General features: G+C 74.0%; 35 protein-coding genes. 2 read left to right on the top strand and 33 right to left on the bottom strand.

The genetic code is table 11. From position 1 onward, the window contains the following. Positions 1-105 precede the first annotated feature (105 nt). The 5 genes from J1M39_RS00205 to dapA are packed head-to-tail and all read right to left on the bottom strand — an operon-like array spanning position 106 to position 7,091. Entirely contained in the window at positions 106-627 is a 522-nt protein-coding gene (locus J1M39_RS00205; protein WP_165577047.1) for a CinA family protein, read from the bottom strand. Between the two features lie 10 nt (positions 628-637). After that, a complete protein-coding gene (locus J1M39_RS00200) occupies positions 638-1,252 on the bottom strand; it encodes a CDP-alcohol phosphatidyltransferase family protein (RefSeq protein ID WP_044658592.1) in 615 nt (204 codons plus the stop codon). Next, positions 1,249-4,419, bottom strand: a complete 3,171-nt coding sequence (locus tag J1M39_RS00195; RefSeq protein WP_206496345.1) for an FtsK/SpoIIIE family DNA translocase — start codon at positions 4,417-4,419, stop codon at positions 1,249-1,251. Before J1M39_RS00195 ends, J1M39_RS00200 begins: the two co-directional genes overlap by 4 nt. Before the next feature lie 54 nt (positions 4,420-4,473). Further along, positions 4,474-6,159: a ribonuclease J gene (locus J1M39_RS00190; RefSeq protein ID WP_206496344.1), complete on the bottom strand. Its 1,686-nt coding sequence runs from the start codon at positions 6,157-6,159 to the stop codon at positions 4,474-4,476. A 14-nt stretch (positions 6,160-6,173) separates the two neighbouring features. Beyond that, positions 6,174-7,091, bottom strand: a complete 918-nt coding sequence (gene dapA, locus J1M39_RS00185) for a 4-hydroxy-tetrahydrodipicolinate synthase (protein WP_036384223.1) — start codon at positions 7,089-7,091, stop codon at positions 6,174-6,176. A gap of 92 nt (positions 7,092-7,183) precedes the next feature. Between dapA and J1M39_RS00180 the strand changes: the two genes are divergently transcribed. Continuing rightward, positions 7,184-8,314 (top strand): heparan-alpha-glucosaminide N-acetyltransferase domain-containing protein, encoded by a 1,131-nt coding sequence (locus J1M39_RS00180; protein ID WP_240739687.1) that lies wholly within the window; start codon positions 7,184-7,186, stop codon positions 8,312-8,314. A 17-nt stretch (positions 8,315-8,331) separates the two neighbouring features. Here J1M39_RS00180 and J1M39_RS00175 read toward each other — a convergent pair whose 3' ends face one another. The 5 genes from J1M39_RS00175 to rpsO all read right to left on the bottom strand — a co-directional run bounded on the left by J1M39_RS00175 (position 8,332) and on the right by rpsO (position 13,925). Next, entirely contained in the window at positions 8,332-8,850 is a 519-nt protein-coding gene (locus J1M39_RS00175; RefSeq protein ID WP_206496343.1) for a hypothetical protein, read from the bottom strand. Next, positions 8,843-9,634, bottom strand: a complete 792-nt coding sequence (gene dapB / locus J1M39_RS00170; RefSeq protein ID WP_129866881.1) for a 4-hydroxy-tetrahydrodipicolinate reductase — start codon at positions 9,632-9,634, stop codon at positions 8,843-8,845. The genes J1M39_RS00175 and dapB overlap by 8 nt, the downstream gene beginning before the upstream one ends. A 43-nt stretch (positions 9,635-9,677) precedes the next feature. After that, entirely contained in the window at positions 9,678-11,006 is a 1,329-nt protein-coding gene (locus J1M39_RS00165) for a M16 family metallopeptidase (protein ID WP_376699721.1), read from the bottom strand. A gap of 93 nt (positions 11,007-11,099) precedes the next feature. Further along, on the bottom strand, positions 11,100-13,361 hold the full coding sequence (locus J1M39_RS00160; RefSeq protein ID WP_129866883.1) for a polyribonucleotide nucleotidyltransferase: 2,262 nt from the start codon (positions 13,359-13,361) through the stop codon (positions 11,100-11,102). 294 nt (positions 13,362-13,655) lie between these two features. Beyond that, the gene (gene rpsO, locus J1M39_RS00155; protein ID WP_017488396.1) at positions 13,656-13,925 is read right to left on the bottom strand and encodes a 30S ribosomal protein S15; all 270 of its coding nucleotides are present in this window, start codon (positions 13,923-13,925) and stop codon (positions 13,656-13,658) included. Between the two features lie 280 nt (positions 13,926-14,205). On the opposite strand from rpsO, the gene J1M39_RS00150 reads away from it, so the two are divergent. After that, positions 14,206-15,051, top strand: a complete 846-nt coding sequence (locus J1M39_RS00150) for a CPBP family intramembrane glutamic endopeptidase (RefSeq protein WP_342345102.1) — start codon at positions 14,206-14,208, stop codon at positions 15,049-15,051. Here the strand turns inward: J1M39_RS00150 and J1M39_RS00145 are convergent. The 23 genes from J1M39_RS00145 to J1M39_RS00035 form a co-directional block, all read right to left on the bottom strand. Then, positions 15,029-15,871 (bottom strand): class I SAM-dependent methyltransferase, encoded by an 843-nt coding sequence (locus tag J1M39_RS00145; RefSeq protein WP_044658602.1) that lies wholly within the window; start codon positions 15,869-15,871, stop codon positions 15,029-15,031. The two genes, J1M39_RS00150 and J1M39_RS00145, sit on opposite strands and share 23 nt — an antisense overlap. Further along, positions 15,868-16,845 carry a bifunctional riboflavin kinase/FAD synthetase gene (locus tag J1M39_RS00140; RefSeq protein WP_041104239.1) on the bottom strand — a complete coding sequence of 326 codons (978 nt, stop codon included), beginning with the start codon at positions 16,843-16,845 and terminating at the stop codon, positions 15,868-15,870. Before J1M39_RS00140 ends, J1M39_RS00145 begins: the two co-directional genes overlap by 4 nt. Further along, on the bottom strand, positions 16,845-17,276 hold the full coding sequence (locus J1M39_RS00135) for a hypothetical protein (RefSeq protein WP_036314984.1): 432 nt from the start codon (positions 17,274-17,276) through the stop codon (positions 16,845-16,847). The genes J1M39_RS00140 and J1M39_RS00135 overlap by 1 nt, the downstream gene beginning before the upstream one ends. Positions 17,277-17,287: 11 nt before the next feature. Continuing rightward, positions 17,288-17,656, bottom strand: coding sequence for a hypothetical protein (locus J1M39_RS00130; RefSeq protein WP_002855305.1), 369 nt, complete (start codon positions 17,654-17,656; stop codon positions 17,288-17,290). Beyond that, positions 17,653-18,618, bottom strand: coding sequence for a tRNA pseudouridine(55) synthase TruB (truB, locus tag J1M39_RS00125; RefSeq protein WP_078026112.1), 966 nt, complete (start codon positions 18,616-18,618; stop codon positions 17,653-17,655). The genes J1M39_RS00130 and truB overlap by 4 nt, the downstream gene beginning before the upstream one ends. Positions 18,619-18,631: 13 nt before the next feature. Next, the gene (gene rbfA / locus J1M39_RS00120) at positions 18,632-19,084 is read right to left on the bottom strand and encodes a 30S ribosome-binding factor RbfA (protein WP_044658603.1); all 453 of its coding nucleotides are present in this window, start codon (positions 19,082-19,084) and stop codon (positions 18,632-18,634) included. An 80-nt stretch (positions 19,085-19,164) separates the two neighbouring features. Continuing rightward, on the bottom strand, positions 19,165-21,966 hold the full coding sequence (gene infB, locus J1M39_RS00115; RefSeq protein WP_206496342.1) for a translation initiation factor IF-2: 2,802 nt from the start codon (positions 21,964-21,966) through the stop codon (positions 19,165-19,167). 191 nt (positions 21,967-22,157) lie between these two features. After that, the gene (locus J1M39_RS00110) at positions 22,158-22,457 is read right to left on the bottom strand and encodes a YlxR family protein (protein WP_223247521.1); all 300 of its coding nucleotides are present in this window, start codon (positions 22,455-22,457) and stop codon (positions 22,158-22,160) included. Between the two features lie 84 nt (positions 22,458-22,541). After that, positions 22,542-23,528 carry a transcription termination factor NusA gene (nusA, locus tag J1M39_RS00105; RefSeq protein WP_036314069.1) on the bottom strand — a complete coding sequence of 329 codons (987 nt, stop codon included), beginning with the start codon at positions 23,526-23,528 and terminating at the stop codon, positions 22,542-22,544. 1 nt (position 23,529) lies between these two features. Next, a complete protein-coding gene (locus tag J1M39_RS00100; RefSeq protein WP_036314068.1) occupies positions 23,530-24,117 on the bottom strand; it encodes a ribosome maturation factor RimP in 588 nt (195 codons plus the stop codon). Between the two features lie 130 nt (positions 24,118-24,247). Beyond that, entirely contained in the window at positions 24,248-24,997 is a 750-nt protein-coding gene (locus J1M39_RS00095) for a sulfite exporter TauE/SafE family protein (RefSeq protein ID WP_180971860.1), read from the bottom strand. 43 nt (positions 24,998-25,040) lie between these two features. Continuing rightward, complete coding sequence (locus tag J1M39_RS00090) at positions 25,041-26,867, bottom strand: proline--tRNA ligase (protein WP_102708373.1); 1,827 nt, start codon at positions 26,865-26,867, stop codon at positions 25,041-25,043. Between the two features lie 121 nt (positions 26,868-26,988). Next, entirely contained in the window at positions 26,989-27,921 is a 933-nt protein-coding gene (locus tag J1M39_RS00085; RefSeq protein WP_102708382.1) for a GNAT family N-acetyltransferase, read from the bottom strand. After that, positions 27,896-29,080 (bottom strand): flavodoxin-dependent (E)-4-hydroxy-3-methylbut-2-enyl-diphosphate synthase, encoded by a 1,185-nt coding sequence (gene ispG / locus J1M39_RS00080; RefSeq protein WP_061866731.1) that lies wholly within the window; start codon positions 29,078-29,080, stop codon positions 27,896-27,898. The genes J1M39_RS00085 and ispG overlap by 26 nt, the downstream gene beginning before the upstream one ends. 105 nt (positions 29,081-29,185) lie before the next feature. Beyond that, positions 29,186-30,553, bottom strand: a complete 1,368-nt coding sequence (locus tag J1M39_RS00075) for a M50 family metallopeptidase (protein ID WP_061866732.1) — start codon at positions 30,551-30,553, stop codon at positions 29,186-29,188. After that, positions 30,550-31,785, bottom strand: a complete 1,236-nt coding sequence (gene dxr, locus J1M39_RS00070; protein WP_044658617.1) for a 1-deoxy-D-xylulose-5-phosphate reductoisomerase — start codon at positions 31,783-31,785, stop codon at positions 30,550-30,552. The genes J1M39_RS00075 and dxr overlap by 4 nt, the downstream gene beginning before the upstream one ends. Before the next feature lie 139 nt (positions 31,786-31,924). Further along, positions 31,925-33,547 carry a solute symporter family protein gene (locus J1M39_RS00065; protein WP_206496341.1) on the bottom strand — a complete coding sequence of 541 codons (1,623 nt, stop codon included), beginning with the start codon at positions 33,545-33,547 and terminating at the stop codon, positions 31,925-31,927. Further along, positions 33,544-33,918: a DUF485 domain-containing protein gene (locus J1M39_RS00060; protein ID WP_041104222.1), complete on the bottom strand. Its 375-nt coding sequence runs from the start codon at positions 33,916-33,918 to the stop codon at positions 33,544-33,546. Before J1M39_RS00060 ends, J1M39_RS00065 begins: the two co-directional genes overlap by 4 nt. A 185-nt stretch (positions 33,919-34,103) precedes the next feature. Beyond that, the gene (locus J1M39_RS00055; RefSeq protein WP_206496340.1) at positions 34,104-34,982 is read right to left on the bottom strand and encodes an HpcH/HpaI aldolase/citrate lyase family protein; all 879 of its coding nucleotides are present in this window, start codon (positions 34,980-34,982) and stop codon (positions 34,104-34,106) included. After that, complete coding sequence (locus J1M39_RS00050; RefSeq protein ID WP_002855019.1) at positions 34,979-35,509, bottom strand: MaoC family dehydratase; 531 nt, start codon at positions 35,507-35,509, stop codon at positions 34,979-34,981. The genes J1M39_RS00055 and J1M39_RS00050 overlap by 4 nt, the downstream gene beginning before the upstream one ends. 1 nt (position 35,510) lies before the next feature. Beyond that, complete coding sequence (locus J1M39_RS00045; RefSeq protein ID WP_206496339.1) at positions 35,511-36,698, bottom strand: acyl-CoA dehydrogenase family protein; 1,188 nt, start codon at positions 36,696-36,698, stop codon at positions 35,511-35,513. Between the two features lie 15 nt (positions 36,699-36,713). Then, positions 36,714-38,849 (bottom strand): ATP-binding protein, encoded by a 2,136-nt coding sequence (locus tag J1M39_RS00040; protein WP_206496338.1) that lies wholly within the window; start codon positions 38,847-38,849, stop codon positions 36,714-36,716. Positions 38,850-38,856: 7 nt separating this feature from the next. Further along, complete coding sequence (locus J1M39_RS00035) at positions 38,857-40,473, bottom strand: carboxyl transferase domain-containing protein (protein ID WP_078025525.1); 1,617 nt, start codon at positions 40,471-40,473, stop codon at positions 38,857-38,859. Between the last annotated feature and the right edge of the window lie 143 nt (positions 40,474-40,616).

Below are 40,616 nucleotides of genomic sequence, written 5' to 3'. Positions count from 1 at the left end.
GGGTGGGAGGCGATGCGGTCTCCATCGCGCCGAACCTACGCGGCGGGGCGGGCCGGCACCAGGAACGGGGCGCCGAGGCGGGTCGGTCGGCGCCTCCGTGCCGCCTCAGTGGCCGCGGCCGGCGAGCAGGCGCGTCAGGGCCTGCAGCGCCGCGGCGACGGTGGCCTCCCGGATCGCAGCCCGGCCGCCGTCGAGCCGGAGGAGGATTGCGGTGGCTGCGCCGTCGCGCTCGCCGCCGAGCACGTCCAACGCGTTCGCGTCCGCGTCGGGCACGGCCAGGCCGAGCCACACGGTGCCCACCGGCCGGCCCTGGTGGGGCTCGGGCCCGGCGACGCCCGTGGTGGCCACGCCGACGTCGGCGCCCAGGGCCGCGCGGGCGCCGAGGGCCATCCGTCGGGCCACGTCCGCGTCCACCGCCCCGACCCGCGTGAGCAGGTCCTCGGGCACACCCAGCAGGCCGGTCTTCACGGCGTTCTGGTAGGCCACCACGCCACCGTGCAGCACGGCCGACGCCCCGGGGACGTCGGCCAGGCGCGCGGCCAGCAGGCCGGCGGTGAGGGACTCCCCCGTCGCCACCGTGCGGCCCGCGTGCGCGAGCGCGTGCACCACGTCCTGGGCGCCTGCCATGGTCATCGCCTCAGGCCCCCCGCTGGGCGGCGAGGGCGTCCCGCCGCAGGACCCACGCGTCCTTGACGTACTCCAGACCGGTCAGCACCGTCAGCACGGTGGCGGCCCCGATGACCACCCAGCCGGCCCACGGCCACCAGCCGCCCACGACCGGGGCCAAGGGCAGGAGCAGCAGGCCGATGCCCACGGTCTGCAGCACGGTCTTGAGCTTGCCGCCGCGGCCGGCCGGCATCACGCCGTAGCGGATCACCACGAAGCGCATCAGGGTGATGCCCCATTCGCGCACCAGGATCACGATGGTCACCCACCACCACAGCTCCCCCAGCAGGGAGAACAGCACGAGGGCCGTGCCCGTGAGCAGCTTGTCCGCGATGGGGTCCGCGATCTTGCCGAAGTCGGTGATCAACCCGCGGGCGCGGGCGATGTCCCCGTCGAGCTTGTCGGTGTACATGGCCGCCGCGAACAGCGCCAGCGCGAGCCACCGGGCGACGAGCGAGTCGCCGCCCCACGGCCCGCCGACCCACAGCGCCCAGGCGAAGAAGGGCACCATCAGGATGCGCACCGAGGTCAGGATGTTCGGCAGGTTCCAGGCGGACACGCGCTGCGCCCCGCCAGCCGCGCTCATCTGCCCGTCAGCTGCCACGCGTCCTCCGATCCCTCATCATCGTCCTCGTCGTTCCAGTCCACGGCGGCCGGGCGCGAGTCCAGGTCCTCCTGCACCAGGTCGCGCGGAGCGGCCGACGCCGAGGCGTCGCCGTCGCCGGTTCCGGCCGAGGCGTCGCCGTCGCCGGAGGTGGCCGAGGGCGGGGTGTCTCCGGAGATGGTGGCGAGCACGTCCGCGAGGTCGTCGGGCTTGACCAGCACGTCGCGGGCCTTGGAGCCCTCGGAGGGGCCCACGACGCCGCGGGACTCCATGAGGTCCATGAGGCGGCCGGCCTTCGCGAAGCCCACCCGCAGCTTACGCTGCAGCATGGACGTGGAGCCGAACTGCGTGGTGACCACGAGTTCGACGGCCTGCAGGAGCAGGTCCAGGTCGTCGCCGATGTCCTCGTCGATGACCTTCTCGGTCTTCTCGGGGATCACGTCCGCGCGGTACTGGACCTGCATCTGCGACTTCACGTGCTCCACGACGGCGTGGATCTCGGACTCGTTGACCCACGCCCCCTGCACGCGCATGGGCTTGGACTTGCCCATCGGCAGGAACAGGGCGTCGCCCTGGCCGAGCAGCTTCTCCGCGCCGGGCTGGTCCAGGACCACGCGGGAGTCCGTGACCGACGACGTCGCGAACGCCATGCGGGAGGGCACGTTGGCCTTGATCAGGCCCGTGACCACGTCCACGGACGGCCGCTGCGTGGCGAGAACAAGGTGGATGCCGGCCGCACGGGCCAGCTGGGTGATGCGCACGATCGCGTCCTCGACGTCGCGCGGGGCGACCATCATCAGGTCCGCGAGCTCATCCACGATGACCAACAGGTACGGGTATGGGCGCAGCACGCGCTTGGAGTCCGGCGGCAGCTTCACCTGGCCGGCCCGGACGGCCTTGTTGAAGTCGTCCACGTGCTTGTAGCCGAACGCCGCGAGGTCGTCGTAGCGGGTGTCCATCTCCTTGACGACCCACTGCAGCGCCTCGGCCGCCTTCTTCGGGCTCGTGATGATCGGGGTGACCAGGTGGGGCACTCCCTCGTACGCGGTGAGCTCGACGCGCTTGGGGTCCACCATCACCATGCGCACCTCGTCCGGGGTGGAGCGCATGAGGATCGAGGTGATCATCGAGTTCACGAACGAGGACTTGCCGGCGCCGGTGGCGCCCGCCACGAGCATGTGGGGCATCTTCGCCAGGTTGGCCACCACGTAGCCGCCCTCCACGTCCTTGCCGACGCCCATCACCATCGGGTGGTCGGTGCGCTGGGCGGCCTGCGAGCGCAGGACGTCGCCGAGGGCCACGACCTCCTTGTCCGTGTTGGGGATCTCGATGCCGATCGCGCGCTTGCCCGGGATGGGGCTGAGGATCCGGACGTCCGAGGAGGCCACCGCGTACGCGATGTTCTTCTCCAGCGCCGTCACCTTCTCCACCTTGGTGCCGGGGGCGACCTCGACCTCGTAGCGCGTCACCGTCGGCCCGCGGGAGAACCCGGTGACCTGGGCGTCCACCTTGAACTCGGTGAACGTGGTGGTCAGCGCGGCGACGACCCGGTCGTTGGCCTCGGAGCGCTCCTTCGGCTGGGGCCCGGCCGGGAGCAGGGCCGACTGCGGCAGCGTGTAGGACACGTCCCCGCCCAGCTCGGACTGGGTGCCGCGGGCCGGCTCGGCGGTCACCGGCGGCACCGGCGCGGGGGTGCTGGCGGGCACGGCGGAGGACGACGACGGCACGGCGGCCCCGGAGCCCTGACCTGGGGCGTCGTCCAGGGCGAACGGGGTGTCCTCCCCCGCGTCCTCCTCCGGGGCTGCGGCGGCCGGGGCGGCGGCCTCGCGCTGGGCGCGGGCGTGTTCGCGGACCTGCTCGAGGGCACGGTCCGCGGCCGTGGGTCGGCGCACTCCGGCGGGCGGCTGCGGCTCGGCGTCCGCGTCCTCGGGCGCGTCGTCCTCGTCCACCCACGGGTCGAAGTCGTCCGAGGCGTCCCGGCCCGCGTCCCGCGCGTTCGCGGCGGCCTGCTCGGCGTCGAACACGCCCTGCTCCCCGCGAGCGGCCCGCCGCGGGGCGGGTCGGGGCAGGACCCGGGTGGTCTCGGCCTCGGGGGCGGCGTGGGAGCCGGCCTCGGCCTCGTGGATCACCGGGGAGTCGTAGGCGGTGCTGGCGGTGCGCTCCGGGGCGGCGTCGGCGGCCTGATCCTCGCGTGCCCGGCGCCCGCCGAACAGGCGCGCGAACAGGCCGGGGCGGGAGGCCCCGGCGGCGTGGGAGCCGGCGGCCGGTCCGTCCAGGTAGGACTGGTCGTGGCCCGGGTGGGTGCGCCCGGTCTCCGCGTCCACGGAGAGCGGGGTGGCGAGGTCCTCGGCCTCGCGGCGCACCTCACGGGCCCGGCGCCGCTCGTCGCGGCGGGCGGCCCGCTGCTCGGAGGCGCCCTCGGGGTCCTGGCCCGTGAGCCAGTCGTAGCCTCCCGCGATCCGCTGCGGGATCGCACCGACGGGCGTCGCGGTGAGCACGAGCACCGAGAAGAAGGCCAGCAGGATCATGAGGGCCCAGACGGGCACGGGTGTCAGCAGGGAGGCCAGCGGCGCCGTCGCCAGGTAGCCGACCATGCCCCCGGCGCCGAGCATGTCCTCGAAGGCCTCGGCGGCCGAGGGCACACCGCCCACGAGGTGGGCGATGCCGGAGCCGGCGACGGTCGCCGTGAGCAGGCCGATGATGATGCGCCCGTTGGCGCGATGGTCCGTGGCGTGGCGGAAGCAGCGCACGGCCACGACGAGCAGGGCGATCGGCACCAGGAGGGCGAACCACCCGACGGTGCCGCCCACCACCCCGTGCACCACGCGGCCGACGGCGGTGCCGCGCAGGCCCCACCACTCCACGGCCGCGATCAGCGCGGCGAGCAGCAGCAGGAGCAGGCCGGTGCCGTCACGGCGTTCCTCGCGGTCGATGCGCACGTCCGGGCCGAGCTTGCGGAAGCCGGCGCCGACCGGCGTGGCCAGCCCCATCCACAGGGTGTGCAGGGCGCGCAGGGGCGCGGCGGGCCGGTCGGCCTCGGGGACGGTCGCGGTCGACCCCTTCCGTCCGGAGCCTCGGCGTCCGGCGGAGCCGGAGCGGGACGTGGCGGAGGAGGAGGACGAACGCGTGGGGGAAGTACGGGTCGCCATGCCCACCAAACTACCGCGAACCGCGGACACGGCAGGCATGGCGACCCGGAGGGGTCAGGCCTCCAGGACCACCGGGATGATCATCGGGCGGCGGCGCAGCTTGCGGTTGACCCACGTGCCGACGGTCCGGCGGACCACCTGCTGGAGCTGGTGGGCGGTGTGGTCCTTGCTGGACTGCACGGCCTCCTCGAGCGCCCGGACGATCTTCGGCTTGATCTCCTCGAACACCTTCTCGTCCTCGGCGATGCCGCGGGCGTGGACGTCCGGGCCGGACACGATCGCGCCGGTCTGCCGGTTGACCACGGTGATGATCGAGAGGAAGCCCTCCTCGCCCAGGACACGGCGGTCCTTGAGGTCGGAGTCGGAGATCTCGCCCACGGAGGAGCCGTCCACGTACACGTAGCCGCACTCCACCTCGCCGACGACCTTCACGAGGCCGTCGGTCATGTCCACCACGGTGCCGTTGCCGGCGAGGATGACGTTCTCGGCCGGCACGCCGGTCTTCTCCGCGATCCGGCCGTTGGCGATCAGGTGGCGGGTCTCGCCGTGCACCGGCATCACGAACTCGGGCTCGACGATGTTGTAGCAGTACAGCAGCTCGCCCTCGGAGGCGTGGCCGGAGACGTGCACCTTGGCCATGCCCTTGTGCACCACGGTCGCGCCGAGCTTCATGAGCCCGTTGATCACGCGGAACACGGAGTTCTCGTTGCCCGGGATCAGCGAGGAGGCCAGCACGACGAGGTCGCCCTCCGCCAGCTGCACCTGGTGGTCCCCGTTGGCCATGCGGGACAGGGCCGCCATCGGCTCGCCCTGGGAGCCGGTGACCATGAGCACGATCTCGTCGTCGCGGTACTTGTCCACCTTGCGGATGTCCACGAGGATCCCGTTCGGCACGTTGAGGTAGCCGAGCTTCGCCGCGATGGTCATGTTGCGGATCATGGAGCGCCCGCCGAAGGCCACCTTGCGACCGTGCTTGTGGGCGGCGTCGAGGACCTGCTGGACGCGGTGCACGTGGGAGGAGAACGAGGCCACCACGATGCGGCGCTTCGCCGTGGCGAAGTAGCGCTCGAGGGTGGGGCCGATCTCCGCCTCCGTGGTGGTGAACCCCGGGACCTCGGCGTTCGTGGAGTCGGTCATGAACAGGTCCACGCCCTCCTCGCCGAGACGGGCGAAGGCGCGCAGGTCCGTGATGCGGCCGTCGAGCGGCAGCTGGTCCATCTTGAAGTCGCCGGTGTGCAGGATGGTGCCGGCGTCCGTGTGGATGGCGACGGCGAGCGCGTCCGGGATCGAATGGTTCACGGCCACGAACTCGCACTCGAACGGGCCGAACTCGACGATGTCGTCTTCCTTGACCACGCGGGTGCGCGGCTTGATCCGGTGCTCCTCGAGCTTGGCCTCGATCAGGGCGAGGGTCAGCTTGGAGCCGATCACGGGGATGTCGTCGCGCAGGCGCAGCAGGTACGGCACGGCACCGATGTGGTCCTCGTGGCCGTGGGTCAGGACGATGCCGACGACGTCGTCCACGCGGTCCCGGATGTAGTCGAAGTCCGGCAGGATCAGGTCGACGCCGGGCTGGTGCTCCTCGGGGAAGAGGACGCCGCAGTCGACGATGAGGATCTTGCCGTCGATCTCGAAGGTGACCATGTTGCGGCCGACCTCCTCGAGGCCGCCCAGCTGGACGATGCGGCAGGTGCCCCGCTTGAGCTTGGGCGGGGTGGACAGGCGGGTGCCTGCGGTCATGGAACGGGTCCCTTCTAGAAGGTGATGCCGGCCTCCGCGAGGTCGGCTCGGATGACGGAGAGCTCGTCCGGCGTGGCCTGGACGAGGGGCAGCCGCACGGCTGCGGACGGGATGACGCCCTGGGCGGCGAGGACGGCCTTCGCGGCCACCGCGCCCTGGACGTGGGTCATGATGCCGCGCTGGACGGGGTCCAGCGCGAAGTGGTGATCACGGGCACCGGCCAGGTCGCCGGCGTGGACGGCGTCCACGAGCTGGCGGTACAGCTCGGGGGCCGCGTGCGCGGCCACCGAGACGACCCCGACGGCGCCGAGCGCCATGAGCGGCAGGGTCGCGCCGTCGTCGCCGGAGTAGAGGTCGAGGTCTGTGTGCGCCAGGACGGTGGTGGTGGACTGCAGGTCCCCCTTCGCGTCCTTGAGCGCACGGATGTTGGGGTGCTGCGCGAGCGCGATGATCGTCTCGGGCTCGATCGGCATCACGGAGCGGCCCGGGATGTCGTAGAGCATGATCGGCAGGTCCACGCCGTCGGCCACGGCCTCGAAGTGCGCGCGGATGCCGGCCTGGTTGGGCTTGTTGTAGTACGGGGTGACGAGCAGCAGCCCGTCCACGCCCGTCTCGGCCGCGCGGCGGGACAGCTCGAGGGTGTGCGCCGTGTCGTTGGTGCCGGTGCCGGCCACGACCCTGGCGCGGTCCCCCACGGCCTCGACGACGGTGCGGAACATCGCCACGTTCTCGTCGTCCGTGAGCGTGGAGGTCTCGCCGGTGGTGCCGGTGACCACGAGGCCGTCGGCCCCGCGGTCCACCAGGTGCTCGGCCAGCGCGGCGGCCGCCTCGAGGTCCACGGCGCCCTCGTCCGTCATGGGGGTGACCATGGCGGGCACGACCGTGCCGAAGAGCAGCTCGGAGGGGATGACGGCGGAACGGACGGCACTCATGGGCCCCACCCTACCTGCGAGACTGGGGGCCCGCGCCGTCCGTGGCCCCTCCGCGACGCGCGGCGACTCGAGAGGAGCCCGCCCTGCTCGGCATGATCACCGTCCACGTCCTCGACCCGGCGACGGCGGACGGGGCGCCGCACCCGGCGTTCCTGTCCTTCGCCGGACGCGCCTCGGTGCTGTTCGTCCTGCTGGCCGGCGTCGGGCTGGCCCTGTCCACGGGGGGCGCGACGCCGGCCACGGGGGCCCGGCGCGCGACGCTGCGCCGCCGGATCGCCCGACGCGCGGGCCTGCTGTTCGTGCTCGGGCTCGCGTGCGGGACGCTCGGGGTCCCCGTGGCCGTGATCCTGTGCCACTACGCCCTGCTCTTCCTGCTCGCGCTGCCCCTGCTGGGCCTGCGTGCCCGCACCCTGGGGGTGATCGCGGGGGCGTGGCTCGTGCTCGGGCCGGTGCTGGTGTTCGCGGTGGTCGCGGCCGTGCAGGCCGTCGTGGGGCGCCAGGAGTTCTTCGTGGGCGGGCGGCTCTGGCTCTCCCCCGGCCCCGCGGACCTGCTGCGTCCCGGGCTGCTGCTGGCCGATCTGACGCTCACGGGCTACTACCCCGTCCTGTCCTGGGGCGCGTTCCTCGTGCTGGGGCTGGCCCTGGGGCGGCTGCCGCTGGACCGGCCCCGCGTGGCCGCCGGGATCCTCGGCGGCGGGGCCGCGGCGTGGGCGGCGGCCGGCGTCGTCGGTGCGGCGGTGCTGCGGGCTCCGGGCACGGTCGGGCGGGTCGCCGCGGCGATCGGCACGGACCCGGTCGAGACGGCGCTCACGCTGCGCACGGGCGAGCCGCGGCTCGCGCTGCTGATCCCGGATCCGCTGTGGCTCGCCCTGCCGACCCCGCACTCCGGGTCCGTGGTGGCCGCCGTGCTTGCGGCGGGCTGGGCCTGCGCCGTGCTGGGCGCCTGCCTGCTGGCCCGGCCGCTGGTCGGGCACGCCGCGCTGCGCCCGCTCGTGGGTGCGGGGCGCATCCCGCTCACGCTCTACGTGGGGCACCTCGTGGTGCTCGCGCTCGTGGACGCGACCGGACTCGACCCGGCCGACGGGGCACTGCTCGCCGCCCTCGTCGTGCTGAGCCTCGCGGCCGGGCTGGCCGCCGAGCTCAGCGGCCGACGGGGTCCGCTCGAAGCCGTGATGGCCCGGCTCTCCCGGGCGGGTGGGGAACGGGCCGTCGCAGGGCGTTGAGCGAGGCGTGGGCCGCGTCAGCCGGCGCGGTGCAGGCGGACGGCCTCCCGGGCCGCCTCGCGGGCGCGGCGGCGGTCGCCCGAGGCGTCGTAGGCCAGGGCGAGGCGGTAGCGGGCGCGCCAGTCGCGCGGTGCGGCCTCGGCCTCCACGCGGTACAGGTCGAACTGGGCGTCGGCGGCCTCCCGGTCGATCCGGCCGCCGGGCGAGCGCGGCAGGTCGTCCTCCGGCAGCCCGCCCTCGGCCTCGAGCTGGTCGGCCAGGCGTTCGGTCTGGCGCCCGAACCACACCTCGCGGGCCAGGACGGCCACGGTCACCAGCACCACGAGGATGACGCCCACGCCGATCGCCTTGGCCAGCGGCTGCGGGGCGCGCACCAGCGCGACGGACGCGTTGAGGGCGAACCCGGCGAACAGCAGCACGAGCAGGGACACGAAGCCGACCCACACCTTGCTCATCACGGTCGAGCGGCGGGCACGGGCGGCGGGCACGGTCGGGCCCACGGCGCCGTCGTCGGGGATGCGGGAGGGCTCAGCCAAGGTCCAGGTATCCATCCAGTCCGTAGGTCAGACCCGGGCGGGAGGCCACGGTCCGCAGGCCGAGGACGACGCCGGGCATGTAGGCGCCGCGGTCGAATGCGTCGTGCCGGACCACGAGCTGCTCACCCGGCCCGCCCAGCAGCACCTCCTGGTGCGCCTCCAGGCCACGCAGGCGCACCGCGTGCACGTGCACGCCGTGGACGACGGCGCCGCGCGCGCCGTCCGGGTCATGCTCGGTGGCGTCCGGGGAGATGGGCACGCCGGCCGCGTCCCGGGCCGCGCCGATGAGCTCGGCGGTCCGCACGGCCGTGCCCGACGGGGCGTCCACCTTGTCCGGGTGGTGCAGCTCGACGAGCTCGACGGACTCGAAGTACCGCGCCGCCTGCGCGGCGAACGCCGAGGCCAGCACCGAGCCGACCGAGAAGTTCGGGGCGATCAGCACGCCCACCCCCGGGTGCTCAGCCAGCTGCGCCCCGAGGCGCTCGCGGCGCTCGGGCACCCAGCCCGACGTGCCGACCACGGTGTGCAGCCCGTGCTCCACGGCGAAGGCCACGTTCTCAGGCGAGGCGTCCGGCACCGTGAGGTCCAGGACGTGCGTGGCGCCGGCGTCGAGCACCGCGTCCAGGCGGTCCTGCGAGCCGAGCTCGGCCACGAGCTTCAGCCCCTCGGCCGCTCGCACCGCGGGCACCGCGTGGCGGCCCATGCGGCCACGGGCGCCCAGGATCGCGACGCGCGGGACGTCGTCGGGAGCGGACACGGCGGAGGGGGTGCGGGTCTCGGTCATGGCCTCCAGCCTACGCGGCCCGCCCCGGCGGCCGTGGCCGAGGTCAGGCCGGGGCGACGACGACGCGCGCCCGGTCCCCCGCGGCCAGGCGCGCGGCCACGGCCCGGACCTGGCCGGCGTCGACCTCGCGGACCCGGGCGAGGGAGGCCGCCAGGTCCACGTACTCCCCCGTGACCAGCTCGGCCCGTCCCAGCCGGGACATGCGGGCGCCCGTGGACTCCATGCCCAGCACGGTGCCGCCGCAGATCTGCCCGTGGGCGCGCGCGAGCTCCTCCCCGGTGACGTCGGCCTCGGCCATCCGGTCCAGCTCGGCCTCCATCAGCGCGGCCACCTCGTCCACCCGGTCCGGCTGGCAGCCCGCGTACAGGCCCCAGTAGCCGGCGTCGGAGTACCCGGCGGAGAACGAGTAGGTGTTGTAGGCCAGGCCGCGGCGCTCGCGGATCTCCTGGAACAGCCGCGAGGACATGCCCCCGCCCAGGACGGACTGCATGACGCCCAGGGCGAAGCGGTCCGGGTCCGTGGTGGACAGCGAGCGGCCGCCGACGAGGACGTTGGCCTGCTCGACCGCCTTGGTGACGGTGTGCGTGCCGGTCCGCACCCGCGAGGCCGCGGCCCCGGCGGTGTCCACGGCACGGCGCGGGGCGGGCAGGGCTCCCGGGGTGAGCTCCCAGCCCGAGGCGCGCAGGGCGGCGAGGACGAGGCGGCAGACCTCGTCGTGGTCGAGGTGGCCGGCGGCGGTGACGACGAGCTCGTCCGGGCGGTACCAGTGCGTGTAGTGCCCGACCACATGGTCGCGGGTGACGGCCCGGATCGTCTCGGGCGTGCCGCCGATCGGCCGGCCGAGGGGGTGGCCGTCCAGCATGACCTCGGCGAGCTTCTCGTGGGCCACGTCCACGGGGTCGTCCGCGTCCATGGCGAGCTCCTCGAGGATCACGCCGCGCTCGGTCTTGAGCTCGTCCGGGTCGATCAGGGAGGAGGTGAGCATGTCCGTGAGGACCTCCACGGCCATCGGCAGGTCCTCGTCCAGCACGCGGGCGTGGTAGACGGTGGACTCCTTGGCCGTGCCGGCGTTGGACTCCCCGCCCACGCGGTCGAAGGCGGCCGCGATGTCCATCGCGGTGCGCGTGGGCGTGCCCTTGAAGAGCAGGTGCTCGAGGAAGTGCGTGGCGCCGTAGCCCTCGGGCGACTCGTCACGGGACCCCACGGCCACCCAGTAGCCGATGGTCACCGAGCGCTGGTCCGGCATGGCCTCGGTGAGCACGCGGACGCCGCCGGGCAGCACGGAGCGGCGCACCACGGAACCGTTGCCCTCGTCCGCCAGCACGCCGTCGAAGTCCAGGGGGATCTCACGGTGAACACTCATGACGGCCATTCTCGCCCATGCGCGACGACGGCGCCGCACCACTCGCGGGGAGGGTGCGGCGCCGTCGTGGTCACCGGGCCGGGCGTGCCCGGCCGGGGCGGATCACGCCTCGGTCTGCGAGGACTCGATCGCGTCCGCGGTCTCGGCCACGGCGTCGGACTCCGCCACCACCGGGGAGAGGGAGAGCTTGCCGCGGTCGTCGATCTTGGTGATCTCGACCTGGACCTTCTGGCCCACGCCGAGCACGTCCTCGACGTCGTCCACGCGCTTGCCCTCGTTGAGCTTGCGCAGCTCGGAGATGTGCAGCAGGCCGTCCTTGCCCGGGGTGAGCGAGACGAACCCGCCGAACGTGGTCAGCTTCACCACGGTGCCGAGGTAGCGCTCACCGACCTCGGGGACCTGCGGGTTGGCGATCGCGTTCACCGCGGAGCGCGCGGCCTCGGCCGAGGCGCCGTCAGTGGCGCCGATCAGCACGGTGCCGTCGTCCTCGATGGTGATGTCCGCGCCCGTGTCGTCCTGGATCTGGTTGATCATGGCGCCCTTGGGGCCGATGACCGCGCCGATCTTGTCCACCGGGATGCGCACGGAGATGATCCGCGGGGCGGTGGGGGCCATCTCGTCCGGGGCGTCGATGGCGGCGTTCAGCACGGACAGGATGTGCAGGCGCGCCTCGCGGGCCTGCGTCAGGGCGGCGGCCAGCACGGAGGCCGGGATGCCGTCCAGCTTGGTGTCCAGCTGGATCGCGGTGACGAACTCCGCGGTGCCGGCCACCTTGAAGTCCATGTCGCCGAACGCGTCCTCGGCGCCGAGGATGTCGGTCAGGGCCGCGTACTGGGTCTGGCCGTCCACCTCGGCGGAGACCAGGCCCATGGCGATGCCGGCCACGGGCGCACGCAGCGGCACGCCCGCGTTCAGCAGGGACAGGGTGGAGGCGCAGACGGAGCCCATCGACGTCGAGCCGTTGGAGCCGAGGGCCTCGGAGACCTGGCGGATCGCGTAGGGGAACTCCTCGCGGGCCGGCAGCACGGGCACGAGGGCGCGCTCGGCGAGGGCGCCGTGGCCGATCTCGCGGCGCTTCGGGGAGCCCACGCGGCCGGTCTCGCCGGTGGAGTACGGCGGGAAGTTGTAGTGGTGCATGTACCGCTTGGCCGTCTCCGGCGCCAACGAGTCGATCTGCTGCTCCATCTTGAGCATGTTCAGCGTGGTGACGCCCATGATCTGGGTCTCGCCGCGCTCGAAGATGGCGGAGCCGTGCACGCGGGGCAGGACCTCCACCTCCGCGGTCAGCTTGCGGATGTCCGTCAGGCCGCGGCCGTCGATGCGCACCTGGTCGGTGAGGATGCGGCGGCGCACGATCTGCTTGGTGAGGGAGCCGTAGGCCTTGGCGATCTCGCCCTTGCGCTCGGCGAAGTCCTTGCCCTCGCCGGCGAGCTCCTCGAGCACCTCGAGCAGGTAGGCGTCCGAGGCCGACTCGCGCTCCTGCTTGTCGCCGATGGAGAAGATCTCGGTCAGGCGGTCCGTGGCGAGCTTCTCGACGGCGGCGTAGGCGTCGTCCTGGTAGTCCTGGAACACGGGGACGTCCACCGGGTCCTTGCCGGCGCGCTTGACCAGGTCGGCCTGGGCCTCGCACAGGGCGCGGATGAAGGGCTTGGCGGCCTCGAGGCCCTCGGCCACGATCTCCTCGGTGGGCGCCTGCGCGCCGCGCTCCTTGACCAGGGTCCAGGAGTCCGGGGTCGCCTCGGCCTCGACCATCATGATGGCGACGTCGTCGCCCACCACACGGCCGGCCACGGCCATGTTGAACACGGCGCCCTCGAGCTGGGAGTGCTTCGGGAACGCGACCCACTGGCGCGTGCCGGAGCCGTCGTCCATGAGGGCCATGCGCACGCCGCCGATGGGACCGGAGAACGGCAGGCCGGACAGCTGCGTGGACAGGGAGGCGGCGTTGATGGCCACCGTGTCGTAGATCTCGTCCGGGGCGATCGAGGTGACGGTCACGACGACCTGGACCTCGTTGCGGATGCCCTTGACGAACGCCGGGCGCAGCGGGCGGTCGATCAGGCGGCAGGTGAGGATCGCGTCCGTGGACGGGCGGCCCTCGCGGCGGAAGAACGAGCCGGGGATGCGGCCCGCGGCGTACATGCGCTCCTCGACGTCCACGGTCAGCGGGAAGAAGTCGAAGCCCTCGCGGGGCGACTTGCCGACGGTGGTGGCGGACAGCATCGACGTCTCCTCGTCGATGTAGACCATGGCGGCGCCGGCGGCCTGCTGGGCGAGGCGCCCGGTCTCGAAGCGGACGGTGCGCTTGCCGTACGAGCCGTTGTCGATGACGGCCTCGGCGAAGGTGATCTCAGGACCCTCCATGAGGGCCTCCTTTCAGGTGGACGGCGCCGCAGGCGTCCCTGTCCCCCTGGTCTTCGATCGAGGCCCTCGGCGTCCCGCCGTGCGGCGGGGTCCGGGAGCCACTGTCGAGGACCGCGGGCGATGGGCGCGGAACCGTCGGGTGTGTCGATGATGCGGGGATGCGCGCCATGGCGCGCCGGAGTGCCGCAGGCTGCGGCGGTCTCCCCCCGGGACACACTACGTGCGTCCGGGGGCAGACGAAAGGCGGCGCCGGCGCTCGCGGGTCCCCGCGGGCTCCGGCGCCGCCTCCTCAGGTCACTTGCGCAGGCCGAGGCGCTCGATCAGCGCACGGTAGCGCTCGATGTCGACCTTCTGCAGGTAGCCGAGCATGCGACGACGGCGACCCACCAGGGCCATCAGGCCGCGACGGGTGTGGTGGTCGTGCTTGTGCTCCTTGAGGTGCTCGGTCAGGTCCTTGATGCGGCGGGACAGGACCGCGATCTGCACCTCGGGGGAACCGGTGTCGCCCTCGTGGGTGGCGTACTCCTTGATGATCTGCTGCTTGACAGCGGGATCCAGGGCCATGGTGGGCCTCCTTCACTTCGGTACCGCGAACACGGGCCGCGCCCCGCCGGGGCGGACGACGCGGGGCCCACCCCACCGCGGACTGCAGGGAGGCCGAGGGTCGAGTCTACCGCATCGCCTACCCTGGCCCGGTGAGCACCCCACCGGTCCCCCACTCCCGTCGTTCCCCCTCCGGCCGCCCGCGCCGCCCCTGGATCTGCCGCTGATCGGCCACGGCTACCCCGCGCTGCTGCGCACGCCGCGGGCCCGATGGTGGAACCCGCTCGCGTCCTTCGGCCTCGTGCTGGCCGGCCTGGTGGGCCTCCTCGTGCTGGGGGGCGTGCTGGGCGCTCTCGCCCTGATCGCCACGTCCGGGCCCGCGCTGCTCGGCGCGGCCGACCCGACGGACGTGACCGACCTCGACCTGTACTCCGCGCCCATGGTGCTGCTGAACAACCTCCTGCTCGCCGCGCTGATCGGGGTCGCGCTGCTGGCCGTGGCGCTGGGCCACCCCGTCGCCGCCCGCTTCGTCCACTCGGTCGAGGGCCGCGTGCGCTGGCGCTGGCTGGCGCGCTGCGTCGTCGTGCTGACGCCGCTGTTCCTCGCCTACGTGCTGGGCGCGTGGGCCCTCGACGGCGCCCCCACGGCCCCGCGCGCGCAGGACTGGGTCTGGCTGCTCGTCATGGCGTTCGTGCTCACCCCGTTCCAGGCCGCGGGCGAGGAGTACCTGTTCCGCGGGTGGCTGCTGCTGGCCGTCGGCACGTGGATCCGCCGGCCGGTCGTGGCCGCCGCGGTCACCGCGGTGCTCTCGGCGGCGACCTTCTCGCTCGCCCACGGCTCGCTCGACCCGTGGATCCTGCTGGACCTCGCCGCGTTCGCCGTCGCCGCCGTCCTGCTCACGTGGCGCACGGGCGGGCTCGAGGCCGCCGTCGCCCTCCACGTGGTCAACAACGTGGTGATCATCGCCGTCGGCACGCTCGTGGGCACCGTCGAGGACAGCTACGTGGGCGCGGAGACCGCCGGCTCCCCGGCGGCCACGCTGCTCTCGGTGGCGGTGGTCGCGGTGGCCACGGCGCTGCTGCTCTGGCAGGCGCGGCGGGCCGGGATCGCCCGGACGGTCCCGGTCACCGTGGGCGCCCGCCCCTGACCGGCGCCGCCCACCAGGCCACCGTCACGTAGGGCACCTGCAGGACCGCGTCCGCCGCATGGCCCAGGTGCTCGTGCAGGTACCAGTCGAGGTTGGCCGTCATCCGGGACCGGATCCGCTCGTCCGCGCGTAGCCAGTACGAGCGCGAGGCCATGAGCCCGTGCAGCCCCGCCGCGGTCATGGGCTGCGTCCACGCCCAGCGCGCGTGCTCCTCCGCCCCGAACGGGGCGGCGAACCGGCGCTGCTCCGGCCGGGCGGCGTGCACGTCCCCGGCGTGCATGATCCGGGTGAGACGGTGCACCCACGGCACCGCCGTGTCGAGCTGGTTCCACACCGCGGCCAGGCGCCCGCCCGGGCGCAGCACCCGTGCGGCCTCCGCGCTCGCCGCGGCCGGGTCCATCCAGTGCCATGCCTGGGCCGCCACCACGACGTCGGCGCTCGCCGCCGGCAGGCCCGTGGCCTCGCCCGTGCCCGGCACGGCGCGCACCCGCCCGCCCGTGCCGGCCGCGACCTCGCGTTCCAGGACGGCGCGCATCGACGCCGACGGCTCGAGGGCCGTCACCGTCCGCACCCGGTCCGCCGGGCGGGCCGCGAGCAGCCGGGTGAACAGTCCCGTCCCGGCCCCGAGCTCCACCACGTCCGCGCCGTCGGCGGTGCCCGCCAGGACGCGGTCCACCGCGGCGGCCGGGTAGGAGGGGCGGACGGCGTCGTAGTGCTCCCCGCCGGTCTCGAAGGGGTTGGGCCCGGCCCGACGGGCCCGGGCCGGGCGCCCCGGCAGGTTCGGCACAGCGGGGGGAGCGCCCGGCTCCGGGGCGCTCACCGGTCGGAGGGGGTCGTGGCCAGGATCGCCCGGGCCTCGTCCACGTCCTGCGTGATCTGCGCCACGAGCTTCTCGACGCCCTCGTAGGCGACCATCCCGCGCAGCCGGGCCACGAACTCCACCTCGATGTGCTGGCCGTACAGGTCGAAGTCCTCCACCCGCTCGTCGTGGCGGTCGATCACGTGTGCCTCCACCACGCGGGAGACGTCCTCGAACGTGGGGTTCGAGCCGATGGAGATCGCGGCCGGCCACACCCCGCCGTGCGCGTCGTGCACCCAGCCGGCGTAGACGCCGTCGGCCGGGATCATGCCCTGCACATCCGTCTCGAGGTTCGCCGTGGGGAAGCCGAGCTCGCGGCCGCGCGCGAACCCGTGCACCACCTCGCCGGCGAGCACGTGGTGCCGGCCGAGCACGGCCGCGGCCTGGGCGACGTCGCCCGCGGCCAGGGCCTCCCGCACCCAGGTCGAGGAGCAGCGGCGCTCCGGCTCGGCCCCGTGTTCGGCGGGGAACTCCTCGACGGCCTCGACCTCGAAGCCGTAGCGGGCCCCCAGGCGCACCATCTCCGCGACGTCGCCGGTGTTGCCCCGGCCGAAGCGCACGTCGTGCCCCACGACCACGACGGCGGCGTGCAGCCCGTGCACGAGCATGCCGCGGACGAACTCCTCCGGGGACTGGTCCGCGAACTCGAGGGTGTAGCGCTGCAGGAGCACCGCGTCCAGACCCGCCTCGTCCAGGAGGACGACCCGCTGCTCGGGGCTGATGATGTCCACGTGGGGCACCTCGGGATGGTGCACGGCGCGCGGGTGCGGGGTGAAGGTCACGGCCACGGCCAGGGCGTCGCGGGCCCGCGCCAGCTCGACGACCCGGCGCAGCACCTCCCGGTGGCCGCGGTGCACGCCGTCGAAGTTGCCCAGGGTGACCACGGTGCGCGGCAGGTCCGTGGGGACCTCGTCCAGGCTGTTCCAGACCCGCATCAGAGCGCCCCCGCCTCGGCCGGGCGGGCGGGGCGGTGCGTCAGCAGCCAGATCAGGCCGACCACCGGCAGCACGAGCGGCACGTAGCCGTAGCCCGCGCCGAACCGGGACCACACGGTGTCGTGGGCGAACATCCCCGGATCCAGGACGGTCCACAGGCCCACGCCCACCACGCCGGCCAGCTCCACGAGCACGGCGCCCAGCGCCACGGCCCAGGCGCGCGCGCCGGAGCGGGCGAGCGCGAACGTCGCCACGATGTACACGACCGCCGCGACCGCGGAGAGCGTGTACGCCACGGGGGCGGCGTCGAACTGCGTGAGGATCTGGAAGAGGCTGCGCGCGCTCGCCGAGAGGGCGAACACCGCGTAGACCATGACGATGATCCGGCCGAGACCCTGGTTGCGCGCGGGGGCGCCGTCGCTGGGTGCCATGTCCATCCTCCTCACCACTGCCCGAACCAGATGACCTGCATGCGGTGCAGCATCACGGCGATCGTGGGCCCGACCACGGCCAGCACGAGGTTGGACCACCGGGTCTTGTCCGTGACGGCCCAGCCCACGGCGATCACCGGCACGATCAGGGCGGTGAGGATGTAGCCCCAGAACTCCCAGCCGGGGCCGTTCAGGGTGTCCCCGCCGAGCTGGCGGACGGCGGCGGCCGCCGCATAGACGAGCGTGAACAGCTCGACGGCGGCCACCGAGAGGATCGAGGCGTCCGCGGGGTGGCGGCGGATCGCCGTCATCACCACGCAGACGACGAACGAGACGGCACCGATCACCAGTCCCGTCCAGAACCAGGCGTCGAGGATCATGCGGTCCTTCCCTGTCCCGGCCCCTCGGCCGGGGCGAACACGAGCTGGGGCTTGGCGACGTCGGCGCCGCGGCGGCGCACGTCGGAGACGAGGGCGATGACGCGGCCGTCCGGCGCGCGCCCGGCGACGAGCGTCTCACCCGTGCCGGTGGGCGCCACGACCCGCCCGAAGGCGAGCTCGTGGGCCTCGTGCTCCGTCAGCTCGCGCACCGGGAAGAGCCCGGCGGCGGCCTCGGAGAGCTCGGTCATCGCGAACCGCTCCGCGAGGGCCTCGAGCGAGAGCGCGTCGGCCACGTCGAACGGGCCGACGGCGGTGCGGCGCAGCGCCGTCAGGTGACCGCCGGTCTCGAGGGCCTCGCCCAGGTCGCGGGCGAGCGCCCGGATGTAGGTCCCGGAGGAGCAGCGCACGGTGACGTCGAGGTCGACCAGCCGGCCGCCGTCGAGCCGGCGCAGCTCGTGCACCGTGAACTCGTGCACGGTGACGGGGCGGGCGTCGAGGGTGACGTCCTCTCCCGCGCGGACGCGATCGTAGGCGCGCCGGCCCGCCACCTTGACGGCGGAGACGGCCGAGGGCGCCTGCAGGATCTCGCCCGTGAGGGCGGCGACCTGCTCGGCCACGCGCTCGGGCGTGACGGCGTTGGCCAGCCGGGTCTGCACGACCTCGCCCTCCGCGTCGTCCGTGACGGTCGACTGCCCGAGCCGGATCGTGGCCGTGTACGTCTTGTCCGTGCCCGTGATGGCGGTCAGCAGGCGCGTGGCCTTGTTGACGCCGACCACGAGCAGGCCCGTGGCCATGGGATCCAGGGTGCCGGCGTGGCCCACCTTGCGGGTGCCCGCCAGCCGGCGGACCCGCCCGACGACGTCGTGCGAGGTCCACCCCTGCGGCTTGTCCACGAGGACGACCCCCGACGCCTCCGTTCCCGGCGCGTCGGGGGCCTGTCCCCCGGTGCTGCGTGCGCTCACCGTGCCGCGGGCCTCAGGCGCGCGGGGCGTCGTCGGCGTCGGCGTCCGGCTCCGCGGTGCGGTACGGGTCCGCGTCACCGGCGTACGACGCGCCCTCGCGCTCCTTCGCCAGCTCGGCGTCCCGCTCCTTGGCCGCGCGGAGGACGTCCTCCAGGTGTGCGGCCGCCTCGGGGACGGTGTCCGCCACGAACTCGAGCGTGGGCACCAGGCGGATGGTGAGCCCGCGGCCCACCTCGCGGCGCAGGATGCCGCGGTTGTCCTGGATGCCCTCGTGGGCGGCGGCCACCGTGGCCTCGTCGCCCAGGACGGTGTAGTAGACGGTGGCGTGCTGCAGGTCGTTGGTCACGCGGACCTCCGTCACGGTGACGGGCTCCACGCGATCGTCCTTGACGCCGCGGCGCAGCGCCTCGGCCACGAGGACCTTGATGCGCTGGGCCAGGCGGCCGGCGCGTGCCGGATCGGCCATGGTGCGGTTCCTTCCGGTGGTGATGGTTCAGAGGGTGGGACGCGGAAGGCGGGGGCCCGTGCGGGCCCCCGCCCCGGCCGTCAGACGCGCGGCTTCTCCTGCATCTCGAAGGTCTCGATCACGTCGCCCTCCTTGATGTCGTTGAAGCTGCCCAGGCCGATGCCGCACTCGTAGCCCTCGCGGACCTCCGTGGCGTCGTCCTTGAAGCGGCGCAGCGACTCGATCTTGAGGTGCTCGGAGACCACCACGCCGTCGCGCACCAGGCGGGCCTGGGCGTTGCGGCGGATGAGGCCCGAGCGCACGAGCGAACCGGCGATGTTGCCCCACTTGGAGGAGCGGAACACCTCGCGGACCTCGGCCGAGCCGAGCTCGACCTCCTCGTACTCCGGCTTCAGCATGCCCTTGAGCGCGTTCTCGATGTCGTCGATCGCGTCGTAGATCACGCTGTAGAAGCGCATGTCCACACCCTCGCGGTCGGCCAGGTCGGCGACCCGCTCGGCGGGGCGCACGTTGAAGCCGATGATGATGGCGTTGTCCACGGTCGCCAGGTTCACGTCGTTCTGCGTGATGGCGCCGACGCCGCGGTGGATGACGCGCAGCTGCACCTCGTCCTCGCCGACCTCGATCTTGAGCAGCGAGTCCTCGAGCGCCTCGACGGCACCGGACGCGTCGCCCTTGATGATGAGGTTGAGCGTGTCCAGCTTGCCCTCGGCCACGGCCTGGTCGAAGTCCTCCAGGGTGATGCGCTTGCGGCGCTTGGCCAGCTGGGCGTTGCGGTCCGCGGCCTCGCGCTTCTCCGCGATCTGGCGGGCGGTGCGCTCGTCGTCGGTGACGAGGAACGAGTCGCCGGCACGCGGCACCGTGGACAGGCCGAGCACCTGGACGGGACGCGACGGATCGGCCGCCTCCACGGCGTTGCCGTTCTCGTCGAACATGGCGCGCACACGGCCGTGGGCGGAGCCCACCACCATGGTGTCGCCCACGCGCAGCGTGCCGGTCTGCACCAGCACGGTGACGACGGCGCCGCGGCCCTTGTCGAGGTTGGCCTCGATGGCCACGCCGCGGGCGGCCTTGTGCGGGTTCGCCGTGAGCTCGAGGGCGGCGTCCGCGGTGAGCAGGATCGCCTCGAGCAGCTGGTCGATGTTGATGTTGTTGCGCGCGGAGACGTCCACGAACATCGTGTCGCCGCCGTACTCCTCGGGCACGAGGCCGTACTCGGTGAGCTGACCGCGGATCTTGTCCGGGGCGGCGGTGTCCTTGTCGATCTTGTTGACCGCCACCACGATCGGCACGCCGGCCGACTGGGCGTGGTTGAGCGCCTCGACGGTCTGCGGCATGACGCCGTCGTCGGCCGCCACCACCAGCACGGCGATGTCGGTGACCTTCGCACCGCGGGCACGCATGGCGGTGAACGCCTCGTGACCCGGGGTGTCGATGAAGGTGAGGCGACGCTGCTCGCCCTCGTGCTCCACGGGCACCTGGTAGGCGCCGATGTGCTGCGTGATGCCGCCGGCCTCGCCCTCGATGACGTTCGAGGAGCGGATGGCGTCCAGCAGACGCGTCTTGCCGTGGTCCACGTGGCCCATGACGGTGACGACCGCGGGGCGCGGCTCGAGGTCGGCCTCGTCCTCGTTGGCCGCCTCGGCCTCGAGGTCGATGTCGAAGGCCTCCAGCAGCTCCTTGTCCTCGTCCTCCGGGGACACGATCTGGACCTTGTAGCCCAGCTCGTCGCCGAGCAGCTGGAAGGTCTCCTCGTCGAGGGACTGATTGGCCGAGGCCATCTCGCCGAGGGTGAAGAGCACCTTCACCAGGTCGGCGACGTCGGCGCGGATCTTCTCGGCGAAGTCGGCCAGGGACGCGCCGCGGCGCAGACGCAGGACGGTGGTGCCGTCACCCTTGGGGACCTTGACGCCGCCGATCTCACGCGTGTGCTGCTGCTCGAACTCCTGGCGCTTCGCGCGCTTCGACTTGCGTCCCTTGCGCGGGCCGCCGCCGCGCCCGAAGGCGCCCTGGGCGTTGCCGCGACCGCCACGGCCGCCCGGGCCGCCGGGACGACCCGGACCGCCACCGGGGCCGCCGCCCGGACGGCCACGGCCGCGGGCCGGCTGCGGGGCCGGGGTGATCTGCTTGGGCATCATGCCCGGGTTCGGACGCGGCCCACCGGGGCGGGGACCGCCGGCGCCCGCGGCCGGGCGCGGACCGCCCGGACGGGGACCGCCGGCACCGGCCGGCGGACGGGGGCCGCCCGGACGAGGCGCGCGGTCCTCACGACCGGAGCGCATGCCCTGCGAGGGGGCGAACGGGTTGTTGCCCGGACGCGGAGCACCGCCACGGCCGCCCGGGCGGGCGCCCGGGCGAGGCCCGGCGGAGCCGCCCTTGGGGCTGAACGGGTTGTTGCCGGGACGCGGGGCGCCCGGCTTGGGCGCGGAGGCACCCGGCTTGGGCGCGGCGGCGCCCGGCTTCGGCGCGGCCGACCCCGGCGTGGCCGGCGGCTGCGGGGCCTTCGGCTCGGCCGGGGCGGCCGGCGTCGGTGCGGCGGGGCCGGGGGTCGGGGCGGCGCCCGGCTTGGGCGCGGCGGTGCGGCCCGCGGCGGGACCGGGCGCCGGGGCGCCGGCATTCGACGTGGGGGCCGCGGCGCGCGGCGACGGGGCGGCCGCCGGCTTCGGCGCGGCGGAACGGCCCGGGGCGGCGGGCGTGGAACCGGGCTTGGCGGCGGACTTGCCGGCACCCGGGTAGGCGTTGCGCAGCTTCTTGACCACCGGGGGCTCGATGGTGGACGAAGCCGAGCTGACGAACTCGCCGAGGTCCTTGAGCGTGCTCAAGGCCTCCTTCGAGGTGATGCCGAGCTCCTTGGCGAGCTCATGGACGCGGACCTTGGCCACGGTTCTCCTGTTCTGGCCCCACGGGCCGGAACGGAGCCGCTCGGGCTGTCCGTCTCAGCGCGTTCTGGGACCGTTGACGTTGCTCCAGGCCGTCGCGCGCGCCACCAGGGCACGCGCACCACGGCCTGCCTGATAGCAGGGGGTGAAGTTCATCGCTGGGCACTCATGCTTCAGTGCTCATCGGGTACGCATCAGATCTCTGACCCGCCTTCATCTGTCGGTCTGTCAGCCGGTGCCTCCGCGGTGCGGCCCAGCGCGTCGGCGTCGACGGCGGACCGGAAGGCCCGCCCGAACGCGCGGCGGCGCAGGGCGAGGAGGAGGCAGTCCTCGCCGGGATGCAGCCACGCACCCCGGCCGGGACGGCGTCGTTCCGGGTCCCAGACGACGGATGGGGGTTCCGTCGAGGAGTCCAGGGCGACGCGCACCAGCTCTTGCTGGTCCGCCCTCGATCGGCATCCGATGCAGGTGCGCACGACCGTCCGAGACGTCATGCGTTCACCCCTCACGGGCGTCGGATCGAGAAAGGACCTCATCCATCCTAGCGCGTCCGGGCCCGGATCTGTTCCCGGGGACGGTCAGCGGCCCGGGGCGGAGGTGGTGACCCCGTCGCCGACGATGTCGATCCGCCAGCCCGTGAGCTTGGCCGCGAGGCGGGCGTTCTGGCCCTCCTTGCCGATGGCCAGGGACAGCTGGTACTCCGGCACCACGGCGCGGGCCGAGTGCTGGTCCGCGTCGAGGATCTCCACCGAGACGGTCGTGGCGGGCGAGAGGGCGTTGGCGATCATCGCGGCGGGGTCGTCCACGTGGTCGACGATGTCGATCTTCTCGTCGTTGAGCTCCGTCATGACGGCGCGCACGCGGCTGCCCATCTCCCCGATGGAGGCGCCCTTGGCGTTCACCCCGGGGCGGGTGGCGCGCACGGCCATCTTGGTGCGGTGGCCGGCCTCGCGGGCCAGCGCCGTGATCTCGACCGAGCCGTCCGCGATCTCTGGGACCTCGAGCTCGAAGAGCTTGCGCACGAGGCCGGGGTGCGAGCGGGACACCGTGACGGACGGGCCCTTGGCGCCGCGCGTCGCGGAGACCACGTAGGCGCGGATCCGGCGGCCGTGGGCGTAGTCCTCGCCGGGCACCTGCTCGGGCGGCGGGAGGACGGCCTCGAGGGTGCCGAGGTTCACCTGGACCATGTGGCGGTTCAGGCCCTGCTGGATGACGCCGGAGACGAGCTCGCCCTCCTTGTCCTTGAACTCGCCGAGGACCTTGTCGTCGTCCTCCTCGCGCATGCGCTGGATCATCACCTGGCGCGCCGTGGAGGCGGCCACCCGGCCGAAGCCGTTCGGGGTGTCGTCGAACTCGCCGATGGGCGTGTCGTCCTCGTCCAGCTCCGTGGCCCACACGGTGACGTGGCCGGTCGCGCGGTCGATCTCCACGCGGGCGCGCTTCAGGGCCCCCGGGGTGCGGTGGTACGCCATGAGCAGGGCCTGCTCGATGGTGGGGATGAGGCGGTCCATCGGGATCTCCCGCTCCGCCTCCAGCATGCGCAGCGCGCTCATGTCGATGTCCAACTCATGCCTCCGTGTGCTCGGCCGTGTCCTCGCCCGCGGCGGCGTCGGCGTCGCCGGCCTGCTGAGCGGGGCTCCACTCTACCTGCACGATCGCCGGACCGAGGCGGTCGAGGGCGACCCGCTCGGCGGGCAGCTCCTTGGCCTTCATGCCCTTCTTCGCGGGCGGGCGCACCACGGCCAGCTCGACGTCGTCGTCCGTCACGTCCTTCAGGCGGGCGGTCACGGGCGCGGCGCCGTCGACCGAGACCTCGACGAGACGGCCGACGTTGCGGGCGAAGTGGCGGGGCTCGGTGAGCGGGCGGTCCACGCCCGCGGTGGTGACCTCCAGCAGGTACTCCCCCGCACCGACGCCGGGCACGTGGTCGCCCAGGGCGTCGAGGGCGGCGGAGACCCGGCCGGAGAGGCGGGCGACGTCGTCCAGGCTCAGGCCCTGGGTGCCCGAGGCGCGGTCGAGGACCACCTCGACGGTGCGGTGCTCGGCGGTGCCCGTGGCGCGCACCTGCTCCACCACCACGTCGTCGGCCGCCAGGGCCTCCTCGACGCGGGTGCGCAGCTCGGCGAGGTCGTCGCGGCGGTCGGTGCTGTCCATGGGGTGCCTCACTCGTCGGGTCGGGGCCGCCGCGCCACGCGGGCGGGGGCCGGGGTCGGGATCCGGGGCCGAGCCTACCGGCGGCCCACGGCGGGGCCGAGTGCTCCCGACCGGGTCGGACGGGGCGGGCTCAGCGCAGCAGCGGGGCGAGGGTGTCCGCGCCGACCTTGACGATGAGCGCGGCCACCACCATGAGGTACACCACGCGGATGAAGCCGGTGCCGCGGGCGATCGCCATGCGGGCCCCCACGTAGCCGCCCACGAGGTTGGCCGCGCCGAGCAGCAGCCCCAGGCCCAGCACCGCGTGCCCCGAGGGCACGAAGTACGAGAGCGCGCCGAGGTTGGTCGCGAGGTTGACCACCTTCGCCTGTGCCGAGGCGTGCAGGAAGTCGAACTTGAGCAGCAGCACCAGCCCCAGGATGAGGAACGTGCCCGTGCCGGGGCCGAGGACGCCGTCGTAGAAGCCCACCGCCGCGCCGAGCGCCACGGCCCGGGCCAGCGCGGTGCTCCGCCGCGGTCCCACGCCGGCGACCTGTCCGAGGCCCGGGCGCACGGCCGTGAACACGGCGACGGCGATCAGCGCCACCAGGATCACGGGCCGGATCACGCCGGCCGGCAGATGCGCGGCGACCACGGCCCCGCCCAGGGCCGCCGCGAAGGCGACGGCGGCCATCGGCAGTGCGGTGGACAGGTCCTGCCGCAGGCGCCGCCGGTAGGTGAGCGCCGACGTCGCCGTGCCGAACACCGAGCCGAGCTTGTTGGTGGCCAACGCCTGGATCGGGCTCAGCCCGGGCACGAGCAGCAGGGCCGGCAGCTGCAGGAGCCCGCCCCCGCCCACGACGGCGTCGATCCAGCCCGCCGCGAAGCCCGCGGCGAGCACGAGGACGAGCAGTCCGGCGGTCAGCTCGACGGCGCCGAACCACTCAGCGCCCGTGGCGCACCTCCGCGAGCACCGCCGCGACGGCCCCGTCCACGGGCACGGGGCGCGCCTCACCGGTGGCCCGGTCCTTGAGCTCGAGCTCACCGTCGGCCAGGCCGCGGCCGATCACCACGGTGGTGGGCACGCCGATGAGCTCGGCGTCCTTGAACTTCACGCCGGGGCTGACCTTCGGACGGTCGTCCACGAGCACGGTCAGGCCCTCGGCCTCGAGGCCCGCAGCGAGGGTCTCGGCGGCGGCGAGGCCGTCCTCGCCCTTCGTGGCGACGACGACGTGCACGTCCGCCGGGGCCACCGCGCGCGGCCACGCCAGGCCCTTGTCGTCGTGGTAGCGCTCGGCGATCGCGGCGACGGCGCGCGTGATGCCGATGCCGTAGGAGCCCATGGTCACCACGACCTGCTTGCCGTGGACGTCGAGGACCTTCAGGTCGAGGGCCTCGGCGTACTTGCGGCCGAGCTGGAAGATGTGGCCCATCTCCATGCCGCGGCGGGTGTGCAGCGGGCCGGAGCCGTCGGGGGCCTGGTCGCCCTCGCGCACCGCGGTGGCCTCGAGCACGCCGTCCCACATGAAGTCGCGGCCGGCCACGAGGCCGAACACGTGGCGCTGGTCCGCGTTCGCGCCGGTGATCCACGCGGTGCCGGGGGCGATGCGCGGGTCCACGAAGAAGGGCAGGCCCGAGACGGAGCCCTCCGCGCCGAGCACCGGGGTGCCCTCGACCGCATCGGCCGCCGCGGGGCCGATGTAGCCCTTGACCAGGGCGGGGTGCGCGGCCAGGTCCGCGGCGGTCGCGGCCTCGAGCGTGGGCTCGCCGACCACGCCGAGCGCCGGGCCCACGGAGGCCTCGAGACGCTTGAGGTCCACCTCACGGTCGCCGGGCACGCCCACGACGAACGGGCGACGCTCACCGCCGTCCACCACCGCGGTGACCACGACGCACTTGAGCGTGTCCGCGGCGGTCCACGGCTCGCCGTCGCGCGGGGCCAGCCGGTTGGCGACGTCCACGAGCGCGGCGATGGTGGTGGAGACCGGGGTGTCCTTGACCTCGGCGGCGGGCAGGGCCGCCATGGCCGCCTCGTCCAGCGGGGCGGGGGCCACTGTGGTGACGGCCTCGACGTTGGCGCGGTAGCCGCCGTCGGACTCGACGAAGGTGTCCTCGCCCACCTCGGTGGGGTGCAGGAACTCCTCGGAGCGGGAGCCGCCCATCGCACCGGAGGTGGCCCGCACCGGCACGACCTCGAGGCCGAGACGGTCGAAGATCCGCAGGTAGGCGGCCCGATGGGCCTCGTACGCGGCGTCCAGGCCGGCGTCGTCCACCGTGAAGGAGTAGGAGTCCTTCATGATGAACTCGCGCCCGCGCAGCAGGCCGGCGCGCGGGCGGGCCTCGTCCCGGTACTTGGTCTGGATCTGGTACAGGTACGCGGGCAGGTCCTTGTACGAGGAGTACAGGTCCTTCACCAGGAGCGTGAACATCTCCTCGTGCGTGGGGGCCAGGAGGTAGTCGTTGCCCCGGCGGTCCTGCAGGCGGAACAGCCCGTCGCCGTACTCCTCCCAGCGGCCCGTGGCCTCGTAGGGCTCCCGCGGCAGCAGCGCCGGGAAGTGCACCTCCTGGGCGCCGATCGCGTCCATCTCCTCGCGCACGATCCGCTCCACCTTGGCCAGCACCTTCAGGCCCAGCGGCAGCCACGAGTAGATGCCCGGGGCCGCGCGACGGATGTAGCCGGCACGGACGAGGAGCCTGTGGCTCGCCACCTCGGCCTCCGCCGGGTCGTCGCGCAGGGTGCGCAGGAACAGGGTGGACATGCGCAGGGGCATGACGGGGCCTCCTCGGACGGGCTCGCGCGGTCGGGGGCGGCGCGCGGGACGGGACGACGCCGGCACGGGGGTGCCCGGCGTCCTGACCGCCGATCCTATCGCCCGCGCAGGGTCCGCCGGGTCAGTACAGGACGGTCGCGAACGTGCCGCGCCGCTCGAACCCCACGCGTTCATAGGTGCGCAGCGCGGGGGTGTTGTACGCATTGACGTAGAGGCTCACCACGGGCGCCTGGAGGCGCACGTAGCCCACGACGGCGGCCATCGCCGACGCCGCCAGCCCTCGGCCCCGCGCGGCGGGGGCCATCCACACGCCCTGGATCTGGGCGCACCGGGAGGAGAGCAGCCCGATGTCCGCCTTGAAGCGCAGCGGGCCGCCCGCGTCGCGCGGGCCCGGGTCGATGAAGACGCGCCCGGCCTGGATCAGCCGCTCGACGCGGTCCCGGTACTGGGCCGCGCCGCCGGCGAACGGGGAGAAGCCGAGCTCCTCCTCGAACATCGCCGCGCTGGCCGGCAGGACGCGCGCGAAGTCGCGTGGCTGCGCCTGCACCACGGACGGGTTCGGGTCGATCCCCCCGGCCGTGCCCAGCACGAGCAGCGGCTGGTCGGGGCGCACGGACCGGGACCGGTGGCCCGCGGCGGCGAGGGCCTGACCGGCGGCCAGCACGGGACCGGCCGGGCCGTAGATCGACCCGTACCGGCGGCGCAGCGCGGCGGCCGCCGCGCCGAGCGCCTCCGCGTCGCCCGGCGCCCATCCCGCGTCCGGGGCCTCGGACGCGGCGACCGGCACCACGTTCGAGCCGATCCAGACGGCCGCGCGCAGCCTCCCGGCGCCCGGGGCGTCGTCGTCGATCCCGAGGAACAGGGTGCCCGCCGCTCCCCCGCGCGGGCCGGCCAGGCGGCCCGCCTCCAGCAGGGAGTCCACGAACACGTTGGACACGGGGGCGCGGGCGGACAGGGCCGCGAGCGCGGCAGTGTCCGCGTCGGTCAGCAGGCGGACGCGGTCTCCCGTGGCGGCCCGGACCTCCCGGTCAGTGGACGGAGACCACCGGGGCACCGGCGGCAGCCTGGTCACCGCCGTCCTCCCCCAGGTCCATCTCACCGGCGATCCGGTTGGCCTCCTCGATGAGGGTCTCCACGATCTGGTCCTCGGGCACGGTGCGGATGACCTCGCCCTTGACGAAGATCTGGCCCTTGCCGTTGCCGGAGGCGACGCCGAGGTCGGCCTCGCGGGCCTCGCCCGGCCCGTTGACGACGCAGCCCATGACGGCCACCCGCAGCGGGACCTCGAGGTCCTGGAGGCCCTCGGTGACCTGCTCGGCCAGCGTGTACACGTCCACCTGGGCTCGGCCGCACGAGGGGCAGGAGACGATCTCGAGCTTGCGCTCGCGCAGGTTCAGGGACTGCAGGATCTGCAGGCCCACCTTGACCTCCTCGACCGGCGGCGCGGAGAGGGAGACGCGGATGGTGTCGCCGATGCCCTGGCCGAGCAGGTAGCCGAAGGCGGTGGCGGACTTGATGGTGCCCTGGAAGGCCGGACCGGCCTCGGTGACGCCGAGGTGCAGCGGCCAGTCACCCTGCTCGGCGAGCAGCTCGTAGGCGCGGGCCATGATCACCGGGTCGTTGTGCTTGACGGAGATCTTGAAGTCCTTGAAGCCGTGCTCCTCGAAGAGGGAGGCCTCCCAGACGGCGGACTCGACGAGGGCCTCCGGGGTGGCCTTGCCGTACTTCTGCAGCAGGCGCGGGTCCAGGGAGCCGGCGTTGACGCCGATGCGGAGGGAGGTGCCGTGGTCCGAGGCGGCCTGCGCGATCTCCTTGACCTTGTCGTCGAACTTCTTGATGTTGCCCGGGTTCACGCGCACGGCGCCGCAGCCGGCCTCGATCGCCGCGAACACGTACTTCGGCTGGAAGTGGATGTCCGCGATCACGGGGATGGTGGACTGCTGGGCGATGACCTTGAGGGCCTCGGCGTCCTTGTCCGTGGGGCAGGCCACGCGGACGATGTCGCAGCCGGCGGCCGTGAGCTCGGCGATCTGCTGCAGGGTCGCGCCGATGTCGTGCGTCTTGGTGGTGGTCATCGACTGCACCGAGACGGGGTGCTGCGAGCCGACGCCCACCGAGCCCACCTGGATCTGCCGGGTGGTGCGGCGCGGGGCCAGCACGGGCGGCGGGGCGGACGGCATTCCAAGGCTGACGGGCACGGGGGCGCTCCTCATGGGTTCTCGGGGTCGACGGCGCGGGGCCGCCGGGTTCTCCGGTCCATCCTAGGCGCGCGGGCGCCCCGGGGCGCGGGGCGACCGCCCACGGCGAACGGGCCGGGCTCAGAACAGCCGGACCGGCTCCACGATGTCCGCCACGATCAGGATGACGCCCATGAGCAGCATCGCCGCGCCCACCGCGTAGGTCAGCGGCAGCATGCGGGCCAGGTCGAACGGCCCCGGGTCCGGGCGGCCCGTGATCCGGGCCCAGCCGCGGCGCACCGCCTCCCACAGGGCGCCGGCCACGTGGCCGCCGTCGAGCGGGAGCAGCGGGATGAGGTTGAACACCATGAGCGCCACGTTCACGCCCGCCAGCAGGGACAGCAGCAGGGCGGCCTTGTCCGTCAGCGTGGCCTCCTCGAGCGCCGCCGCCTCCCCGGCGATCCGGCCGACTCCCACCACGGACATCGGGCCGTCCGGGTCGCGCTCGGCCGGGGTCACCACGGCGACGGCGGTGTCCCACAGCCGCTGCGGCAGCACGAGGACGACGTCGACGACGCCCCGCACCTGCTGGGCCACGAGCGGGCCGGCGTCGAGCGGGGTGCCGCGGACCGTCTCGAGCTGCGCGCCCATGCCGATGAACCCGACCTCGTGGGTCGCCACGGTCCCGTCCGGGGCCCGCTCGGGCCGGCCCAGCGCGTCCGTCACGGGCCGTTCCGTCAGGCGCGGGGTCAGGGTGGCGCTCATCCGCTCGCCGTCGCGCTCCCACTCGATCCGGGTGGGCTGTCCGGCGCGGTCCCGGATCGCGGCGGAGAGGGCGTCCCAGTCGGAGACCGGCCGCCCGTCGAAGGCGAGCACGGTGTCGCCGGGGCGCAGTCCCGCCTCGTGGGCGGGCGCGGCGGGATCGCCCGGGCGGCAGTCCTCTGTCCCGCCGGAGGCGGCGCGGGCCTGCTGCTCCTGCATCGTGACCACGCACCGGTAGACCTCGGCGACGGTGGTGCTGGGCTGCGAGGTGCCCACCGTGGTGACCAGCAGGGCGGTGGCGCCCAGCGCGATGAGCAGGTTCATGAACGGCCCGCCGAGCATGATCACCACCCGCTTCCACACCGGCAGGGCGAGGAAGCGGCGGTGCTCGTCGCCGGGGCGGACCTCCTCGGCGGCCTGGGCCCGCGCGTCGTCGGCCATGCGGCCCAGCTGCTGGACGAAGCCCGTGGACGCCGCGCGGGGCGTCTGCCCGGGCCGCGGCGGGGGCAGCATCCCGATCATCGCGACGTAGCCGCCCAGCGGCACGGCCTTGAACCCGTACTCCGTCTCGCCGCGGCGCCACGAGACGAGCGTCGGGCCGAAGCCGATCATGTACTGCGTGACGCGCACGCCGAAGAGCTTGGCCGGGACGAGGTGGCCGATCTCGTGCAGGGCGATCGAGACCGCCAGGCCCAGCGCGACCGCGAGGACGCCCGCGACGTACCAGAGGATCTCCACGACGGTCACCAGCGGGCCCGCGCCGCACGGCGCGCCCAGGCCTCGGCGGCGAGCACGGCATCCACGGTGAGCCCCGTCGGCGCGGGGTCGTGGCCGGCCGCGGCGAGCACGTGCTCGGGGGCATAGTCGGCGACGACGGCGCGGACCGTGTCCACGATCCCGTCGAAGGGCAGGGCGCCGGCGTGGAAGGCGTCCACGGACTCCTCGTTGGCGGCGTTGAACACGGCCATGTGGGTGGGCGAGGCGGCCGCCGCCTCCTTCGCGGCCCGTACCGCGGGGAAGGCCTCCTCGTCGAGGGGCTCGAACGTCCAGGTGGCCGCCCGCGTCCAGTCGCAGGCCGGGGCCGCGCCCGGGAGACGGCGCGGCCAGCACAGCCCCAGGGCGATGGGCAGGCGCATGTCCGGCGGGGAGGCCTGGGCGAGCGTGGACCCGTCGACGAACTCGACCATCGAGTGGACCACGGACTGCGGGTGGACCACGACGTCGATCCGGTCCAGGGGCACGTCGAACAGCAGGTGGGCCTCGATCACCTCGAGGGCCTTGTTCACGAGGGAGGCGGAGTTGGTGGTGACGACGCGGCCCATGTCCCACGTGGGGTGGGCGAGGGCCTGGGCGGGCGTGACGGCGTGCAGGGCGGCGCGGTCCAGGCCGCGGAACGGCCCGCCCGAGGCCGTGAGCACGAGGCGGCGGACCTCGTCCGCCGTGCCCCCGCGCAGCGCCTGCGCGAGCGCGGAGTGCTCGGAGTCCACCGGCACGAGCTGGCCCGGCGCCGCGGCCGCCTTCACGAGGGCCCCGCCGACGATGAGCGACTCCTTGTTGGCCAGGGCCAGGCGGTGGCCGGCGTGCAGGGCGGCGAGGGTGGGCCGCAGGCCGATCGAGCCCGTGATCCCGTTGAGCACGGTGTCGGCGCCGGGCCACGCGGCGATCTGCTCGGCGGCGCACGGGCCGGTGAACAGCACGGGTCGGGGGGACGGGCGCCCGAGGCGGGCGGCGGCGTCGGCGAGGGCGGCGCGCAGCTCCTCCTCCCCCGCCGCGGCGGAGCCCACCGCCTCGACCTCGAAGCGCACGGCCTGCTCGGCCAGCAGGGTCGTGTTCGCCCCGCCCGCGAGCGCGACGGCCCGGAGCCGGGTGGGGTCCTGGGCGATCACGTCGAGGCCCTGGGTGCCGATCGAGCCCGTGGAGCCGATCAGGGCGACGGCGCGCGGGGCGCCGTCGTCGTCCGCCGGGGCGGGGGCGGGCAGCGTGTAGTCGGTGAGGGATCCGTGCGTCACCCCGCCATGATGTCAGTCGGGCCTGGACACGGACGGGGGGCCGGCCGGACGGACGCCGCACCCCGACGTCCCGCCCCGCCGGCCCCCGTGGGACCGGGTCAGCCGCGGATCAGTGCTGCACCGGCTTCTCGGCGCCGATGCCGGTGAGGGAGCGGACCTCCATCTCGGCCTGCTTGTCGGGGTCCTCGGCGCGCGACGAGGTCACCGAGCCGAGCCAGCCGAGGAAGAAGGCCAGCGGGATGGAGACGATGCCCGGGTTCTTCAGCGGGAACACCGCGAAGTCCGCGCCCGGGATCATCGAGGTCGGCGTCCCGGACATCACCGGGGACAGGACGATCAGGATGATCGCGGAGAGCAGTCCGCCGTACATCGACCACACCGCGCCGCGGGTGGTGAAGCGCCGCCAGAACAGGGAGTACAGGATGGTCGGCAGGTTCGCCGAGGCCGCCACCGCGAAGGCGAGCGCCACGAGGAACGCCACGTTCTGGCCCTGGGCGGCGATGCCGCCGACGATCGCCAGGAGGCCGATCACCACTACGGTGATCTTGCCGATCCGCACCTCCTCCTGCGGGGTGAGCGGGTGCTTGGCGATCACGGAGCCGTACACGTCGTGGGCGAAGGACGCCGCCGCCGTGATGGCCAGGCCCGCGACCACCGCGAGGATGGTGGCGAACGCGACCGCCGAGATCAGGCCCAGCAGGATGGAGCCGCCGAGCTCGAACGCCAGCAGCGGGGCTGCGGAGTTCTGCCCGCCGGGCGCGGCCAGGATGCGCTCGGGACCGATCAGCGCGCCGGCGCCGTAGCCCAGCACGAGGGTGAACAGGTAGAACGCGCCGATGAGGACGATGGCCCACACCACGGACTTGCGCGCCTCCTTGGCGGTGGGCACCGTGTAGAACCGCATGAGCACGTGCGGCAGGCCGGCGGTGCCGAGCACGAGCGCGAGGCCCAGGGACACGAAGTCGAGGCGGGTCAGCGCGCTGGCGCCGTACTGCAGGCCCGGCTCGAGGATCGCCTCGCCCTTCGGGTTCTTCTCGACGGCGGCCCCCAGCAGGGCGTTGAAGTCGAAGCCGAACAGGGCCAGCGTCCACACGGTCATGATCCCCGCGCCGGCGATCAACAGGACCGCCTTGATGATCTGCACGTAGGTGGTGCCCTTCATGCCGCCGATCAGCACGTAGACGATCATGAGCACGCCCACGATCACGATCACGAGGGCCTGGCCGGCCCGGTCGTTGATGTTCAGCAGCAGGGCCACGAGGCCGCCGGCGCCGGCCATCTGGGCCAGGAGGTAGAAGAGGCAGACGGCCATGGTGCCGAAGGCGGCCGCGATGCGCACGGGTCGCTGCTGCAGGCGGAAGGACAGCACGTCCGCCATGGTGAACTTGCCGGTGTTGCGCAGCAGTTCGGCCACCAGCAGCAGGGCCACGAGCCATGCCACGAGGAAGCCGATGGAGTAGAGGAAGCCGTCGTAGCCGTAGAGGGCGATCGCGCCCACGATGCCCAGGAACGAGGCCGCGGAGAGGTAGTCACCCGCGATGGCCGTGCCGTTCTGGGTGCCGGAGAAGCCGCGGCCGCCGGCGTAGTAGTCGGCCGAGGACGCGTTCGTCTTGGACGCGCGGATCACGATCACGAGGGTGACCACCACGAAGGCGACGAAGATGCCGATGTTCACGGCGGGGTTGCCGACCGTCTGCGGGGCGGCCTGGAGCAGGGGGGTGAGCGCGCTCATCGCGTGGCCTCCGGGTTCTCGTGGGCGCCGGCGGCCTCGCGCTCGAGGCGCTCACGCAGCGCGGTGGCGCGGGGGTCCAGGGTCCGGTTGGAGAAACGGACGTAGGCGAAGGTGATCAGGAACGTGGTGACGAACTGGAGCAGGCCGAGGATCAGGCCGAGGGTGATGTTGCCGCCGAGGCGGATCGCCATGAACTCGGGGAAGAACGCGCCGACGATCACGAACACCAGGTACCAGACGAAGAACGCCACGGTCATGGGGAAGGCGAAGGATCGGTGGGTGCGCCGGAGCTCGATGAACTCCTCGGACTGCTGCGCGGCGCGGAACTGCGCGGCCGTGGGGACCGGCGCCGTGGGCTCGCTGGATGACATGGGCCCTCCGGGGTGCGTGGGACGAATCAGTGTGAGACAGATCACTGTGATGACAACCACACTCTGGCGGGCGGAGGGGTGCGCCGTCAAGCGCACCCCTGGGCCGTGCGCCCCTGTGACAGCCCCGGTGCGCAGCCGTGCGGACACGGCCGCGCCCCGACGGCACGGAGCCGCCCGGGAGCCGGTCAGGCGCCCGCGGGCCGGGCCGCGTCCGCGCGGCGCAGGACCGCGCGGGCCTGGGCGAGGACCACCTCGTCGACCATCGTCCCGTCCAGCTCGAAGGCCCCGTGTCGGCCCTCGGCCGCGGCGAGGACGCGCCGGGCGCGCTCGACGGCCTCCGGGGCGGGCGTGTAGGCGGAGCGCACGACGGGCACCTGGCGCGGGTGCAGGCACACGGTCGCGGTGCAGCCCAGGGCGACGGCGTCCTCGGCCTCGGCGGCCAGCCCGGCCTCGTCGCCGAGGTCCAGGTGGACGGCGTCCCATGCGGCCGCGCCGTGGGCGGCCGCCGCCAGCAGCACCGTCGCGCGGGCGTGCTGGACCACGGAGCGGTAGGCGCCCTCGGGGGTGCGGGAGGAGCTGCCGCCCATCGACGCCACGAGGTCCTCGGCGCCCCACATCAGCGCACCCACGTGCGGGTGGGCGGCCAGTTCGGCGGCGGCGAGGATCCCGGCCGCGGTCTCGCACAGGGCGACGACGCGGGTCTGCGGTCCGAGGGCGGCGACGACCCCGTCCACCTGCGCGGCGGACTCGGCCTTGGCGAGCATGAGCGTGCGCCAGCCCGTCCCGGCGAGCATGGCCAGGTCGGCGTCGTGGTCCGCGGTGCCCGCGGGGTTCACGCGGACCACCACGCGGTCCTCGTCCAGCGGGCCGCCGTCGACCCCGCCCGTCACCCGCCCCGCCCAGGCCGCCGCGACGGCGTCCCGCGCGGTGGGCCGGGCGTCCGGGGTGACGGCGTCCTCGAGGTCGAGGATCACCGCGTCCGCGCGCTCGAGCGCCGTGGCGTACCGCTCGGGGCGGTCCGCCGGAGTGAACATGACGGCCGGCCCGAGGGTCAGCGCGCTCATGCCCGCTCCCCCGTGCCTGCGGCGTCGGCGGCCTTCGCCTTGGCCTCCGCGTGCGCCTGCGCGGTCCACATCAGACAGGTGCGCTGGGCGCGGACGACGACGTCGCCGTGCTGGTTCTCCCCCGTCATCGCGAACGTGACGATCCGCTGCCCCGGCCGCGAGGAGGACTCGCGGATCGCGGTGACCTCGGAGCGCCCGTAGAGCGTGTCCCCGTGGAAGACCGGCTTCGGGAACGCGATCTCCCCCAGGCCGAGCTGGGCCACGAGCGTGCCCTGCGTGGTCTGCCCGACGGCGAGGCCCACCAGGGTGGACAGCGTCAGCATCGAGTTGACCAGCGGTCGGCCGAACGGCTGGGCCGCCGCGTACGCGTGGTCCAGGTGCAGGGCCTGCGGGTTCATGGTGAGGGTGGTGAACAGGACGTTGTCCGCCTCGGTGAGCGTGCGGCCGGGCCGGTGCAGGTAGACCTGACCGACCGCCAGCTCGTCCGCGTAGCGGCCCCGCTGCTCGATCTCGACGCGCTCCGTCACGTCAGAGGCCCAGCTCGCGGGCGATCAGCATGAGCTGCACCTCGGTGGTGCCCTCGCCGACCTCGAGGATCTTGGAGTCGCGGTAGTGACGGGCAACGAGGGTCTCGTTCATGAAGCCGTAGCCGCCGAACACCTGGGTGGCGTCCCGGGCGTTGTCCATGGCGGCCTCGCCGGCGATCAGCTTGGCCATGGCGGCCTCGGTCTTGAACGGCTTGCCGGCCAGCATCTTCTGGGCGGCCTCGTAGTAGGCCAGGCGGGCGGCGTGCGCGCGGGCCTGCATGCGGGCGATCTTGAAGGACACGGCCTGGAACTGCCCGATCTTCTGGCCGAACGAGGTCCGCTGCTTGGCGTAGGCGACCGACTCGTCCACGCAGCCCTGGGCCGCGCCGGTGGCCAGGGCCGCGATGGCGATGCGGCCCTCGTCCAGGATCTCGAGGAAGTGGGCGAAGCCGCGGCCGCGAGCGCCCAGCAGGTTCTCCTCCGGCACGCGCGCGTCCGTGAAGTGCAGGGCGTGGGTGTCCGAGGAGTTCCAGCCGACCTTGTCGTAGGCCTTGGCCACGGAGAAGCCCTCGGTGCCGGCGGGCACGAGGATCGTGGAGATCTCCTTGGCGGGGCGGCCGTCATGGCCGGTCCTGCCCTCCACGGTGCCGGTCACGGCGGTGACGGTGATGAGCGAGGTGATGTCCGTGCCGGAATTGGTGATGAACTCCTTGGCGCCGTTGATGCGCCACTGGCCGTCCTCGAGCGCGGCGGTGGTCTGGGTGCCGCCGGCGTCGGAGCCCGCGCCCGGCTCGGTGAGGCCGAAGCCGGCCAGGTGCGTGCCGGCCACGAGGTCCGGCAGCCAGCGCTGCTTCTGCTCCTCGGTGCCGAACTTCAGCAGCGGCATGGCGCCCAGGGAGACGCCGGCCTCGAGGGTGATGGCCACGGACTGGTTGACGCGGCCGAGCTGCTCGAGGGCCAGGGCCAGGGCGAAGTAGTCGCCGCCCATGCCGCCGTACTCCTCGGGGAACGGGAGGCCGAACAGGCCCATCTCGCCCATCTGGGCCACGATCTCGTACGGGAACTCGTGCTGGGCGTCCAGCTCGGCGGAGACCGGGGCCACGACCTCGTCGGCGAACTCGCGGACGGTGTCGGAGAGGACCTGGTAGTCCTCCTCGAGGGCGGGCAGGGTGCGGTGCTTGGTGCTCATGGTCCTCTCCTGTTCTCAGGTGTTCTCTGCGGGTGCTGCGTGCTCGGTGGGCTCGACGACGGCGATCAACGCCTGCGCGGCCACGGCGTCGCCCTCGGCGACGTGGACGGTCACGACGCCGGCGACGGCGGCCGTGACGGGGTGCTCCATCTTCATGGCCTCGACCACCGCCAGCTCCTGGCCCGCGGCCACGGTGTCCCCGGTGGCCACGGACACGGCGACGACGGTGCCCGGCATGGGCGTGCGGGCCTCGGGGGACGCTGCGCCGGCCGGGGCACGACGCGCGGCCGCGGCCGCGCGGGCGGCCTCGACCACCTCGGCCCGGGTGAGGCGGCGGACCTGCCACGCGGCGCCGTCGCGGTGCAGCCACGCTGAGCGTGGGTCCCGCGGGTCACCGGCCAGGAGGTTGACGCCCGCCAGGGCTCCGGCGTCCTCGTCCACCTCGGCGTCGGCGGCGGGGGCGGTGAGGATGCGGTCCTCGTCCCCGACCCGCACGCGCATCCCGGGCTGCGGGGCGCCGGCGCCGCGCCAGCCGTCCGCCCGGGCCCACGCGGTGCCGGCCGCGCGGTGCTCGGCGGCGGCCGCGTCCTCGGACACGTCGGCCAGGGCCTCGGCCGCGAGCGCGGCGAGGTCCTCGGGCAGCGCGGGGGCGGTCCACGCCTCGAGGCCGTCGATCAGCTCGGTGGTGAGCCGGCCGGTCCGCACGTCCTCGCGGGCCGCGAGCTCGCGCAGCCAGCCCAGGTTGGAGCGGACGCCGAACAGCACGGTGTCCGCGAGCGCGGCGTCGAGCCGGTCCAGGGCCTCGGCGCGGTCGGCGCCACGGGCGATGAGCTTGGCGATCATCGGGTCGTAGAAGCCGGTGATCTCGGGCTGTGCGCCGTCGACGTCCACGGGGTCCACGGCGCCGGCGGCGGGGCCAGTCTGCGGTCCGGAGCCGAACGCGCGCTCCTCGGCCGGCCGGGAGGGCAGCAGGAGGGTGTCGACGCGGACGCCCTCGCCGGCGGGCTCGCGCCAGCGCAGCACCGGCCCGGTGGAGGGCAGGAAGCCGTTCGCGGGGTCCTCCGCGTAGACGCGGGCCTCGACGGCGGCGCCGTCGAGGGTCACGTCCTCCTGGGCGAAGCCGAGCGGCCCCCCCGCGGCGATGCGCAGCTGCAGCTCCACGAAGTCCAGGCGCTGTCCGCGCACCCGGACGACCTCCTCGGAGACCGGGTGCTCCACCTGCAGGCGGGTGTTCATCTCCATGAAGAAGAACTCGTCCGGGTTCTCGTCCGAGACGAGGAACTCGACGGTGCCGGCACCGCGGTAGCCCACGGACACGGCCGCGTCCACGGCGGCCCGGCCCAGGCGCTCGCGGAGCTCGGCCCCGTGCGCCAGCCCGGTCAGCAGGGGCGCGGGGGCCTCCTCGATCACCTTCTGGTGGCGGCGCTGCAGGGAGCACTCGCGCTCGCCCAGGTGCACGGTGGCGCCGTGGGCGTCCGCGAACACCTGCACCTCGATGTGCCGGGGCGCGGTGATGAGCCGCTCGAGCAGCAGGGTGTCGTCGCCGAACGCGGAGCGCGCCGTGCGCCGGGCCGAGGCGAGGGCGCCGGGCAGCTCCTCGGCGGCGCGCACGGCCACCATGCCCTTGCCGCCGCCGCCCGCGGAGGGCTTGATCAGCAGCGGGAAGCCGACGCGCTCGGCCTCGGCCGTGATCTGCTCGTCGGTGAGCGTGGGGTCCTGGATGCCGGGGACCACCGGCACGTCGTACGCGGCCACGGTCTCCTTGGCGCGGATCTTGTCCGCCATCGCGTCGAGCGAGGCCACGGGCGGGCCCACGAACACGATGCCGGCCGCGTCCAGCGCGCGGGCGAAGTCGGCGTTCTCGGACAGGAAGCCGTAGCCGGGGTGCACGGCCTGGGCGCCGGTGCGGCGCGCGGCGTCGACGACGGCGTCGATGTCCAGGTAGGACTCGCGAGCCGGTGCCGGGCCGAGGCGGACCGCCGTGTCCGCCTCGCGGACGTGCCGCGCGTCGGCGTCGGCGTCGGAGTGCACGGCCACCGAGCGGATGCCGAGGCGGCGCAGGGTGCGGATGACGCGCACGGCGATCTCGCCGCGGTTGGCCAACAGCACGGTGTCGAACAGGGGCGTCCCCTGGGCGTGGTTCTCGGTCACTGGTGGCTCACATGCGGAACAGGCCGAACCGGGAGTCCGGCAGCGGGGAACGGGAGATGACGTCGAGGGCCAGGGAGAGCACCCGGCGGGTCTGGCCGGGGGTGATCACCCCGTCGTCCCAGAGGCGGGCGGTGGAGTACAGGGGGCTGCCCTGGTCCTCGTACTGCCGACGGACCGGCGCCTGGAAGGCCTCGACCTCCTCGGAGGACATCGGCTCCTCCCCCGCGGCGGCCCGCTGGTCCTGCTTGATCTGCGTGAGCACGGAGGAGGCCTGCGGGCCGCCCATCACGGAGATGCGCGCGTTCGGCCACATCCACAGGAAGCGGGGTGAGTAGGCGCGGCCGCACATCGCGTAGTTGCCGGCGCCGAACGAGCCGCCGATCACCACGGTCAGCTTGGGCACGCGGGCGGTCGCGACGGCGGTGACCATCTTGGCGCCGTCGCGCGCGATGCCGCCGGCCTCCGCGTCCCGACCCACCATGAAGCCGGAGATGTTCTGCAGGAACAGCAGCGGGATGCCGCGCTGGTCGCACAGTTCGATGAAGTGCGCGCCCTTGCGGGCGGAGTCTCCGAACAGGATGCCGTTGTTGGCGAGGACGCCCACGGGGTGGCCGTCGATCCGCGCGAACGCGGTGACCAGGGTGGTGCCGTAGAGGGGCTTGAACTCGTGGACGGAGCCGCCGTCCACGAGGCGGTCGATCACCTCGCGCACGTCGTAGGGGGTGTTCACGTCCACGGGCACGACGCGGGTCAGCTCGGCCGGGTCCTTGGCGGGCTCCGCGGCGGGGGCGACCTCCCAGGCCGGCGCCTCGGCCGGGGGCAGGGTGGCCACGATGTCCCGGAGGATCTGCATGGCGTGCAGGTCGTCGTCCGCCAGGTGGTCCGCGACGCCGGAGCGCTCGGCGTGCAGCCGGCCGCCGCCGAGGTCCTCGGGCGAGACGTCCTCCCCGATCGCGGCCTTCACGAGCGGGGGGCCGCCGAGGAAGATGGTGCCCTGCTCGCGCACGATCACGGTCTCGTCCGACATGGCCGGCACGTACGCGCCGCCCGCCGTGGAGGAGCCGCACACCGCGGCCAGCTGCGGGATGCGCTGCGAGGAGAGCAGCGCCTGGTTCCGGAAGATGCGGCCGAAGTGCTCGCGGTCCGGGAAGACCTCGTCCTGGCGGGGCAGGAACGCGCCGCCGGAGTCCACGAGGTAGATGCACGGCAGGCGGTTCTCCAGGGCGATCTCCTGGGCCCGCAGGTGCTTCTTCACCGTCATGGGGTAGTAGGTGCCGCCCTTCACGGTGGCGTCGTTGCCGACCACCATCACGAGGCGGCCGTGGACCAGGCCGATGCCCGCCACGACGCCGGCGGCGGGGCTGTCCCCGTCGTACAGGCCGTGCGCGGCCAGCGCGCCGACCTCGAGGAAGGGCGAGCCCTCGTCGAGCAGCGCGTCGATGCGGTCCCGCACCAGCAGCTTGCCGCGGCCGGTGTGGCGCTCGCGCGAGCGCTCGGGCCCGCCGAGCGACGTGCGGGCGACGAGGTCGGCGAGCTCCTGCTCGAGCCGAGCGTGGCCGGCCGCGTTGCGCTCGGCCACGGTGGGCGCGGACTGCGCGGCCGGGGCCGGGGTGCTGGCGGTCATGAGACCCCCTTCAGTGAATGACGACTAACTGAACCGAGCCTCAGTGTAGTGACGATCGTCACGGACGTCGACCGGGCGCCCGGCGCGCCTCGTCTCGTCCTACAGTGGAACCCATGCCCGCCGCCGATCCCGCGTCCCCCGCC

The sequence above is a fragment of the Micrococcus sp. KRD077 genome (assembly GCF_017168505.1).
Taxonomy (GTDB): domain Bacteria; phylum Actinomycetota; class Actinomycetes; order Actinomycetales; family Micrococcaceae; genus Micrococcus; species Micrococcus luteus.
This window is presented reverse-complemented; position numbering and strand designations above follow the sequence as displayed.

What these genes read in the sequence shown, in the direction of transcription:
- rbfA (WP_044658603.1), bottom strand. Translation starts at nt 19,084, where the DNA reads ATGGCCGATCCGGCACGCGCCGGCCGCCTGGCCCAGCGCATCAAGGTC.
- J1M39_RS00065 (WP_206496341.1), bottom strand. Translation starts at nt 33,547, where the DNA reads ATGAGCGCGCTCACCCCCCTGCTCCAGGCCGCCCCGCAGACGGTCGGC.
- J1M39_RS00160 (WP_129866883.1), bottom strand. Translation starts at nt 13,361, where the DNA reads ATGGAGGGTCCTGAGATCACCTTCGCCGAGGCCGTCATCGACAACGGC.
- J1M39_RS00130 (WP_002855305.1), bottom strand. Translation starts at nt 17,656, where the DNA reads ATGATCCTCGACGCCTGGTTCTGGACGGGACTGGTGATCGGTGCCGTC.
- J1M39_RS00090 (WP_102708373.1), bottom strand. Translation starts at nt 26,867, where the DNA reads ATGCCCCTGCGCATGTCCACCCTGTTCCTGCGCACCCTGCGCGACGAC.
- J1M39_RS00190 (WP_206496344.1), bottom strand. Translation starts at nt 6,159, where the DNA reads ATGACCGCAGGCACCCGCCTGTCCACCCCGCCCAAGCTCAAGCGGGGC.
- J1M39_RS00195 (WP_206496345.1), bottom strand. Translation starts at nt 4,419, where the DNA reads ATGGCGACCCGTACTTCCCCCACGCGTTCGTCCTCCTCCTCCGCCACG.
- J1M39_RS00055 (WP_206496340.1), bottom strand. Translation starts at nt 34,982, where the DNA reads ATGAGCGCGCTGACCCTCGGGCCGGCCGTCATGTTCACTCCGGCGGAC.
- J1M39_RS00140 (WP_041104239.1), bottom strand. Translation starts at nt 16,845, where the DNA reads ATGCGGGTCTGGAACAGCCTGGACGAGGTCCCCACGGACCTGCCGCGC.
- J1M39_RS00200 (WP_044658592.1), bottom strand. Translation starts at nt 1,252, where the DNA reads ATGAGCGCGGCTGGCGGGGCGCAGCGCGTGTCCGCCTGGAACCTGCCG.
- J1M39_RS00035 (WP_078025525.1), bottom strand. Translation starts at nt 40,473, where the DNA reads ATGACCGCCAGCACCCCGGCCCCGGCCGCGCAGTCCGCGCCCACCGTG.
- J1M39_RS00135 (WP_036314984.1), bottom strand. Translation starts at nt 17,276, where the DNA reads ATGGCACCCAGCGACGGCGCCCCCGCGCGCAACCAGGGTCTCGGCCGG.
- J1M39_RS00165 (WP_376699721.1), bottom strand. Translation starts at nt 11,006, where the DNA reads ATGGCCGTCATGAGTGTTCACCGTGAGATCCCCCTGGACTTCGACGGC.
- J1M39_RS00060 (WP_041104222.1), bottom strand. Translation starts at nt 33,918, where the DNA reads ATGTCATCCAGCGAGCCCACGGCGCCGGTCCCCACGGCCGCGCAGTTC.
- J1M39_RS00110 (WP_223247521.1), bottom strand. Translation starts at nt 22,457, where the DNA reads ATGACGTCTCGGACGGTCGTGCGCACCTGCATCGGATGCCGATCGAGG.
- dapA (WP_036384223.1), bottom strand. Translation starts at nt 7,091, where the DNA reads ATGAGTGCCGTCCGTTCCGCCGTCATCCCCTCCGAGCTGCTCTTCGGC.
- rpsO (WP_017488396.1), bottom strand. Translation starts at nt 13,925, where the DNA reads ATGGCCCTGGATCCCGCTGTCAAGCAGCAGATCATCAAGGAGTACGCC.
- J1M39_RS00180 (WP_240739687.1), top strand. Translation starts at nt 7,184, where the DNA reads ATGATCACCGTCCACGTCCTCGACCCGGCGACGGCGGACGGGGCGCCG.
- J1M39_RS00100 (WP_036314068.1), bottom strand. Translation starts at nt 24,117, where the DNA reads ATGGACAGCACCGACCGCCGCGACGACCTCGCCGAGCTGCGCACCCGC.
- ispG (WP_061866731.1), bottom strand. Translation starts at nt 29,080, where the DNA reads ATGAGGAGCGCCCCCGTGCCCGTCAGCCTTGGAATGCCGTCCGCCCCG.
- dapB (WP_129866881.1), bottom strand. Translation starts at nt 9,634, where the DNA reads ATGACCGAGACCCGCACCCCCTCCGCCGTGTCCGCTCCCGACGACGTC.
- J1M39_RS00045 (WP_206496339.1), bottom strand. Translation starts at nt 36,698, where the DNA reads ATGAGCACCAAGCACCGCACCCTGCCCGCCCTCGAGGAGGACTACCAG.
- J1M39_RS00205 (WP_165577047.1), bottom strand. Translation starts at nt 627, where the DNA reads ATGGCAGGCGCCCAGGACGTGGTGCACGCGCTCGCGCACGCGGGCCGC.